Here is a 50,233-nt window from a genome sequence, read left to right as displayed (position 1 = left end):
CAAATGTGGGAGGGGGCTTGCCCCCGATAGCGGTGGATCAGTCACATAGATGTCGACTGACACTCCGCCATCGGGGGCAAGCCCCCTCCCACATTGGGTTCTGCGTCGGGTTCGAGATTACTGAACCGTCGACGCGCCTTCCTGTTGCATGCGCTGCAGCTCTTGAGCGTACAGGGCATCGAAGTTCACCGGAGCCAGCATCAGCGCAGGGAACGAACCACGGGTAACCAGGCTGTCCAGGGTCTCGCGGGCATACGGGAACAGGATGTTCGGGCAGAACGCACCCAGGGTGTGGCTCATGGACGCCTCGTCCAGGCCCTGGATCAGGAAGATACCGGCCTGTTGCACTTCAGCGATGAAGGCCACTTCTTCGCCATTCTTGACGGTGACCGACAAGGTCAGCACGACTTCGTGGAAGTCGCCTTCCAGTGCCTTTTGACGGGTGTTCAGGTCCAGGGCAACGCTTGGGGTCCATTCCTGGCGGAAGATAGCCGGGCTTTTCGGCGCTTCGAACGACAGGTCACGCACGTAGATGCGCTGCAGCGAGAACTGTGGGCCTTGGGCTTCTGCTGCTTCGGTATTCTGTTGGTCAGTCATCGCAGATCCTTCTTGATCTTGGGGTCTTTTAGGGGTTGGGAGTCAGACGTGCAGCAGCGCATCGAGTTTACCGGAGCGCTCCAGGGCGAACAGGTCATCGCATCCACCGACGTGCCGGGTGCCGATCCAGATCTGCGGAACGGACGTGCGCCCCGCCTTCTGGGCCATTTCGGCACGCACCTGGGGCTTGCCGTCGACCTTGATCTCTTCGAAGGCAACACCCTTTTTCTCCAGCAAAGCCTTGGCTCGCATGCAGTAAGGGCACCAATCGCTGGAATAGACGACAACCTGGCTCATATCACTTCACCAGCGGCAGGTTATCGGCGCGCCAGCTGCTGATACCACCAGACAGCTTGGCCGCAGTGAAACCGGTCTTGAGCATTTCGCGGGCGTGGGTGCCGGCGTGCTGGCCTTGGGCGTCGACCAGGATGATGGTCTTGGCCTTGTGTTTTTCCAGCTCGGCCAGGCGCGCAATCAGCTTGTCCTGCGGAATGTTCAGGGCGCCGACGATATGGCCGGTGGCAAAATCCTTGGCCGGGCGGATATCCACGACAATCGCCTCATCCTTGTTGACCAGCGCGGTCAGCTCCGACGTGCTCAGGCTGCGGCCACCGCGGCTCATCTCGTGAGCGATCAGCAGCGCCAGCAGGATGACGAAGGCACCCGCGAGCAGATAGTGGGCAGTGGCAAATGCAATCAGGTGATCAACCATCAAGGAGGTTCCAGGGCGTTAAAATGGCGGTAAGTATACACAGCCGCCAGGGGGGGCCAACCCCCGTAAAGCGGTGACGTGGTCGGAACTTCGCTTTAAACTGCCACTCCCTTTTCAATCCCCTTCACTAATTACCGCCGCGAGAGGATCTATGACTACTACGCCTAAACCTTTGGTCCTGATAATTCTCGATGGCTTCGGACACAGTGAAAGCCACCACGACAACGCCGTGTACTCGGCGCGCAAGCCGGTCCTGGACCGCCTGACCGCCACCGTCCCCAACGGCCTGATCTCCGGTTCCGGCATGGACGTGGGCCTGCCGGACGGCCAAATGGGCAACTCGGAAGTCGGCCACATGAACCTGGGCGCCGGACGAGTGGTCTATCAGGACTTCACGCGCGTGACCAAAGCGATCCGCGATGGCGAGTTCTTCGAGAACCCGACTATCTGCGCGGCCGTGGATAAAGCCGTCGCCGCCGGCAAAGCGGTGCACTTCATGGGCCTGCTGTCCGACGGTGGCGTACATAGCCATCAGGACCACCTGGTGGCCATGGCCGAACTGGCCTTCAAGCGGGGCGCCGACAAGATCTACCTGCACGCCTTCCTCGACGGCCGCGACACCCCGCCGAAGAGCGCGCAGTCGTCCATTGAGCTGCTGGACGCCACCTTCGCTGCCCTGGGCAAAGGCCGCATCGCCAGCCTGGTCGGCCGCTACTTCGCCATGGACCGCGACAACCGTTGGGACCGCGTGGCCCAGGCCTACAACCTGATCGTCGACGGCCAGGCCGAATTCAACGCCGCCACCGCCCAGGAGGGCCTTGAAGCCGCCTATGCCCGTGGCGAGAGCGATGAGTTCGTCAAAGCCACCACCATCGGCGAGCCGGTGAAAGTCGAAGACGGCGACGCCGTGGTCTTCATGAACTTCCGCGCCGACCGCGCCCGCGAGCTGAGCCGTGTGTTTGTCGAAGACGGTTTCAAGGAGTTCGAGCGTGCGCGCCAGCCAAAAGTCCAATATGTCGGCCTGACCCAATACGCCGCCAGCATCCCCGCCCCCGCAGCCTTTGCCGCAGGCAGCCTGGACAACGTGCTGGGCGACTACCTGGCGAAAAACGGCAAGACCCAGCTGCGCATCGCCGAAACCGAGAAGTATGCCCACGTGACCTTCTTCTTCTCCGGCGGTCGCGAAGAACCGTTCCCCGGCGAAGAGCGCATCCTGATCCCGTCGCCTAAAGTCGCCACCTACGACCTGCAACCGGAAATGAGCGCACCGCAAGTCACCGACAAGATCGTCGACGCCATCGACCACCAGCGGTATGACGTGATCGTGGTCAACTACGCCAACGGTGACATGGTCGGCCACAGCGGCAACCTGGAAGCCGCGATCAAGGCCGTGGAATGCCTGGACCAATGCGTCGGCCGCATCGTCGATGCGCTGGAAAAGGTCGGCGGCGAAGCGCTGATCACCGCCGACCACGGTAACTGCGAGCAGATGTCCGACGAATCCACCGGGCAGGCCCACACGGCCCATACCACCGAGCCGGTGCCGTTCATCTACGTCGGCAAGCGCGACTTCAAAGTGCGTAATGGCGGCGTGCTGGCGGATGTGGCACCGACAATGTTGATGCTGATGGGGTTGGAGAAGCCGAAAGAGATGACCGGCACTTCGATTCTGGTCTGATTCTCAGAATCACCGAAAAATAGTGTGGGAGGGGGCTTGCCCCCGATTACGGTAGATCAGCTGACACCTATGTGGCTGATACACCGCTATCGGGGGCAAGCCCCTTCCCACATTGGATCTTCCGCGTTTGGTAGATGTCTTTTTGCCATACCAGCGCCACTCGGCACCTATCTTGCCCGGAAGCCTGAATTGGGCGTTTTTTTTGCAGCGCTTGGCGGGCATACTAGGCCGTCCCTTTCCGTGGTGTCGCCCGCCTCTATGCTTCGCGCCTTGATTACCCTCGCTCTTGTCTGCCTGCTCCAACCGGCGTTTGCCGATGAGCGCGCGCAAACCCAACAACAGTTGGACGCTACGCGTCAGGACATTACCGAGCTGAAAAAACTGCTCGGCAAGCTCCAGGAAGAAAAATCCGGGGTGCAGAAAGACCTGCGCGGCACGGAAACCGAGATGGGCAAGCTGGAGAAACAGGTCCAGGAGCTGCAAAAAGAATTAAAGAAGAGCGAGTCGGAACTGGAGCGACTCGACGCTGAGAAAAAAAAACTCCAGAGCGCACGCGTTGAACAGCAACGCCTGATCGCGATCCAGGCCCGCGCCGCCTACCAGAGCGGCCGCCAGGAGTACCTCAAGCTGCTGCTCAACCAGCAGAACCCGGAAAAGTTCGCGCGCACCCTCACCTACTACGACTACGTGAGCCAGGCACGCCTGGCGCAATTGAAGGGTTTCAACGAGACCCTGCGCCAACTGGCCAATGTCGAACAGGAAATCGCCGACCAGCAGTCGCAGTTGCTCGACCAGAAAAGCGCCCTCGACGTCCAGCGCGACCAGTTGGACAAGGTCCGCAAGGAACGCCAGCTGGCCCTGGCCAAGCTCAACGAAGACGTAAAGGCCCGCGACGCCAAGCTGCAAGCTCGCGAGCAGGACCAGGCCGACCTGGCCAAGGTACTCAAGACCATCGAAGAAACCCTGGCCCGCCAGGCACGTGAGGCCGAGGAAGCGCGCCAGAAAGCGCTGATCGCCCAGCAGGAAGCCGAAAAAAAGCGCCAGCGTGAGGCCGAACTGGCAGCCACCACGGACGCTCCGGCCCCCCGCAAGCCCGCGCACGCAGCACCTGGCCCGCTGGTTTCCAGCGCCGGCGAATCCTTCGGCGGCCCTTTTGCTTCCGCGCGCGGCAAACTTCCATGGCCGGTTGATGGTCGACTACTGGCACGCTTTGGGGAAACCCGTGGCGACGACACCCGCGCCAAGTGGGACGGGGTGATGATCAGCGCCGCTGCTGGCAGCCAGGTCCATGCCGTACACGGTGGCCGCGTGGTGTTTGCCGATTGGCTGCGGGGCGCCGGTTTGTTGGTGATTCTCGACCACGGTAATGGCTATTTGAGCCTTTATGGCCACAATCAGACTTTACTCAAGTCGGCAGGTGATGTTGTAAAAGCCGGTGAATCCATCTCCACTGTCGGTAACAGTGGCGGCCAGGACACCCCGGCGCTGTACTTCGCTATTCGTCAGCAGGGTCGCCCGAGCGATCCCGCACAATGGTGCCGCTCCCAAGGATAGGGGCGCATCTACACTAGGAGTTCGTTCGACATGCTGCATTTGTCCCGCCTCACTTCGCTGGCCCTGACGATCGCCCTGGTGATCGGCGCGCCTCTGGCTTTTGCCGACCAGGCCGCACCGGCTGCACCTGCCGCCACGGCCGCGACCACCAAGGCGCCGTTGCCGCTGGACGAGCTGCGCACCTTTGCCGAGGTCATGGACCGGATCAAGGCCGCCTATGTCGAACCCGTAGACGACAAGACCCTGCTGGAGAATGCCATCAAGGGCATGCTCAGCAACCTCGACCCACACTCCGCCTACCTCGGCCCGGAAGATTTCGCCGAGCTGCAGGAAAGCACCAGCGGTGAATTCGGCGGCCTGGGCATCGAAGTCGGCGCCGAGGACGGCCAGATCAAGGTCGTCTCCCCGATTGACGACACCCCAGCGTCCAAGGCCGGTATCCAGGCCGGCGACTTGATCGTCAAGATCAACGGCCAGCCGACCCGCGGCCAGACCATGACCGAAGCCGTCGACAAGATGCGCGGCAAAATCGGCCAGAAAATCACCCTGACCCTGGTGCGCGACGGCGGTGCCCCGTTCGACGTGACCCTGGCCCGCGCGACCATCACGGTCAAGAGCGTGAAGAGCCAGTTGCTGGAGTCAGGCTACGGCTACATCCGTATTACCCAGTTCCAGGTCAAGACCGGCGACGAAGTGGCCAAGGCCCTGGCCAAACTGCGCAAGGACAACGGCAAGAAGCTCAACGGTATCGTGCTCGACCTGCGCAACAACCCAGGTGGCGTGCTGCAGGCGGCGGTGGAAGTGGTCGACCACTTCATCACCAAGGGCCTGATCGTCTACACCAAGGGCCGCATCGCCAATTCCGAGTTGCGCTTCTCGGCTACCGGCAACGACCTCAGCGAAAACGTACCACTGGCCGTGCTGATCAACGGCGGCAGCGCCTCGGCCTCGGAAATCGTTGCCGGTGCCCTGCAGGACCAGAAGCGCGGCGTGCTGATGGGCACGACCAGCTTCGGCAAAGGCTCGGTGCAAACCGTGCTGCCGCTGAACAACGAGCGTGCACTGAAGATCACCACGGCGCTGTACTACACGCCAAACGGTCGCTCGATCCAGGCCCAGGGCATCGTGCCGGACATCGAAGTGCGCAAGGCCAAGATCACCAACGAGGTCGACAGCGAGTACTACAAGGAAGCGGACCTGCAAGGCCACCTGGGCAATGGCAACGGCGGCGCCGACCAGCCAACCGGCAGCGGTTCCAAAGCCAAACCGATGCCGCAGGACGATGACTACCAATTGGCCCAGGCGCTGAGCCTGCTCAAGGGCCTGAGCATTACGCGCAGCCGTTGATATGCGCTTTGCCCTGATCATCGCTGCGCTATGCAGCCTGGCAGGGGTCGCTCACGCGACTCCCGCCAGCGAGCCGCACAAAGCCTACCTGACCCTCATCATCGACGACCTCGGGCAAAACCTGGCCCGGGATCGTCGCGTGCTGACCCTGCCTGGGCCGGTGACCACCGCAATCATGCCCGACACGCCCCACGCCGCCGAATTCGCCCGCGAAGCGCACAAGGCCGGCAAGATCGTGATCCTGCACATGCCCATGGACCCGGCCACCGGTCCGTTCGCCTGGCACCCCGACCTGCCTATCGAAGAGCTCGGCAAGCGCCTGGACGCCGCGTTCCAGGCCGTGCCCTACACCGCCGGTATCAACAACCACATGGGCAGTCGAATGACCGCACAGCCCGCGGCGATGGCCTGGTTGATGGCCGACCTGCAACGACGCAACAAATTCTTTGTCGACAGCCGCACCAGCGCGCAGACCGTCGCCGCCGCCGAGGCACAGAAAATTGGCCTGGCCCATGTCTCGCGGGATGTCTTCCTCGACGACGAGCGCACCGAAGCCGCAATCACCACGCAACTGCAAACCGCGATCAAGCTGGCGCATAAACAGGGTTCGGCAGTGATGATCGGTCATCCGTACCCGCAGACCCTGGCGGTACTGGAACGCGAGCTGCCCAAGCTCAAGGCCCAGGGCGTCGACTGGATCGATATCAAGTTGATGATCAGTGTGCGCGGTAACCAGGCCATGGGTGGTCACGGTAAGAACGGCATCTATCGCTAAGGATCTGATACCTCTGTGGCGATTCGAAAGCCCTGATGCCGTTCAGTTAAGCGTACATCGCCTTCTGTAGGAGCGAGCTTGCTCGCGAAAAACGTCAACGATAACGCGTGTTTCCTGAATGAACGCGGCGCCTGTGAGTTTTTCGCGAGCAAGCTCGCTCCTACAAAAAAAGCCTTAACTGAACCGCATTAGGGCTTGCCACAAAAAAGAGTCGACGGAAGGCTAGAGGTACTTCGCCATGATCTGGTCGACCACACCCTCCTTGCGCAGTTGGTCCAACGCCGCCTGCAGCTTCGCCACGGTCTCATCCGGCACATCCTTGTTCAGCGCGAGATAGAGTTGGGCGCTGTTGAAGCGCAGCGCCGTCTTGAGCCCGGTCACCCCCACCTGGCGTGCCAGGTAACGCCCGGCGGGATCGCCAGTCGCCCAAAGGTCGATCTGGCCGTCCATGAGCTTTTGCGCATTGTCCTGGTCGCGCAGCACCACCAGCGGGGTCAAGCCCTGCTTCTCCAGCGTCTGGGCAATCGCATCACCTTTATAGGCGCCGATCTTGTAGCGGCGCGCCTGCTCAAGGTCGGCAAGCTGGATCTTACTGTCGGCCTTGGCCAGCAGCACCCAGTCGTCCGGGCCAATGGGGCCGACCCATTTGAACAACGCTTCGCGATCCGGCAGGCGCGCCATGACAAATACGCCGTAGCCGGGTTTCTCCAGGGCGAGCTTGTAGATTCGCTCCCACGGGAAACGCAGGGTGAGGTTGTAGGAAATGCCGGCGCGCTTGAAGGTTTCTCGCACGATGTCCACGGCGATGCCTTCGATGTTCTCTTCCTTGGCGAAGTTCTTGCCGTTTTTCGCCATGTTGTAGGGCGGGAAATTTTCCGTCAGCAGCACCAGGGAGGTATCAGACGGTTCTTCGGCGTGAGCTGCACTCACCATAAAAATGGAGGTGCTGGCGAGGGCAAGCAGCAGGGTCTTGAACATGAAGGCTACCGGAATCCATGGCAAGCGCAGAGAGTGCCGCGCGCCCGCCATGGTGTCCAGCAGCGTTTAGCGAACGACGATACCGCGCGCCGCCATGTAGGCCTTGGCCTCGGGGACGGTGTATTCACCAAAGTGGAAAATACTCGCCGCCAGCACCGCGCTGGCGTGGCCTTCGATCACGCCATCGGCCAGGTGTTGCAGGTTACCGACGCCGCCGGAGGCGATCACCGGGATACCCAGCGCATCACTGATCGCGCGGGTCACGCCCAGGTCGAAGCCGTTTTTCATGCCGTCCTGGTCCATGCTGGTCAGCAGGATTTCGCCGGCGCCCAGGCCTTCCATCTTCATCGCCCACTCCACTGCGTCCAGCCCGGTTGGCTTGCGCCCGCCGTGGGTGAAGATCTCCCAGCGCGGGGTTTCGCCGGGGCCGGAGACTTTCTTGGCGTCGATGGCCACCACGATGCATTGCGAGCCAAAGTGCTGCGCGGCTTCGCCGACAAACTCCGGGTTGAACACGGCCGCGGTGTTGATCGAGACCTTGTCCGCGCCGGCATTGAGCAGGTTGCGGATGTCTTGCACGGTGCGCACGCCACCGCCCACGGTCAGCGGGATAAACACCTGGCTGGCCATGCGTTCGACGGTGTGCAACGTGGTGTCGCGGCCGTCGACGCTGGCGGTGATGTCGAGAAAGGTAATCTCGTCGGCACCTTGTTCATCGTAGCGGCGAGCGATTTCCACCGGATCGCCGGCGTCACGAATGTTCTCGAACTTGACGCCCTTGACCACGCGACCGTTGTCGACGTCCAGGCAAGGGATGATGCGTTTGGCCAGCGCCATGGTCAGTCCTCAGCCGTTGTAGGCATCGCAGTAAGCCTGGGCTTCGGCGACGTCCAGGGTGCCCTCGTAGATCGCGCGGCCGGTAATGGCGCCGATGATCCCAGGAGCCTTGGCGTCCAGCAGCGACTTGATGTCGCCCAGGTTGTGAATACCGCCGGAAGCAATCACCGGAATCTTCGTCGCCGCCGCCAGTGCCGCAGTGAACGGTACGTTACAGCCCTGCATCATGCCGTCTTTGGCGATGTCGGTATAAACGATGGCGGACACACCGTCGGCCTCGAACTGCCTGGCCAGGTCGATGACTTGCACGGTACTGATTTCAGCCCAGCCGTCGGTGGCGACGAAACCGTCCTTGGCGTCCAGGCCGACGATCACCTTGCCAGGGAATGCGCGGCAGGCTTCGGCGACGAACGCCGGGTCTTTCACCGCCTTGGTGCCGATGATCACGTAGCTCACGCCCGCTTTCACGTAGTGCTCGATGGTTTCCAGGGAGCGGATACCGCCGCCGATCTGGATCGGCAGGTTCGGGTAGCGCTTGGCGATCGCGGTGACCACCTCGCCATTGACCGGCTGGCCTTCGAAGGCGCCGTTCAAGTCCACCAGATGCAGACGACGGCAGCCCCCTTCCACCCATTTGGCAGCCATGCTCACCGGGTCATCGGAGAACACGGTGGAGTCTTCCATACGGCCTTGGCGCAGACGTACGCAGGCGCCGTCCTTGAGATCGATAGCGGGGATAATCAGCATCTGGCAAACCTTATTCGATATTCAGCAATGCTCGGGAAATCAGGGTTTCTCAAGCGACCACAGGTCGCTTTCGATGCTTTCGAACCTTTCTTTAAGGAGCGTCTGCGTATCGAAAATCGCCCTGTTGTAATAATGCGGAGCCACTTCGGTGGTGAACAACTCAAGAATCTCGGCGACCTCGAACGAGCCCAGCTTGAGCTCGAAGCGATCCTCCATGAAGCGCTTGATCTTGTCGGTGGCCTCACGCTCCTGCTCAGGCGTGAGGTTCAAGATCGGCTGCTTCGGTTTCCTGGCCATTTACCAGCGCCCATCCCAGGCGGCGAAGTTCTGCAGCAATTGCAGGCCATGGGTATGGCTCTTCTCCGGGTGGAACTGCACGGCAAAACGCGAACCTTCGGCCAACGCAGCGGCGAAGTCGACGCCGTAGTGCCCACCCCCCACCACCTGGCGCGGGTTACCGGCGGCGATGTAGTAGCTGTGCACGAAGTAGAAACGCGCCATGTCCGGAATGTCGTGCCACAGCGGGTGATCCACCGCCTGGCTGACTTCGTTCCACCCCATGTGCGGGACTTTCAGGTGGGCGCCGTCTTCGTGCAGGTCCTTGCCGAAGAACTTCACCTGGCCGGGAAACAGGCCGATGCAGTCGACGCCGTCGTTCTCTTCACTGCTGTCGAGCAAGGCTTGCATGCCCACGCAGATGCCGAGGAACGGGCGATCCTGGCTGACCTCGCGCACCAGGCTGTCAAAGCCCAGGCGGCGAATTTCAGCCATGCAATCGCGAATCGCGCCAACGCCCGGGAATACCACGCGGTCGGCTTCGCGAATCACATTGGCATCGCTGGTGATCAGCACCTTGCCGGCCCCGACGTGCTCGAGGGCCTTGGCCACCGAGTGCAGGTTACCCATGCCGTAATCGATAACCGCGACCGTCTGCATTACAGGACGCCCTTGGTCGAGGGCATTTGCCCGGCCATACGCTCATCCAGCTCCACTGCCATGCGCAGCGCGCGGCCGAAAGCCTTGAACACGGTTTCGATCTGGTGGTGGGTGTTGGTGCCGCGCAGGTTGTCGATGTGCAGACTCACCAGCGCATGGTTGACGAAACCCTGGAAGAACTCCTGGAACAGGTCGACGTCGAAGCCGCCCACGGTGGCGCGGGTGTAGGGCACGTGCATCTGCAGGCCTGGGCGGCCGGAGAAGTCGATGACCACGCGCGACAGCGCTTCGTCCAGCGGGACATAGGCGTGGCCGTAGCGACGGATGCCTTTTTTGTCGCCAATGGCCTTGGCAAACGCCTGGCCGAGGGTGATGCCTACGTCTTCCACCGTGTGGTGGTCGTCGATATGCAGGTCGCCCTTGCTGACGATATCCAGGTCGATCAGCCCGTGACGGGCGATCTGGTCCAGCATGTGCTCAAGAAAAGGTACACCGATATCAAATCGGGCCTTTCCGGTGCCATCCAGGTTGATCGAGGCTTTGATCTGGGTTTCCAGAGTGTCGCGCTCGACGGACGCCTTACGTTCGGCCATCACCAGCTCCGCAAAATCATTGGGCGAAAAAGGCAGCCATTATAGGGGCGCGGGCGCTAAACAGAAACATCGAAGGGGATAAGACTGATGGAGTGTCGGGGATAGACATGTGCATACAAGCAAGAGCGGGCTTATGTGTCGAAGCGGGCTTAGTGTCTAAGCGGGCTTGTCGTGGCGAGCGGGCTTGCCCCGCGTTGGGCTGCGCAGCAGCCCCAAAATGTACCAACGCGTTCTGACGGGAAGAACGCGTTGGTTTTATTGGGGCTGCTGCGCAGCCCAACGCGGGGCAAGCCCGCTCGCCACAACCCCCAACACGCCTGTGGTCCCAACACGCCTGGGACCACAAGGCATGCGCGGTGTCAGTGGAACAGCACCGCCGTCTTCTGCAGGGTCACCCACACCCCCCATGCCAACGGAATACCCACCACCAACCAGGCCGCAACAGCCAGCGGCTTGCTGCCGGCGGAGGCTTTCCACTCCAGCACGGTCGTGGCATCAGCACCTTTGTCATGACCCAGCGCCTGTTCGGCAGCCAGCTCGGCATCGGTCATGAAGTACTTGTCGGCCACAGGACGCACCAGCATGTTGCAGATGAACCCCAGCACCAGCAGGCCCGCCAGGATGTACAAGGTGATGTCGTAGGCCGCAGCGCGTTCAACGCCGATGCTCAACTGGTATTCACGCAGGTAGTTGACCAGCACCGGGCCCAACACGCCCGCCGCCGCCCAGGCAGTCAGCAGGCGACCGTGGATCGCGCCGACCATCTGGGTACCGAACAGGTCGGCCAGGTACGCCGGAACCGTCGCAAAACCACCGCCGTACATCGACAGGATGATGCAGAACGCCGCCACGAACAGCGCCACGTTACCCAGGTGCCCCAGGTTCGGGATCAGTGCGTACAGGGCAAAGCCCAGGGCGAAGAACACGAAGTAGGTGTTTTTACGGCCCAGGTAGTCGGAGAACGACGCCCAGAAGAACCGGCCACCAATGTTGAACAGGCTCAACAGCCCAGTGAAGCCCGCAGCAATGGCCGCGATCGACGCCAGTTGCCCCGCATCCAGCTGGCCAAACGGTACATCCACACCCAACAGCTTGCCGCCAAACACTTCCTGCAGCAGCGGCGAAGCCATGCCCAGGATGCCGATACCGGCGGAGACGTTCAGGCACAGCACCAGCCATACCAGGCGGAATTGCGGGGTTTTCCAGGCCACGTTCACATGCACGTGACGGTGGGTGATCATCGAGTTGCTGGCTTTTTTCGCCGGTGCGGTCCAGCCCTCAGGCTTCCAGCCGGTCGGCGGAACACGGTACGACAGTGCGCCACCGATCATGAAGACGAAGTAGATCGCCGCCATCACCAGGAAGCTTTGCCACACGCCCACGCTGGTCGGCGAAGCAAAGTGCCCCATCAACGCAGCGGCCAGCGGCGCGCCAACCATGGCGCCACCGCCGAAGCCCATGATCGCCATGCCGGTCGCCATGCCGCGCTTGTCCGGGAACCACTTGATCAGGGTGGACACGGGCGAGATATAGCCCAGGCCCAGGCCGATACCGCCAATAACCCCAGAACCGATCCACATCAGCCAGATCTGGTGGGTGTAGATCCCCAGCGCCGAGATCAACAGGCCGCCGCACCAGCACAGCGCCGATACAACACCCGCCTTGCGTGGCCCGGCATGTTCCAGCCAGCCGCCCCAGATCGCTGCCGAGCAGCCCAGGAAGATGAAGAACAGGGTGTAGATCCAGCCCAGCATAGAGATGGGCCAATCGCATTGGGACGAGAAGACTTGGGCGATAAAGCTCATGTCCGGCGCACAGGCAACAGGTGCGGTAATACCCAGCGCCTTGGAGAGTGGCAGCCAGAACACCGAGAAGCCGTAGGCCATGCCGATGCACAAGTGAATGGCCAGGGCGGCCGGTGGAACCAGCCAGCGGTTGAAACCGGGCTTGGCGATGATGCGTTCCTTGGACAGGAACGCAGGCTGTGCGGCAGTAATACTCGCCGCCATGCTAGTACTCATTGGTGTTTCCCCCAGTTGTTAGTATGTGTTCGTCAGGCGCTCTCTCCCTCGGCCTTGCACGCAAAGCGTGGCCGTTTTGTTGAGTAGAGCTCCATTTAGGCGCGACCTTAAGTCGCAGAAGGCGAACGAACGTGCAGAGATTAGCATCAGTGGACGCCATAAAAACCAAAGTGCCACTACGTTTTTCGGATTTTTTGCACTTTTTGACGTCAAAATTCCGTTTTCCTGGCCCTAGATACAATGTAACGATCTGTGAACTGACGCCGGTCGTCGGGCGTTATACTCTGCGGCTACATTTTGAAATCGACATACAAGGACTCGCCCATGAAAGCGTTCGGCAAAATCCTGGGTCTGGTACTTCTCGGGTTGTTGCTGATCATTGTGGCTCTCGGCTTTGCCCTGACCCATCTCTTCGATCCCAACGACTATAAAGACGAGATTCGCCAGATTGCCCGCGACAAGGCCCACATCGAGCTGACGCTCAATGGCGATATCGGTTGGAGCCTGTTCCCGTGGCTGGGCCTGGAGTTGCACGAAGCCAGCGTCGCGACCCTGACCAACCCGACCCAACCGTTCGCTGACCTGCAGATGCTCGGCCTGTCGGTACGCGTGCTGCCGTTGCTGCGCCGCGAGGTGCAGATGAGCGATGTGCGTGTCGAGGGCCTCAATCTACGCCTGAACCGTGACAAGCAGGGCCATGGCAACTGGGAAGACATCGGTAAGACCGCGCCGGAGGCAGGTACCGCCACCCCTGCCCCAGTGGAGCAGTCTGCCGAGCACGAACCGGAAAAACCGCCAAAACCGATCCGCCTCGATATCGACAGCCTGACGATCAACAACGCCCGCATCGAATACAACGATGAGCAGACCGGCAAGCAGTTCAGCGCCGAAAGCATCCAGCTGAGCGCCGGTGCCGTGCACGAAGGGGCAAGCATTCCGCTGAAACTCACGGCCTTTTTCGGCAGTAACCAGCCGGTGATGCGCGTCAAGACCGAGCTCAACGGCAACCTGCGCATTCAACGCGCCCTCAAGCGCTACCAGTTCGAAGACATGAAACTCAGCGGCGAAGCCACCGGTGAACCGCTGCAAGGCAAGACCGTGACCTTCTCCACCCAGGGTCAACTGCTGGTGGACCTGGCGGCCAACATTGCCGAGTGGACCAACCTGAAACTCTCGGCCAACCAGCTGCGCGCACTCGGCGAGCTGAAGGTCAACGACCTCGACAAGACACCGCAGATCAGTGGCGCACTGTCCATCGCCCAGTTTGACCTGGCCACGTTCCTCGACAGCATCGGCAACCCGCTGCCGCACATGGCCGAGGGCAGCCTGAGCAAGGTCGAACTGGTCAGCCGCCTCAAGGGCACGCCGACCAGCATGGCGCTGGAAGACCTGAACCTGAAACTCGACGGCAGCACCTTTACCGGTCGCATCGCGGTGGACGATTTCGCCAAGCAGTCACTGCGCGTGCAACTGAAGGGCGACACGTTCAACGCCGACAACTACCTGCCGGCCAAGTCCGACGCCGCCAAAGGCGCCGCCGCTGCACGCCAGGCCGAAGTCCAGAACAGCGAAGCCGGCGCGATGGCCGCCGGTGGCACCACACCGCTGCCGGACGCCCCGACCAAGGGCGCCTGGAGCACCGACAAGCTGCTGCCACTGACCCGCCTGCGCACCCTGGATGTGAATGCCGACCTCACCTTTGGGCAACTGACCCTGAGCAAGCTGCCAATCCAGAACGCGGCACTGAAGGCCACCGGCCTCGACGGCCAGCTCAAGCTCGACACCCTGAGCGGCGGCCTCTACAACGGCACCTTCCAGGCCAACGGCACCCTCGATGTGCGCCAGGATATTCCGGTACTGGCGCTGCAGAGCCGCATCAAGCAGGTGCCGGTCGAACGCATCCTGCAAGCCCAAGGGCAAAATCCGCCGGTGAAAGGCCTGGTCACCCTCGACAGCAACCTCAGCGGCCGCGGCAACAGCCAAAAGGCCCTGATCGACAGCCTCAACGGCACCGCCAGCTTCGTGATCAATAATGGCGTGTTGCTCAACGCCAACCTTGAACAGCAGTTATGCACCGGTATTGCCCTGCTCAACCGCAAGACCTTGAACAGCGAGCCACGCGGCAAGGACACACCGTTCGAGGAACTGAAGGGCAACCTGAGCTTCCGCAATGGCGTAGCCAATAACCCTGACCTGAAAGTGCGTATCCCAGGCCTCACGGTGAACGGCAACGGTGACATCGACCTGCGTGTGCTCGGCATGGATTATCGGGTGGGCATCATCGTCGAAGGCGACCAACGCGAAGTACCGGACCCGGCGTGTGAAGTAGGCGCCAACTTCCAGGGCATCGAAGTTCCGTTACGTTGCCGTGGCCCGCTGGAACTGGGCGCCAAGGCATGCCGCCTGGACAAGGATGGCCTGGGCCAGGTCGCCATCAAGGCTGCCGGCAACCGCCTCAACGAGAAGCTGGAAGAGAAGCTCGACAAGGTTAACCCGCAACTCAAAGATGCGTTGAAAGGCCTGTTCAAACGATGAGAAACGAGCAGTTTTCGCAGGCGGTGCTGAATTGGTACGACCGCCACGGTCGCCATGACCTGCCCTGGCAACAGGGCATCACCCCTTACCGGGTGTGGGTCTCGGAGATCATGTTGCAACAGACCCAGGTCAGCACCGTGCTCAACTACTTCGACCGTTTCATGGCTTCGCTGCCAACCGTCGAAGCCCTGGCCGCCGCCCCGGAAGATGAAGTGCTGCACCTGTGGACCGGCCTGGGCTACTACACCCGGGCACGCAACCTGCAAAAGACCGCGAAGATCGTCGTGGCCGAGTACGGCGGCGAGTTTCCCCGCGATGTCGAAAAACTCACCGGGCTGCCCGGTATCGGCCTGTCCACGGCCGGTGCAATTGCCAGCCTGAGCATGGGCCTGCGCGCACCGATCCTCGACGGCAACGTCAAGCGCGTCCTGGCGCGCTATACCGCTCAGGAGGGCTACCCCGGCGACCCGAAGGTCGCCAAGCAACTCTGGGCCACCGCCGAGCGCTTCACCCCGCAGACCCGCGTCAACGCCTACACCCAGGCGATGATGGACATGGGCGCAACCCTCTGCACCCGCAGCAAGCCCAGTTGCCTGTTATGCCCGCTGGAAAAAGGCTGCGAAGCCCATATGCTCGGCCTGGAGACACGCTACCCGATCCCCAAGCCACGCAAGGCCATCCCCCAGAAGCGCACGCTGATGCCAATGCTGGCCAACGCCGAGGGCGCGATCCTGCTTTACCGTCGCCCTTCCACGGGCCTGTGGGGCGGTTTGTGGAGCTTGCCGGAGCTGGACGACCTCGACGACCTCGAACACCTCGCCCACCAGCATGCACTGGCCTTGGGCACGCAACAGGCACTGCCGGGGCTGATCCACACCTTCAGCCACTTCCAGCTGGCCATCGAACCCTGGCTGGTCCAGGTCGAGGAATCCGCCCATCACGTGGCCGAGGCCGACTGGCTCTGGTATAACCTCGCCACCCCGCCGCGCCTGGGCCTTGCCGCCCCGGTGAAAAAACTGCTGAAGCGCGCGGCTGAAGTATTGAACGCAGGAGAGTCGTCATGACCCGCACCGTAATGTGCCGCAAGTACAAAGAAGAACTGCCCGGCCTGGAACGCCCTCCATACCCAGGTGCCAAAGGCCAGGACGTGTTCGATCATGTTTCCGCCAAAGCCTGGGCCGACTGGCAAAAACACCAGACCCTGCTGATCAACGAAAAACGCCTGAACATGATGAACGCCGAAGACCGCAAATACCTGCAAGGTGAGATGGACAAGTATTTTTCCGGCGAGGATTACGCCAAGGCCGACGGCTACGTGCCGCCTGCTCAATAATTGATCAAAAACCGGGGTCGGCACGTAAGCGACGGTAATAATTAAATATTTTTTGAAAACTTGCTTGACGACCCCCTGAAAAACCCGTTTAATGCGCCCCGTTGCCCAGATAGCTCAGTCGGTAGAGCAGGGGATTGAAAATCCCCGTGTCGGCGGTTCGATTCCGTCTCTGGGCACCACTATTAAGTTTCAGGTGGTGCAACTATCATCTGGAACACACAAAAAACCCGCCTGGTGCGGGTTTTTTGTTGCCTGGGATTTGACGCCTTGATCAAGGGCGATTCAACATCGCCCCTGCCACTCGGTCACTCAACGCCGATCCCACATCAGCGTCACCACCGCCGCCCTCTCTTGGTCCGACACCTGGAAGCCGCGCTCCTCGACCCGATTTAACCAGTCCTGCGCCGACAACTTCTCGCCAAAGCGCACCAGGCGCCCGTAGCGCTTGAACACGCCCTGCAACATGATAATCATCGAGGGGTAACTGCAGCCGCCGTCGAAACAGATGCTCAGCAAGCCAAGCCGCGAGCGGCCGATCACGTGACCGCCACCCGCGAGGGAGGTCGCACCGGGTGATTGAGCGCCGGGCCGCTTGAAGTCCATTTCCATCATTTCCTTGATCCGCACGTTACAACGATTACAAAAACGGTAAAGCCAGATAGGCGTTATATGACCCGCCGGTCATTTACCCGGCAAACATACACCAACACGCTCTAAATCGCCTGTTCACTTGAGCAGAAACACCAGCAACGGGTTGTCGTTCAAGCGCCCGTTGTACATCGGAGTCAAATGCTCCACTGGCGTTCCCTGCAGCAGCGCGGTTTCCTTACGCGCCACTATCACCCACGCCGGCCGAGGCAGTTCGCCCAACCGTTCCATCTCATTGCGCCCAACGAACAGCGGTTGCTCGTCGTGGTCCAGGTTCATCATGTAGCGCACCGCCCAGGTGTCCCGACCGAGATTGACGAACACCAACGGCCCAGGCTCCGTCGCACGCAGCGCTTCCACCTGGCTGACAAACTGCCGGGTGTCGAACTGCAGGTCCTTGGCCGGCTCCACCACCGTCACCAGCAACAACCACTGCGCCGCGAGTGCAATCGCACTGAGCGACACCAGTCGCGCGCTGCGACGCCAGGCAAGCAACGCCGCCAACTGCAACAGCACCAGAGCGCCAATCAGCAGAGGCAACGAAACGTTAGGCCAGTAACCGTGTTTCTGCCACCCATAGCGACACACAAACACCACAACCCCACCCAACGCCGGCAGCGCCACGACGAGCCCTTCGTAGCATCGACGTATGCCCGCAAACCAGCCCTGCGCATGGAGCAGCCCATAGGCCGCGACAGCGGCGAACATTGGCACCATGGGCAAGATGTAATAGGCACGTTTGAAGTGCGGCACCGACAGCCCGAGCAAAATCATCAGGCCGCAGGCCGCAAGCCGTATCGCCAGTTGCACATTCTCATCGCATTGGCGCTGCGCCCAGCGATGTCGCAACGCAATCATCGTGGCCAACGCCAGGGGCACCACGGGGAAGTAGCGGTACAAACTCAACTGGAAATAGAAATAGAACGGCTCACCGGTTTCGTCGAGGCGCCCACCGACCTGCATCCTGAACACTTCATCGGCAAAGGCATCGCCACCGCTGATCCGCGCCAGCTTCATCAGCAACCACCAGCACGCCGCCAACAGCACCAGGCCAACCATACCGTGCACCAGCACCTGCCTGACCCGCTCGCCGGGACGGCCCAACGCCCAATACACGCAGACCACGCCGCAGACCTCGATCAACCCTAACGGCCCGCGAATCGCAAAGCCCAGGACGAACAGCGGGAACACCGCCAATTGCCTGAGGCGCGAACCGAGGCGTTCACCACTGTGCAGCAGATAGAAACTGCCGACGCATAGCAGCGCCACCATCTGGTCCAGGCAGACCGAGCGCGACTTTTCCAGCAACTGAGTGGTGAGCAAGGTCAGCAGCACCGTGAGCAACGCCCAGTTGCGGCCGTAAGGCACCAGCAAGCGATAGATCAGGGCAACCACACCCGCCGAGGCCAGCGCCGTGGGCAGGACATTTGCCAGATGGTTTGGCGCGTCGAACAAGCGCGCAAATACAAAACTGAAGAACGTCGCGGTACCAGGGTAGTCGGCGTAGGGCTGCCCATAGGTCGTAGGGAAAAGACTCGCGCCATGGCGAAACATCTCCTGCAGGAACAACGCCCAGCGCCCATCAAAGCCCTGGGGCTGCTGATCCCAGATACCCAGGGTGAACAGCAACAAAGCGATCAGAAAAATGCCCAGGGACTCCAGGCGAAAGCGGTAGCGTTGATCCATCGGTTGACCTGTCAGGTAGGGAGCGCGGACCTATGGTGCCGAACCCGCCCCTGAATAGCGCCTGAACAACCTGAAGATTGCCGCTTCTAGCGACTCGCAGGCCACACCCACTTCGGGACCAGCCGGACGTAGACCAACTCACCCACCAGCTCCACCAGGGTCTGCAGGATCACCACGGTCGCCGCCACCCCACGCACGTCTTCGGGCAGCGCCAGCGCCAAGGGCAGCACCACCAGCGAGTTGCGCGTCGATGCACTGAACGTCACCGCCCGCGCCGTGACCGCTGGCAACGCGAACAACCGCGCGGCCAACGCCCCCATCAGCGGCGCCAGCAGCAAAAAGCCGATATACACCGGCAGTACCGGGAGCAGCAGGTTGATATCCCGCACCACCGAGGTGATTTGCGAGGCGATCACCACGAACAACACCAGTGCCATCGCCGGCACCGGCAACCACGCCCAGGCATTGCTCCAAGCGTTGACCGGCGATGATCGCCGCGCCAGGGAGGTGGTGATCACCGCCAGGATCATCGGCACCACGATCAACAACAGGAACGCCTCGACAAACGGCCCTGCCTGCACCACCACGTCGGCCTGCGCCCCCAGCATAAAACCCAGGTACACCGGCAATAGCACCAACTGCAACAGCAACAGCAACGGCGTCGCCGCCAGCATCAGGCGGGAATCGCCCTTACCGATATGGGTAAACACCACCACGTAGTCGATACACGGCGTCAGCAACACCAGCAATGCGCCCACCAGCAACGCCGGGCGCTCCACCAGGCCACGGGTCAACCCCCACACCAGCAACGGCACGAGGATGAAATTGGCCAGCAGCAACGCCGCCAGAAAGCGCTTGTGACCCAGGCTCTGGCGCAGATCCAGAAACGGGATTTGCAGGAACATCGCATACATCAGCACCGCGATGGCGGGCGTAACCAGCACGCCAAGGCCATGGGCCAACGAAGGCGCGAGCAGGCCGAAAGCGGCAGCCAGCAGGACGGCGGCGAAGTAGACCGGGACCTGATTGTGCTCGAGGGTGTCGCGGGTCATGAAAACACTCAGTATGAATCGCAAAGGCGTGAGCCTATGCTTCTACTGGCGCGAGGTCGAGGGAAGAGGCGTTGTACTGCTCGATGCAATCAATAATTTCGGTACTAAAAAACAATAATCCAGGCAGGGGCTTTGAAACGATGAACTTGAATGACGCCTCTTCAATAGAACGTGCAACTACACCCAGAAATAGCCAACGCGAATCCTTCAAAGAATCCGCCGCCGACGGCTACCCCCTCGCAGGCTCCACCTGGCGCCACCCGCGTACCGATCTCGAACGACCGGTCGTCATCATCAACGCCGCCACCTCCGTACGTTGCCGCCACTACTCACGTTTCGCCGATTACCTGTTCGCCAACGGCTTCGACGTGATCACCTACGACTATCGCGGCATCGGCGAGTCCCGCCTCGGTTCGTTGCGCGGTTTCAAGGCGTCGTGGTCGGATTGGGGCACGCGGGATTTCGAAGCGATCCTGCGGCGGGCACAGCGCGAGTTTCCAGGCCAACCGATTGATGTGGTCGGCCACAGCTTTGGTGGCTGTGCGGCGGGGCTGGGTGCATCCGGCGCGGTGATCCGGCGAATCGTCACCGTGGGCGCGCAGTTCGCCTACTGGCGCGATTACGCAGCCGCCGGGCGCTGGCAGATGTTTGCCAAGTGGCATGTGGTGATGCCGCTGCTGACGGCACTCTGTGGGTATTTCCCCGGCAAGCGGTTGGGCTGGCTGGAGGATACGCCGGCAGGCGTGGTGCGCGACTGGAGCACGCCAACGCCCAGGTATGAGACGCGGCCCAGCGGACGTGCCCTGGCCGACTTGCCATTCAGTCGAGTGAAGGCGCAGATATTGGCGATCAGCATCACTGACGACCCGTTCGGCACCGTGCCAGCGATTGAGCGCTTGCTGGGCTATTTCGCAAACAGTGAGCGCACCCATCTGCGCATCGCTCCACAAGACATCGGCGAAAAACAGGTCGGGCATTTCGCGTTCTTTCGCAGCGAGTATCAGGACCGATTGTGGCCGATCGCATTGGACTGGCTTCAAAACGGCCAATTAGCGCCAGATACCCTTGGGATTTCCCCCAACCTGCGCTTCAATACCCCACCCAGATCCTGACCCAAGGACGTGAGCCCATGGCCTCGCCGAACAAGCAGCAAAAACGTGCCCACCGGGCCAAGGCCAAGGCCAAGCAGAACCGTACCCAGCGTGCCGTCGCGACCAAGCCGGATGCGTTTGCCGGGGATGATGAGCGGATTGACCTTGAGTCGGTGGATTTGACCGAGCTGTTCGTGGCGATGCGTACCGCCGGCGAGACCAGCCAGCAGGCACTGTGTGCGGTGTTCCTGGCCCACCCACTGCTCGCACTGGTGCTGGAACAGGAAGGCGAAGAAGAAGCCACCGACTTTATCCTCGCGGCGCTGATCGAGTATCGGCAGTGGGCCACGGACAGCGAGGATGAAGCTGCCGCCCTGGCGTGGATCGAGTCGCCGCAGTTCCAGGCCGACTATGTGGCCGCCTCCCAGGCCCTCACCAACGCCCAAGACTGACGCCAAACAACATGTGGGAGGGGGCTTGCCCCCGATGAGGCCAGTATCAGTCAATTAGATGTCGACTGACGCACCGCCATCGGGGGCAAGCCCCCTCCCACATCTGAACTGCGGCGCAATCAAGCACCGCATTCCATCACATCAATTCAGCACCACCGCGCCGACTCTCTGCGCCTTGCGACGGCTCGACACCAACAACCCCGCCGCCACTACCAGCAAGCTCAAGACCCCAGTCGCAATGATCTCCACGCGGTGGGCTTCCTGGAACAGCATGATGGTCAACGTGCCCACGATGAACACCATCACCGCGTAGGTCAGGCCCGGGAACAGCCACATCTTGAAGACGATCTTCTCGCCCGCCGCCGTGCGCTTCTGGCGCATGCGCAGTTGCGACACCGCGATCACCAGGTACACCAGCAGCGCGATAGCGCCGGAACTGGCCAGCAGGAATTCGAACACTGCTGCTGGGGCCACGTAGTTGGCGAACACCGCCAGGAACGCTGCGCCCGTGGACAGCATCACCGCCCAGTAAGGCGTACCGCTTTTGTTGGTGCGCTTGGACACAGCCGGTGCATCACCGCGACGCCCCAGGGAGAACAGCATGCGCGAGGCGGTGTACAACGCCGAGTTCAGGCAGCTGGTCACGGCGACCAATACCACCAGGTCGACGATCAGCTTAGCATTCGGGATGCCCATGCGCTCCAGCACGGTCTGGTAGGAACCTACGGCCGCCAGGCTCGGATCATTCCAAGGCACCAGGGAAACCACGATGAAGATCGACAGCAGGTAGAACAAACCAATCCGCCAGATCACCGAGTTGGTGGCCTTGGTGATTTGCTGGCCTGGGTTCTTCGATTCAGCCGCCGCAATGGTGACGATCTCGGTGCCCATGAAGGAGAACATGGTGGTCAGGATCGCCGCCAATACCGCGCCCATGCCATTGGGCATGAAGCCCTGGGTATCGAACAGGTGGGACACGCCGCTGACCTGGCTGGTCGGCAAAAAGCCGAAGATCGCGGCCAGGCCGAGAATCACAAAGCCCACGATCGCCACGACTTTGATCAACGCGAACCAGAACTCGAACTCGCCGTAGTGCTTCACGCTGAACAGGTTGGTCGCCGTCAGCAGCAAGGTAATGATCAGGGTAAACGCCCAGATGGCCACGTTAGGGAACCAGGCGTTGAGAATGGTGGCGGCGGCGTTGGCTTCCAAAGGAATCACCAAGACCCAGAACCACCAGTACAGCCAGCCAATGGTGAAACCGGCCCAATGACCGATTGCCCTGTCGGCGTAGGTGGAGAACGAACCGGTGTCCGGTGACGCCACGGCCATCTCGGCCAGCATGCGCATGACCAGCACCACCAGCGTACCGGCAGCGGCGTAGGCCAGCAGCACCGCAGGGCCGGCGGCAGCTATCGCGTGGCCGGAGCCGACAAACAAACCGGCGCCAATAACGCCGGCAATCGACAACATCGTGACGTGACGCGGTTTGAGCCCCTGTTCGAGGTCATTGGAGCTTTGCGTACTACTCATTGACACACCTTTGCGAGGAATTGCGAAAACGGTTCGCCCGGTCTGCAGTCTTTCTTGTGAAAAGAAACCAACAAGGCGTTCTTTATTTTTTACGCAAGATTTGCGCCAAAATGTTACAAAGCCGCAATTGACGCGGGCTGTAGGACAATTCATTAACCGTTGCAAGTCATTGAGAATGCTGGCATTCCGCTACAGCGTTACCGAGCGACCCACTTTCCAGAGCAGCGCGTGCACCACAAACACACACGCAAAGTCCGCAACGCTCCATAAAAGTGCCGTCAGGCGCCGTTTACCCGGTTAACCCTTCCAACACCCGGCCAAAGCTGGCACCATCGCGCCCTTTTTACGTAAAGCCTGTGGATTTTCGGGATCAAACGGTTGTTCGGTTGTTGATGGCGCGACACGCTGCTGTGCCGATGCGACACCCTGCCGCAGAGCCCCGGTTAACCGTCCGCAGCGCTGTTGGCTGTCATCCAGACGCTATGCTAGCTTGGCGCCTCGCCAGGAAGGCGGCCCAACAGCGTCGAACGCAATGAACACAATGAGGACCGCACATGGCTGAGGCCACGCCCGCGCTTGAAATCCGCAACTTGCATAAACGCTATGGTGAGCTGGAGGTACTCAAAGGTATCTCGCTGACCGCTCGCGACGGCGATGTGATCTCGATCCTGGGTTCCTCCGGTTCCGGCAAGTCCACGTTCCTGCGCTGCATCAACCTGCTGGAGAACCCGCACCAGGGGCAGATCCTGGTGGCTGGCGAAGAGCTCAAGCTCAAGGCCGCGAAAAACGGCGAGCTGATGGCCGCCGACGGCAAGCAGATCAACCGCCTGCGCAGCGAAATCGGTTTTGTGTTTCAAAACTTTAACCTGTGGCCGCACATGAGCATCCTCGACAACATCATCGAGGCCCCTCGCCGTGTGCTCGGCCAGAGCAAGGCCGAAGCCATCGAAGTCGCCGAGGCCCTGCTGGCCAAGGTCGGCATCGGTGACAAACGCCACGCCTACCCCGCGCAACTGTCCGGCGGCCAGCAACAACGGGCGGCCATCGCCCGCACCCTGGCCATGCAGCCCAAGGTCATCCTGTTCGATGAGCCCACGTCGGCCCTTGACCCGGAAATGGTCCAGGAAGTACTTAATGTGATCCGCGCGCTGGCCGAAGAGGGCCGCACCATGCTGCTGGTCACCCATGAAATGGGCTTTGCCCGCCAGGTGTCCAGTGAAGTGGTATTCCTGCACCAGGGCCTGGTCGAAGAGCAAGGATCGCCACAGCAGGTGTTTGATAACCCGCTTTCGGCGCGCTGCAAACAATTCATGTCCAGCAACCGTTAACGGAGCAACCTGCATGCAGAACTATAAAAAATTCCTTCTGGCCGCGGCCGTTTCGATGGCGTTCAGCGCCACGGCCATGGCAGAAACCTTGAAAATGGGGATCGAAGCAGCCTACCCGCCGTTCAACAATAAAGACGCCAGCGGCAACGTCGTGGGCTTCGACAAAGACATCGGCGATGCCCTGTGCGCCAAGATGAAAGTCGAGAAGTGCGAAGTGTATGTCTCCGACTGGGACGGCATCATCCCGGCCCTGAACGCCAAAAAATTCGACTTCCTGGTGTCCTCGCTGTCGATCACCGATGAACGTAAGCAGGCCGTCGACTTCACCGACCCGTACTACTCCAACAAGCTGCAGTTCATTGCTCCTAAAGCCACGGCAGACTTCAAGACCGACGCGGCCTACCTCAAAGGCAAGATCATCGGCGCACAACGCGCGACGTTGGCCGGTAGCTACCTGGAAGACAAGCTGCCTGACACCACCGCAAAGCTCTATGACACCCAGGAAAACGCCTACCTCGACCTGACCTCCGGCCGCCTGGACGGGATCCTCGCCGACAAGTACGTGCAGTACGAATGGCTCAAGAGCAAAGACGGTTCGGCCTATGAGTTCAAGGGCGACCCGGTTGTAGAAAGCGACAAGATCGGTATCGCCGTACGCAAGGGCGACCCACTGCGCGAACGCCTGAACAAAGCCCTGGCAGAGATCAAGGCAGATGGCACCTACAAGAAGATCAACGACAAGTACTTCCCGTTCAGCATCGAATGATCTGATCGGCCTGCCCGGCGCGCGCCTTTAAGCGCGCCGGCTTTCAGCTTTGCCTGCCGCGATATGAAAACACCATGAATTTCGATCTCTACGGATTCGGCCCCGCCCTCGCCGCCGGGGCGCTGATGACCGTCAAGTTGGCGCTCACGGCCCTGTGCCTGGGGTTGGTGCTCGGCCTGGCCGGTGCCCTGGCCAAGACCTCCCCCTACAAGTCGCTGCAATGGCTGGGCGGTGCGTACTCAACCATCGTCCGCGGTATTCCCGAACTGCTGTGGGTACTGCTGATTTATTTCGGCACGGTCAACCTGATGCGCGCCCTCGGGGAGATGCTGGGTAACCCCGACCTGTCCCTCAGCGCCTTTGCCGCCGGGGTCATCGCCCTGGGCCTGTGCTTTGGCGCGTATGCCACGGAAGTGTTCCGCGGCGCAATCCTCGCCATTCCCAAGGGCCATCGTGAAGCCGGTGTCGCCCTGGGGCTGTCGAAATTTCGCATCTTCACCCGCCTGATCATGCCGCAAATGTGGCGCATCGCCCTGCCGGGCCTGGGCAACCTGTTCATGATCCTGATGAAAGACACTGCGTTGGTCTCGGTCATCGGCCTTGAAGAAATCATGCGCCACGCGCAGATCGGCGTGACCGTCACCAAGCAGCCGTTCACCTTCTTCATGGTCGCCGCCTTCATGTACCTGGGCCTCACCGTACTGGCCATGACCGGCATGCACTTCCTGGAAAAACGCGCCAGCCGTGGCTTTACAAGGAGCACCCAATGAGCGGCGACTATAGCTGGCTGTCCCACTTCGACCTGGGCCTGAACTGGGCCGTGATCATCAAATGGCTGCCCAAACTGGCCCAGGGCGCGACCCTGACCCTGGAACTGGTAGCCATCGCGGTGATCGCAGGCCTGCTGCTGGCGATCCCTTTGGGCATTGCCCGTTCCTCCCGTCACTGGTACGTACGCACCCTGCCCTATTGCTACATTTTCTTCTTCCGCGGTACGCCGCTGCTGGTGCAATTGTTCCTGGTCTACTACGGTCTGGCGCAGTTCGATGCCGTGCGCAACAGCTTCATGTGGCCTTACCTGCGCGATCCGTTCTGGTGTGCCACCGCCACCATGACCCTGCACACCGCCGCCTATATCGCCGAGATCCTGCGCGGTGCGATCCAGGCCATCCCGCCAGGCGAGATCGAAGCCGCGCGCGCCCTGGGCATGTCCAAGCCCAAGACGCTGTTCTACATCATCCTGCCCCGCGCCTCGCGCATCGGCCTGCCGGCCTACAGCAACGAAGTGATCCTGATGCTCAAGGCCAGCGCCCTGGCCAGTACCGTCACCTTGCTGGAACTGACCGGCATGGCGCGTACCATCATCGCGCGCACCTACCTGCCGGTTGAGATCTTCTTCGCGGCCGGGCTGTTCTACCTGTTGATGGCCTACCTGCTGGTACGCGGCTTCAAACTGCTGGAACGCTGGCTGCGCGTCGATGCCTGCCAGGGACGTTGAGACACGCTTCCAGGCGCTGGATGCGTTCCTGGTCGAGCACCAAGGGCTGTGGCGACCACGGCCCTTCACGCACTCCCGGCTACCCTGGGAAACCCAGCATCCGCAACTCGCCCAATGGTTGCGCCAGCGCTCGTTGGCCGATGCCGAAAGCAGCCATAACCAGCCCCACGACCTGCCCGCCCCCGCACCGTTTCCACAACTGGCCGCGCAAGCCCTGCGCCTCAGTGCTGTGGATAAGTTACCGACCCAGCCCCTGGCAGCCGCGCGCCATCGCTTGAATGTCGACGTCCCCGGGCGTAAATGGCAGCAGATCGAAGCGTTCGGCGCCGCGCTGCACTTTGCGCAGACGCCGTCCCATTGGCTGGACTGGTGCGCCGGCAAAGGCCATCTCGGGCGCCGCCTGCTGCAACCTGGCCAACAGCTGACCTGCCTGGAATACGATCCGGCGTTGATCGCCTCCGGCCAAGCCTTGAGCGATCGCCATCGGTTGCCGGTCACCCATCGCCTGCAAGACGTAATGGCAACCGTAGCGATCAACCCCGACCACACCCCCGTCGCCCTGCACGCCTGTGGCGACCTGCATGTGCGCCTGCTGCACGCGGCCAGTGCCGCCGGCTGCAAGCAACTGGCGCTGGCACCGTGTTGTTATAACCGCATCAACGCCGAGCGCTACCAGGCGCTGTCCGGCGCCGGCCGTGCGTCGCGGCTGCAACTGTCGGTCGAGGACCTTGGCCTGCCGCTGAGCGAAACCGTCACCGCCGGTGCCCGCGTGCGCGCGCAACGGGATACGTCGATGGCCCGGCGCCTGGGGTTCGATCAGTTGCAACGTCAATTACGCGGCTGCGACGAGTATTTGCCCACGCCCTCGCTGCCCGCCAGTTGGCTCGACCAACCCTTCGCCGACTACTGCCGGGAACTGGCGAGTCTCAAAGGGTTATCCACAGGCGAGCAGGATTGGCCCGCACTGGAGGCCGACGGTTGGCGTCGCCTGGCCGAGGTCAGGAACCTGGAATTGCTGCGTGGTCTGTTTCGGCGCCCGCTGGAGCTCTGGCTGGTACTGGATCGGGCATTGTTTCTGGCCGAGAAAGGCTACAGGGTCGAGGTAGGCAGCTTCTGCGAATCGACACTGACGCCGCGCAACCTGATGGTGCTTGCCGAGCGCGATTAAAGGGCAAAATTGTCGCACCCCAGCCTGTGGATAACTCTGTTGATGGAATCTTTACAGAAGCTGTAGCCAACAACGCTACCGGCAAAAAGCCATGCTGCTCATTTTTTACCCACGCCATAAACCACCCGCAAAACAGGCAGTTGCAGCGTGATGAGAACGGCTCCACAAAACGTGTATTGGGTGACAGCGGCCACTGCCCAATTGTGCATAAGCATCTGGTGATAGGCGTATAAACCGCGCTTTACCGCAGCTTTCTGCAGGCGATCAACCACCGGCAAAGGTCGTTGATATCGTCGCTCGCCAGGCCCGCCGCCAGGCTGTCCAACGGGTCTGCGCCGAAGGCCAGGGCTTCGCTGATCGCCATGTCGCGATGCACCTCCCACGGGGCCTTGTTCAACCGTTGCTTGAACGCCTCGACCATGTCCAGGCTGAACGCGTTGTCTTCATCGAGCTGGTTGATCACGAAGTGCACCTGCGGCGGGCGCTCACGCTCCAGGTGCGGCGCCAACAGCGCCTGCAATTGATCCAGTGTTCCCAAAGATGCCGCGTCAGCCTGGGCGATGACCAACACCACATCGGCCACGTTCAGCGCCTGGTGCAAGTACACGTTATTTCCGGCAGGGGTATCGATGACCACCGTATGGCGCGCGCTCAGGTCCAGGGGGGCGAGGTGTTGCGCCAGCCAGTCGGGTTCATCCTTGAGCCAGCGCTGCAGCTTTTCCTGTTGCTGTGTATCGCTGTCGCCAAAGGGAATGACTCGACTACCGGCAAAACCCGGCTGCTGGAGAGTCTCCCACTGCGCATGTTGCAGGCTGGCCACACCGATGCCCGGCGCAGTCGGGCTGACCCCGAAGTGAAGCCGCAGGGCGTTTTGCGGGTCCAGGTCCAGCGCGACCACCGGTTCGCCGTGGCGCTGCAGGCCACTGCTCAAGGCGGTGGCCAGGGTGCTGCGGCCCACACCCCCATTCACCGATACCAGCGCCACCACGCTCGGGCGCGGCGCCGCGCCGGCTACCGCCTGGGTTTGTTCATTGGCGCGGGTAGACTGGCCGGAGAACGGTGTGCCGTCATCGACCGGGATGCTGCCGAAAAAGTGCAGCCGCGCATGCTGCCCTTGGGGGTCTCGGCTCACGTCCTGGCCGAGAAGAACGAGAAGACTGTCGGTGAAGCTCATCGCACATTCCTCCTCACGGCGAAGCTTAAAGACGTGAAAAAGGTCAGCTGATACGACTGCTTACCGCAGGTCTTTTTGTCGTCGCCTTAGTGCCCGCAGTCTGCTTCAAGCCAGCAACAGTGTCATTATTTTGCTGTAGGAGCTGGCTATTTTTTAGACAAGTGGCAAAAAGTCAATTTACTGACTAATCGTCACCGGGTCGTACGGCGTCTGCAGGTCGCGCTCCGGGATCTCCCAAATCAGCAACTTGGGCGGGGTTTGCTTAAACGCCGGGCTGTCGAAATACGCCTTGGCCGCACCGGAGAATTCGCCACCGTCCTTGCTGAAGTTGCCTACCGGCGCATTCAGGGCCTTTTGCAGGAAGCCCACAAAGTTGGAGTTGCGCGAGAACGAGGTGCCGATCAGCGCCACATTCGGCAGGCTGGCATCGCCGAACAGGTCGTCGGCATTGCTGGTGGCGCCACCGCTTTCATGGGCGGAACTGGCCGCGACCGACTCGCCCGGTGGCTGCAATTTCGGCGGCAGCCAGTCGAGGCCGGCCAGACGCACCAGGTCACCCGGGCGCACGGCGAGCGGTGCCTGGGTGATCGTGAAGGTTTGTTCCGGCGTGGCCTTGATACCGCGCTGCTGAATGCGCTGGGCCAGGGCCTGGGCCCCTGCGTTGGCGCCGATTTCGCTCCAGTGGGTATCGGTGCGCAGGTAGGCCTGCGGGCCCAGGGGCTTGAGCGTGTCAGTCAGGTCCAGCGCGGAGACGCCGGCAGCCTGCAACGCGGCAGTCCAGGCCTGGACACGGCCATCGAGCACGGCTGGGCGGTACAGGCCGCAACGCTGTGCGGCCGCGATGCGGCTCTTGTCCGGCACCACCACCACTTGCAGGTCGATCCCTTTTTTGCCCAGTTGCTGTTGCAGGTCGATCACGGCCTGGGCCTTGGTCTGTGCATTGGCGTCCGCATGGCGGTTGATGCGCAGCTCATCGCTGATAAACAGCCAGCCCGGGCATCCCTGGCGCACGCGCGGCCCGGTATCGCCGAAGGCCAGCCAGCTGGAGCCACGCTCCAGGTTGGCGGCCTGGATCGCCATCGGTGCCTTGGCCAGTTCCTTGGCGAAACGGTGGGTCACGTCGCCATGCAGCAGCATGTCGGTGTCCACCTTGGCCGGCACGAAGCTGATCGGGCCCTTCACCATCAGCCAGGCGCAAGACAGAAGCCCCGCCGCCAGGAAGGGCACCAGCACCCAGGCCGCCAGGGGGCTGGTACGAACGGCCAATTCGCTCGGTGGAGTCGGTGCGGTAGGAGCGGGCATGGTCGGGCTTCCTTAGAACTGAAAGTACAGAAACGGTACGGCGTCGCGGCTGGCAATCAGCGCGAACGACAACACAAACCCGGCCACCGGCCACAGCGAAGCCGCCACCAAAAACCACGGCTGAGTACCAAAGCGTTGCTCGCAGCGCACCTGCCAGATCGGCGCGATGATGCATACCAGGCCCAGCAAGGCCGCCATGCCATGGGCCGGGCGCAGGGCGACCGCCATTGCGTCACCCAGGGCCATGCCGTGCATGCCGAACTGGCCGGCATACATGGTCAGTGCCGAATGGAAGTCCGGCGCGCGGAACAAGGTCCAGGCCAGGCACACAAACAGCAACGTCAGGACGTGGGACAACACCGGCGGAATACTCGGCAAGCTCGAACGCGACCAGGCGCGGTCCACGCACAGCGCCACCCCGTGGGCCGAACCCCACAGCAGGTAGTTCCAGCTATCGCCGCCGTGCCACAAACCGGCAATCGCCATGGTCAGGAACAGGTTGCGATACGTACGCCACACGCCGTCACGGTTACCGCCCAGGGCGATGTACAGGTAGTCGCGCAACCAGCTGGACAACGACAGGTGCCAACGGCGCCAGAAGTCCTGGATGCTGCTGGCCAGATAGGGCCGGTTAAAGTTTTCCGGGAAGTGGAAACCCAGCATCAGGCCCAGGCCGATGGCCATGGCGCTGTAGCCGGCGAAATCGAAGAACAGTTGCAGCGAATAGGCCAGGCAACCGATCCACGCATCCACCAGGCTCGGGTTTTCCAGGTGGAAGGCAATGTCCACCAACGGCGACAAGGTGTCGGCCACCAGCACTTTCATGCCCATGCCGATCATGAAGCGCCGCGCGCCGAGGGAGAAATTCGGCCAGTTGAAATACCGCTGGTTCAGCTCGCGACGGACCCAGTCGTAACGAATGATCGGGCCGGCAATCGAGTGGCCGAACATCGAGATATAGGTGGCGTAATTGATGAAGCTGCGCTCCACCGGCACCGTATGCCGGTGTACGTCCACCAGGTATGAAATCGCCTGCAATACGATGAACGACAAGCCGGCTGGCAACGCCACGCGCTGCCAGTCCAGTGGCATGGCGCCGTACCAGGTGATCACCTCACTCACGGTGCCCGCCACGATGTTGGCGTACTTGTACCAACACAGCACCGCCGTGTTGAACACGATCAACGCGATCAACAGGCGCACCCGGCCTTTGCCATCCTCGCGGGAGCGGTCCACCAGCAAGCCGCCGACCCATGCCACCACGGTCAAGACCATGTGCAGGAACAGGAACAGCGGGCTCAACCAGCCGTAGAACAGCCAGCTGCCGATCAACAGGATGACGTTGCGCCAGCTCGGACGAGCCAGGGCATAAATCAACAGGAAGGCCGGCAGGAACAGCGTGAGGAATTCGAGTGAGGCAAAGACCATGGTGGTGTCGGGCCCGATCAGTTAGCGAGTGCGTCAGAGGCGAACAGCAACTTCGAACCTGCAGCCGAAGGAACAGCCAGCACGCTATAGCGCTCGCCAGCCTTGAGGGTGAACGACAACGGCTGGCCAACCGGCGCGCCGGCGCATTTGAGCTGCACCGACAGTTCCACCGGGTTGATCATGCGCCGCTGCAACGAACCTTCGGCGACCTGCTTGAACAGCTCGGCTTTTTGCGCCACGGCTTCCAGGCTCGCGTCGGCGCACGTGGCGTCGGCGTTGATAAAGGCCAGGGAGGCCTTGAGCGCGTTGAAGTCGTCCGGCTGTTCGCGCACCACCAATTGGCGCGTGGCGCCCTTGGCGTCGACCAGCGCCACCACGGTGGCGAATTCGCCTGGGGCGACGGTCACCGACAGGTCGGCGTCCTTGCCATCGCGGCTCAACACGCCCTTGATCGGCTTGTCACCGCCCACCACCGGCAGGAAGGACGAGACCAACTTGTCGCCATTCAACACCAGGCTGGCCTTGGAGCCGGCGGCCACCAGCTTCAGTTCGCTGCCGGTGCCGTTGGCAAACCGCAGGAACGCTGCGTCTTGCTCCGGGCCGGTGGGATACAACGGGATGTCGGCGCTGTAGGCGCTGACGCTGGCGAGCAAGGCCGCCAGACCCAGGGTCATCCGTTTCATTATTTGCTTCCTTTACCGTAGGCCGATGGCGGCAGGTCACCCAACGCAGTACCAATAGCCTTGGCCCACTTCTGGTAACCGTCGATGGTGAAGTGCTGGCCGTCGGTGGTGATCCACTCGCCCGGCTTGGAGAAGGTCAACGAGTCGATGTAGGTGCACGGCGCCACGTTACTGGCCAGGAACGACGACATCAGCTTGGTGCGGGTGTCGTCCTTCTTGTACTGGGAACCGACCTTGCCCCATGGCGGGCCGACCCACACGCACTTGGTGCCAGTCTCGGTGATCGCCTTGGTCAGCGAGGTCACGCTTTTCCAGGCCCAGGCCTTGGGGAACACCGGGTTGGTGTAGGAACCCATGGTGTCGCCGATGATCAGCACCACCACATCGGGTTTGTCCTTGGCGATCAGGTCTTTGATCGGCGTGGTGCTCATGGCGTTCTTGCCGTAGATCACCGCTTTGCCGGTGGGCATGCGTTCGCCGCCGCACTCGACTTTTTTCGGCACGACCCAATCCGCCGCACCCGCGCCGCAGGCGCCGATGGAGTGAACCACCGCGCCTTGCTTGGTCAGGTTGTCTTGCAGCGGGTTGAGCAACGAATCGGGAAAGCTCATATGACTTTCGCCCAGTACCAGCATGGTTAGGCCGGCAATCGCAGAAACAGGCATGAATGACTCCGATTTAATCAGTTGGAATAGGGGGAACGGTACGGGCTGACCGGCAATGGCATCGGCCCGCTCAGGTCCTCGAACAAGTAGCGCAAGTAAGCATTACCGGCGTACTGGCGGTAGTCCTGGGCGTTATCGAGACCGATTTCGCCACCCAGGTAGAACCGCGAGCTCAGACGATATTCGGCAGCAGCGTTGAAGCTGTAGCCGACGCCGGTTTTGCTGGAGCTTTCGTACTTGGGATTACCCCTGGACGCCTGAAGTGTGCTGTCGCCAGGGAAATAATCCGTGCCATCTTGCGCGATATGCTGCAAGCCCACCGAACTTTTTACCTGGTAGCTGAAGCGGTCAAAGCTTTGCGCCCAACGAATCGGCACACCCAGGGAGAAGAAACGCTGCGGGCTGAAGTAACCGCCGTTGCCGTAGGTGTAGAAGTCCTGGTTTTCCTTGAAGGTCATCGCCGAGCCGCTGATCCCCAGGGTCAACGTGTCCCGCGGGTTGTTGCGCAGGTACCAGTAGATACCGCTGCCCAGTTCCAGGCGGGTGTTGTCTTCGACGTTATTGCCCAGCAGTTCATGCAGCGACGCGTAACCGTAGACGCCCAGCTTCTGGTTGTCGTAGCTCAACTCGCCACGGCCGCCGTTGGCGGTGACGCCGCCCCACTTGTTGCCCTCGCCGTCTTCGGAACCGGCAAAGGAGGTGACACTGTCAGTGACCGGACGCCGCGAAATGTTCGCGCCATAGCGGAAGTTCGGATTGGCTTCAAACGGATGCGACACACTCACGCCACCCACGAGGGTGTTGTAGAGGAAGCCCAACGGGCTCACACCGACATCAGCCTTAACGCCTTCATCCGGGTTTTCAAATGCCACGGCCAGGCCTACACCGCTGTCGCTCTGGGAACCCGCCGGGGTCGTGGAGCCTTTGCCGAAGCGCGACAACGCATCGCTACCGACGCTACCCGCACTCACGTGCACCGGCGTCACGCGCAACGCCACGGTGTTGTCACCCACCGGCATCCGCGCCTCAAACGGCGCTTCCACGTCGGTGATCTTGCTCAAGCCTTTCTCACCGTTGTTGCTGCGCACGCTCAAACCCTGCACCACATAACCGGTACGGTCACGCAGGATCGTATCCAACGCGCGCCGCGCCGGGCTCAGCTCGGGGCTGTCGATGGAGGCGATATTCGAAGGCGGCACAAACGGCTCGCTCAAGTCGTTGGACGTCGCGCTGGCAAACGCGCTGGACGTCACGGTCTTGGTCGGCGCATCGATCGGCGGCGGTACAGCGCCGGCGACAGTCAGGTCGGTGACCTGGCGACGCTGGCCCGGCAGGCCCACGAAGGGGTTATACGACTTGCTTTGAGTGTCGGCCTGGGCCACCTGGGTCTTGGCCTTCATGGCGTTTTCAATCGCCAGGGCCTTGCGCAGCAGTTCAGCGGCTTCGCTGTTCTTGCCCAGGCCCTGGTAGATACGCGCGGCGGAGGTGAGGATCTCCGGGTTGGCCGGTTCCAACGCCAGGGCCTTGTTGCTGGCCGATTGCGCCAAGTCACGGTCGTTGCCTTTCAAGGCAATATCCGCCAGGCCCATTTGCAGGCGTGCATTGTTCGGGTTCTGCTGGATCAGCGGCGCGTACAGCTCCATGGCCTTCTTGCCGTTGCCGCTGGCGGCATACATGCGCGCCAGGGCGCCGACGCCCAAGGCGTCGTTGGGACGCTGGGCCAGAGCCGGCGAGAGCATGTCGTAGGCCGCCACCAGGTCGTTCTTCTCGCGCAGGGCATCGGCCTGCTTGACCCGGTACAGGTAGATCAAATCGTCGTAGCGCTGGCGACCGATCTCGGTCAATGGCTGGCCTTGCACTTCGCGCAGGATCTCGCCCGCCTCGCTGTACTTGTTGGCCTTGAGCAGCACGTTGGCGTACAGCAGTTTCTGGTCGACCGTCGGGTTGGGGTTGTTCTCCACCACCTTCTGCATCATGTCCAGGCCGTACTGCGCGGCACCGACTTCCACATAAGCGGCGGCCAGCACGGCCACGCGCTCAGGCTTTTGCCGCGTCAGCGGTTCGGAGCGACCAAGCAGTGCCAGGGCTTCGGGGCGCTGGCCACGGCGAGCGGTTTCGATGGCGATGTCGGTCTGCTGGTGCAGCGCGATATCGATCGCCAGCTCGTTCATGTCAGCGGTGCGTTGGGCGGTCGGGATACGGCCCAAGGTGGTTTCGGCTTGCTTCCACTCGCTCAACTCGGCCGACAACAAGGTGCTGGTGTACAGCGCGTCCGGCTGGTTGGGCTGGGTCTTGAGCAGACCGTCGATCAAGGCACGGGCGTTGCGGATCTGGCCGTCGCGCAGGTACATGCGGGCCAGGGCAAAGCGCGTCCAGGGGTTTTCCGGGTCGGCATCGAGGGCCTGGCGGTAGGCGGCCTGCGCGGCCTTCACATCGCCGCGCTGTTCGGCCAGCTTGCCGACCTGGGTGGCGCGCAGTGCGTTGATTTTCACGCTTGGCGCGAACTTGGCGCGCTGGGCGGGCGACACCGAGTCGATCAGCTTCAAGGCTTCGTCCGGCTGGCCCGATTGGGACAGTACGTTGATCAAGCCACTCAGTGCATCCGGGTCGCCAGGGTGACGGGCCAGCACCTTGCGGTAGCCGGCTTCGGCGGCGTCGAACTGATTGTCCTGGGCCTGGAAACCCGCCAGGGCGACGGCGGCGCCGGGTTGACCGGGGTTCAGGCGTTCGGCCTGGGCCACCAGGTCACGGGCCTGGGCGCCACGGCCGGCGCGCTGGGCGTCGCGGCTCTGGCTGATCAGGTTCCAGTAACGCACGTCATTGAGCGCCGTTTGCCACGCCGCACCACCCGGTAAACGGGTGGCCTGTACCAGGTAGTTTTCCGCTTCGCTGTAACGCTCTTGCTGTTGACGCAACACGCCCATGCCACCGAGGGCATCGACGTCATTGGACTTCTCGGCCAAGCGCGCGGCCAGCAGCGGCTCGGCGGTTTTCAGGTCGCCAGCGTCCAGGGCCTTGAACGCCTTGGTCATCTGCGGATCGCGCTGCCAGGTACCGCCATTTTTGCCTTGGGCAATGCCTTTGTTCATCAGCGCGCGGATCTCGGTGTCATCCGGGTGCGCAGTGAGAAACTGCTGGAACAACGCCACCTGGTCGGGCTTGGGCGGGCCGAGCCAGATCAGCGCGAAGCGCCAGGTTTCATCGGCGTTACCGCCCACGTCGTTGTTCGGTGCCAGCTTGGCCAGCGCGCGAATACCGTCGGCACGGGTGGCCGGGTTACGCGCCAGGTGCTTGGCCAGGAACAGCGCGACGATCGGGTCGTTCGGCCGCTCACGGGACAAGCGCTGCAGGCCGGCGATCGCTTCATTGGTGCCCTTGGCGGTGAAGCCCAGGGTGTTGTAGTACTCGCGGGCAATCAGGCCCTGGGGCTGGCGGCCCTGGAAAATCTGGCGGTACAAGGCCACAGCCTTTTCGCGCTCGTCATCGGGCTCACCCAGTTCACGGGCCTGCTCCAACAACTTGGCGTTGTCGGGCTTGTTGACGGTGATGTCTTGCTCCAACTGCAATGCCTGGCGCGGGACCGGGCTCAGCGCTTGCAAGCGGGCCAGGTATTTCTGCGCCTCGGCCGGGCGGTTCTGTTGCACCTGGATCAGGCCGATGCCGTACAGCGCATCCGGCTGGTCCGGGCTCAGGCTCAGCAGTTTTTGCCACGTCTCAAGGGCGCGCTCAGGGTTTTTCTTCGACTGCCAGTAGTAGCCCTGCTCGATCAGCAGGGACTGGGGGTCGCTGGTTTCGGCCAGGCTGGCACTGGAGGCCAGGGCGGCGAGAATCGCAATGGCTAGCGTGTGACGGCGCATGCTGCCTCCCAGGATAGTTTGACCGTACCGTCTTGTTCAAAACGGTACTTCTGATCGGCAAAGCCCTGGCTGAACAGGCTGAGCATGTAGTCGTAGTAGATTGGCTGCGCGCTGTCAGGTGCCGACGGGGCCAGGGCTTTGTTGAGCGCGTCGTCGACCTTGGCCTTTTGCAGTTGTGCCAGGGCGGTTTCGCCACGGGCCTGGAAGAAGGCAATGGTCGATGCCGAGAAGCTGAGCGGCGAGTAGCCGTTGTTCTTCTCCACTTCGCCGGTGGTGACGTGGATTTTCTCCGGCGGGAAGCCGGTGGCCGCAGCAGCCGTCGCCCGGGACATACCGCCCAGGGACTTGAGCATGCCCGCCGCCAGTGGATCGCTCTTGGCGGTCATGCCGGCCCACATGTAGGTGCGGATCGCGTCGTAGCTGCCCAGGTCATCGGAGAACGGGTCGACCACAAACAGCCCGGTGTTGGCGCTGGTGGCGCGGTAGCCGACCCAGTTGGCCGCCAGGCCATGAGGGTTGCTGGCGGTATCGGCGAGCATCCGCGCGTTGCTTTCGGCCACTTCGTTCCAGCCGGCGTTCGGGCGCTCTTTATGGAAGCGACGCAGTTGCGCCAGCACCTGGTAGCTCGGGTTGAAACGCCACAAGCCACCGCCATGCACGTAGCCGACCGGCCCTGGCAACAGCATCTTGCCCAGGCCCGGCACGCGCACGATCAGGTTGCGTTCGACGTTGGCCAGCAACAATTGCGCGTCTGCGCGGTACTGCGGGGCATTCCATACGCGGGCCGCTTCGAGCAGCGAGTAGGCCATCCACAGGTCAGCGTCGCTGGCGGAGTTAGGGTCGATGATGCCCCAGGTGCTATCAGGCTTTTTGCCCCATAACCAACCCGGCAGGTTCTGACCGATATCGGCCCCCGACATGTTGGCCTTGGTCCAGGTCCAGAGCTTGTCAAAGCCTGCGCGGTCGTTACCGACGAGGGCGAAGAACATCGCGTACGACTGCCCTTCCGAACTGCTCTCGGTGGGTTTCATCGACGAGTTCAGCACGCGACCGTCATCCTGCACGAAGCGTTTGGCGTAGTTCTGCCACAGCGGCCAGTCGCAGGTCTGCGCTTGCGCAGCGCCTGCAAACATCACCGAGCCCAGCGCTATCAGGGCCATGCTACGCAGCGGGCTCATGCCAACCGCCGTTTTGCACGGGCACGCAGCGACAGGTAGATCAGGCTGGTCACCACGGCGAGGCCGAGGAAGGTGATCAACAGCATCCAGCCCAGGTTCTGCGAGAGTTGCCACTGCATGAACTTGAAGTAGTTGAGCTTGCCGACGTAGTACTGCTCGTCCGCCACCAGCGAGCTGATTTGCGTGCCTTGTACCACCGCCAGGCTGCCCTGGATCGAGTCTTTGTAGTTGTCACCGCCGATCAACGCGGAGGTGGCTTCCAGCAGGCCCTGAGGCTGGTTGCTGGCGATCAGCACCACGCTGCGGCCAGCCTTGAGCGGCGATTGGAAACCCGCCAGCCAGGTGCTGCTGCTCAAGCTGTTGAAGGTGATCCCGGTATTGGCGGTGTGGGTGTTAGCCGCAGGGTCCGGGCTGACCCAGCTGCGCACATAACGCGGCAGGTCAGACAGCAGGAACTGGTGTTGCTCGCCATCGCTGGTTGCCGGCAGGTATTGCTGCCACTGCTTGAGCAACGGTTGGTTGCCCGCGGTGGCGAGTACCAGCAAGTCTTTGTCGGCAACGCTTTGCACGTCCTTGGCCTGCACCACTTTGACGGCAGTCGCCGGGTAACCGGTGGCTTCGCCGAAGCGGCCGAGCACGGTCAGGTACGCGGTGAGTTCGTCGGTGCCGTAGTTGTCGGGCATGACCACAGCCGATTCCGACAAGTCAGCCAGGCGGGTGAACGGGAAGCCGGAGTCGTTGAACACGCCCAGGTTCGGCATGGCGATAAAGTGCTGGTAGCCGGTGACATCGAGGGTGGAATCCGGGTCGATGGAACCGCGCATGTTGTCGACGATGATGTCGCGGCATTCGCCTTCTTTGATGTAGTCGTACATAAAGCGCAATTGCAGCTTGGACTTGGGCGACGCCGAGCTGATCGGCAACAGGGTCGTCACTTCACGCGGCAGGCTTTCGTCTTTCTTCAGCTGGTCGAGCAGGGTTTGACCACCGCCGAGGTTGCTCACCGACGGCAGGGCCACGGACTTCATGAACTGGTCATTCAGGCCGATCAGCAGCGACGAGTTGGTCGACACCTGCTGCGGCGTGTAGCGGTATTTGACCTTGAGCGGCACGCCCTCTTCACGCCAGTTGAACAGGTCGGGCGGCAGGCGCAGGTCGACGCTGATGGCGCCGGGGTTGTAGCCCGACACGCTGAGTTTCTGCTGCTCGACCAACTCGCCCAGGCGCACCGGGCGGTTGCTTGGCAGCCAGTTCGGCGCGTCGTACGGACGGCGTGGCGCGAGGCTGTCGAGCTTGGTGATGACCACACTGTTGCCGGCCAATACCGGGTTGCCCAAGGCGACCGCCGTGGCGGCGCGCTTGAGCTCTGCGCCATCGCGACCGGTCACGATCAGCAGCTTGCCGTTGGCATCGTTGGGGTTGGCGAGCAAGGTCAGGGTCGGGCCGGTCGGCTTGGCCACGGCGATACCGTGTACATCCATTGCATCGGTGGTTTGCACCAGCACGATCGCGTTGCCCTTGGCCGGCAGGTCACCGAGGGTGGTAGGGAAGGTCGCGCCACGGTAGCTGGCGAGGCCGCCAATCCACGAGGACAAGGTGCCGGCAGCTTCCAGCGCGGCGCTGTCCGGGGTGGTCGCGAACACGAACGGCAGGCTGACCTGGCGCGCATCACGTTTGTCGAAGAACGGCAGCGGCAATACAGCCAGGTCGTCCTTGAGCACGATCGGCTCGACCTGCACTTTCAACTCACTGCTGTTGCTGATTTTTGCCCACAGGCTGCTGTGCAAGGGGTCTTCGCAGGACATCGTGTAGTGGCCGATGAACTGCAGGCTCAGACGGTTGAACTCGGTGATCAACTTCGGCGGGATCTGCACCAATTGTTCTTGCTGGGTGCCCGCGCCTTCTTTAGGCAACGGCAGGCTGGCGGCGACTTCGCCGTTGACCAGCACGTTGATCTGCGACAGGTCCGCCAACAGTGCCGGCGAGTAGCTGTACTTGAGCAACAGCTGCGCGCCCTTCACCACTTCATCGGCACGGATGTCGAAGTTGACGCTGTCGGACGACTCCACGCCTTGCAGGTTCATGGTGTCGCGACGGCCCAGTTGCTTGAGCGTCAGGCTGTAGCCGGTGTCGGTGCTTTGTACCGGTACCGTGGTGACGGCTTGCTCGGCAGCTTGCGCCAGCGAATTCAGGCCCATCAGCGAGGCGATCATCAGCGCGAGTGCACGGCGCGGATGAGGGCGAGAGAACATATTCGAGGTCATGGCTTGTCCATCAGCGTATCGAGCGGTTGTGTAGGGGTGCGGCGCAAGGCCAGACGCAATTCGTGCAGGGTGGCGCGGCCGAGGGTGAACAGGCCGCCGATGCCAATGGCGCCCACTTCACGCAGAGCTGCCAGCGGGGTGTCGGGCTGGCCGGCTCCCCAACTGGCGGCCCAGGTGTCGGCACGCGAGAATGTCAGGCGCACCAGTTCGCTTTGCTGGCGCAGGCTGAGGGGTTCGAACTGGGCACCGATCTGCGCGCCTTTGCTGAACACCACCCGCGCTTCAAACAGGCTGTCCTGGCCGTTGCGCGACAGCACCAGTTGCACGCGCTCACCCTGGGTGATCGAGTGGCCGTCGCTGAGCATCAGGCCGAAGCCATTTTGCGAAAAGTCCTGGGTGACGCCATCGAGCACGCGGCCATCGGCGCAAATGATGCTCACCGGCAGCTTGGCGCTGACGCGCGGCTCGGAACGCACTTGGCGCGCCTCGGACGCTACAGCCACGGCGGCGCTGGTGATGATCAGGTTGTAGAGGGTCCAGGTCAGGTTGATCGCCACCGTCACGGCCGTGGACGCATCGCCCCAGACCAGCTGATGGATACCGAAGCCCAGGCCGATCAGGTTCACCGCCAACAGCACCAGGTAGGGCCGGGCGAGTTTCCAGTCGAAGAACTGCTTGTCGATGATGCCGCCCTTGTCGGTGACGTTGAAACCACCGGCCTTGGGGTTGACCAGCGCCACCAGCACCGGCGGCAGGATGTACCAGGCCAGTACGGTCTCGTACACCTCGTTCCAGAAGGAGTGACGGAAACGCCCCTGGATGCGTGAGTTGGTCAGGCTGGAATGCACCAAGTGCGGCAACACGTAGGCGACGATCATCAGCGCCGAGGCGTGGAAGATTTCCGCGCCGAAAATCAAATAGGCCAGCGGCGCGGTGAGGAACACCAGGCGCGGCAGGCCATAAAAGAAGTGCAGCATGGCGTTGGCGTAGCAGATGCGCTGGCCCCACTTGAGGCCCTTGCCCAGCAGCGGGTTGTCGGTGCGGAAAATCTGCGCCATGCCCCGCGCCCAGCGGATCCGCTGGTTGATGTGGCGCGACAGGCTTTCGGTGGCCAGGCCCGCGGCCTGGGGGATAGCCAGGTAAGCGGTGTTGTAGCCCAGGCGGTTGAGCTTGAGCGCGGTGTGGGCGTCTTCGGTCACGGTCTCGACCGCCACGCCGCCGATTTCCAACAGCGGCTTACGGCGAATCACCGCACACGAGCCGCAGAAGAAGGTGGCGTTCCACAGGTCGTTGCCGTCCTGCACCAGGCCGTAGAACAGCTCACCTTCGTTAGGCACGGCGCGGAAGGTGTCGAGGTTCTTTTCGAACGGGTCCGGCGAGAAGAAGAAGTGCGGCGTTTGCAGCATCGCCAGCTTCGGATCTTTAAGGAACCAGCCCAGGCTCACTTGCAGGAAGGAGCGCGTCGGCACGTGGTCGGCGTCGAACAGGGCGACGTATTCGCCGTCGGTGACCTTCAACGCTTCGTTGAGGTTACCGGCCTTGGCGTGGAAGTTATTGTCGCGGCGGATGTAGTTCACACCGACCTTGCGGCAGAACTCGCGAAACTCATCACGGCGGCCGTCATCGAGCACGTGGACGCGCAGCTTGTCCTTGGGCCAGTCCATCGCCTGGGCGGCGAAGATGGTCAGCTTGACGATGCTCAGGGCTTCGTTATAGGTGGGGATAAACACGTCGACCGTCGGCCACTCTTCCGGCTCGGTGGTCAACCATACCGGCGTGCGGCGCAGCGGCCAGGCGGTTTGCACGTAGCCGAAGATCAGCACGATCAGCGCGTAGAACTCGGCCGCGACCAGGCCGTAGCCGAAGAACATGTCGAGCCAGGTTTCAAAACCCAGGGTGGAGGTCAGGCGCCAGAACATGTAGCGCAGCGACGCCACCAACGACAGCACCACCAAAGCCAGGATCGCCAGGCGCCCCGGGATCTTGCGCAGCACCAGCACCACGACGAAGCACACGGCGGCGAACAGGCATTGGCTGTAGAGGTCCAGCGGCGCGCTGATAATGCTGAGCAACAACAAGGCGCCGAGCACGCAACTGGTAACGACCAGTACCGTGCGCAGCGCCGCAGGCCAGCGATTGAAGCGCGCGATGGCGCCATTTAGGCGCTGTTCAGCGCGCCCTTCGACGAAGGGCGTGGAGAGCGTATTGTCGGTCATGGAAGGTCCGAGTCGATGCGTTCGAGCAAGGCGCGGCACAGAGCGTGGACGTCCTGGCTGCCGATACTGTTGACGGTTGGGTCGAGGGGATCACGCCCGTAGGCCTGGGCTTCGCTGAACGACAGATCACGATGCACCGTGCCCAGCAGGGCATTGCCCAGGCGCGTCTTGAACACCTCGACCATGTCCACGCTGAAACGGTGGGCAGCGTCCAACTGGTTGATCACATAAAAGGACTGTGGCGGCTTCTCGCGCTGGAGGTAGGGCGCGAGCATCGCGTCCATCTGCGCCAGGGTGCTGAACGACGCCACATCCGGCTGCACCACCACCAGCACCGCGTCGGCGACCGACAGGGCCTGGCTGAAGTACACCGTGTTGCCGGCAGGGACGTCGATAACCACGATGTCCTGGCCGCTCAATTTAAGACCGGCCAAGCGTTGGCTCAGCCACTGCTCATCCTGGCCCAGCCAGCGATTCAGGCTCTGCTGTTGTTCGTAGTCAGTGCCCCCGAACGCCACCAGGCGGCAACCGGCAAAACCGAATTCCGGCAAGGCTTCCCAGCTTTGGTTATGCAGGCTGGTGGCGCCCACGCCAGGCATGTCGAGACCCAGGCACAGGTGATGACGCAGGGCGTTTTGCGGGTCCAGGTCCAGGGCCAGCGCCGGCCGCCCCTGGCGCTGCAAACTGCTGGCAAGCGCCGCGGCCAAGGTGCTACGGCCGACACCGCCTTTGACCGAGACCACCACCACGACTTTCGGTGTGGGCTGCGCCGAAGACACTTCAGGGCGCAGATGGTCGGCTTCGCCGTGGTTCAGCTCTTCCAGCAGGCGCAGCAGCGGCGCCGACGGGGCTTCATCCACAAGCGCCGCAGCGACAGGCAGGGGCTTAACAAGCGCCGGGCTTTCCAGGACCTCTACATCGTCCTCAATGAACTCATGGACAAATTCGATTTCGCGGTAGCCATTTGGGTTGGCACCCAGCTTGTTGAATAGTTTTGAAATGTCATCTGCTCGACTCACTCACTGCCCCTCCCCACCTGATTTGCGCTTTAAAGGCGATAAAAAGGTCAGCAAAGAGCTGACCTTGTATTTTTCTAGTTATGTGGTGTGAGGCGCATTCTGTGATATCACATTGATGGTGTCAGTATTTTGATGCTTTTTGCTCTTAATTATCCGACGAACGGCGTGGCGCCATTTTTATGACGATTTACCGGATAAAAACGTATTATCTGTAAGAACATGAACTTGCACTGATTTATCCGGTTTCTTGTTGTCCGACCGGTCAAGAACGGCACAAATCTGACATAGCCTTCAACAATTAATCAGTTGCCTCACACTGTCTCGAAAATTTGCCTACACGGTTAAGTAATTAAACCCACCGTTCATATCGCGCGACAGAATACTCAAACCCCTGCCGGATTCAAGGCAAAACCCGCCGGGCGGTCGCTGGCAAAGTCGCAGCCCCCGTACCCCTGCACAGATGCCCCCAGCGCCGACACACAGCGAAGCAAAACCCGCGCCGCCAGACCCACAACCGCCATCGGCCGGGCCGTCAATCAGCCCTGCCTTTATTCACCCCGAGCAGCACGCCCAAAACGGCCCACCCCAGTGCAACCGCGATAACGGCGCGCCCGCCTTTAGCGCAAGCCGCAGCGGTTAACGCAGCCGCCGCTCCGTAAACGCGTAATCCTCCTGACAATCCCCGGAAGGCCCCGCCGCCACACTCACGTAACGCACCGTATCCGCGTCCACCAACTGATAGGTGTACACATCAGGCATACGCACCCCATCCGTGCGCAACTCATTCTTGCCATTCACCGCCGACCACGTGCCCTGCTCTGTCTGAATCGCCTGCGTCTGCTGCGCATCGCGGAAAAAAGTAAGGGTGAAACGCCCATCAGGCTTGAGGTGGGTGGTCCACGACAGGAACTGGCATTTATCGGTTTGCGTGCGCAAGCCCTTCCAAGTACCAACCAGGGCCGGGTCATTGGCGGGCTTCTGAGTTGAACAGGCGCCGAGGGCGATGGTGAGGAGGATCAGAGAGAGGGTCCGTTTCATGTGGAGCTTCCTTTTAGGTGGAAAGGCTTGCGACTGCGCCTGGCAGTGGAGGATGAATCCTACTGACATGGGGAAGAAAAAGGGATCGCGGTAAGGTTTGTAAAAATAGTCAGAATTCAGGGGTTTACAGATGCTTGCCAATCGCTATAATCGTCGCCCTAACACGCCGGTATAGCTCAGTTGGTAGAGCAACTGACTTGTAATCAGTAGGTCCCGGGTTCGACTCCTGGTGCCGGCACCACATTAGGCTCCATTGCATTCCACCGAATGCTCTGGAAGCCCCGAAAACCCGCCCTTTGGCGGGTTTTTTCGTTCCAGGACCCTCTGTCGGGATCCAACAAAATCCCCCTTCCCCGAGGGTATGTTAGGGGTACTGCGATTTCCCGGTAAGGAGCGCGTACCCCTATGCCACGTCTAGCGATCCCCCTCAGCGACCTGCAATGCCGCACGGCCAAAACCCGCGAACGCGCCTACAAACTGTTCGACGGCGGAGGCATGTACCTTTTCGTCAAACCCAATGGCGTGAAGACCTGGCGCTTGAAGTACACCAAGCCCAGCGGCAAGGAAGGTACGCTCATCATCGGCAATTACCCCATCGTTACCCTTTCCGTCGCACGACGTAAGCGAGACGAAGCCAAGGCGTTGCTGCTAGACAACCTCGATCCAATGGAAGAAAAGAAGAAGGCCAAGATCGTAGCCCAGCGGGCGGCACTGCTTTTCGAAACCGTTGCTCTGGAGTGGCACGCCGACATGTCCCGTCGCTGGACCGAAGGACACGCAAAAACCGTGATGAGCCGACTGCGTACCCACGTCTTCCCGCTGATCGGCCAACGACCCATCGCTGAACTCGATACCCATGACCTGCTAGAGATCACCCAGCGCATCAAGGAACGCGGCACCATGGATGTGGCGTTAAGGGTACAGAACTACTTATCCACCATCATGCGCGGGGCCAAAAGAGCCCGGCAGATCACCATGAATCCTGCACTGGATCTGGCAGGCTCGATTCACGCACCACGTACAGTTCATCGCCCAGCCCTATCCCTCAACCGCCTACCCGAACTGCTACACCGTATCGACAACTACAATGGCCGCGAGCTGACGCGCCTTGCTGTGCTGCTGACTTTGCATGTATTCGTCCGCTCCAGCGAACTGCGCTTCGCTCGATGGAGTGAGTTCGACCTTCAACGCGCCATGTGGGAAATCCCCGATACTCGCGCACCGATTGAAGGGGTACGCAACTCCACACGTGGGACCAAGATGAACGGCGACATTCAAATGGTTCCGCTATCGCCGCAGGTCATCGAAATACTGGAGCGCCTGCGCAGCCTCAGTCGCTTTTCAGAGTTAGTGCTACCGGGCGACCACAAGTACTGGAAGCCCATGTCCGAGAACACGGTGAATACCATGCTCCGCAACGTCGGCTATGACACCAGCAAGGATGTGTGCGGCCACGGCTTCAGGACCATGGCCTGTAGCGCCCTCCTGGAGTCCGGGTTATGGACCGACGCAGCCATCGAAAGACAAATGAGCCACAAGGAACGCAACCGCGTGCGCGCCGCGTATATCCACAAAGCTGAATTTCTGGAGCAGCGCCGGCTGATCATGGCGTGGTGGAGCAACTACATTGATGCCAATCGCAGCGGCCATGTAACGCCTCACGAATTCGCTCACCCAGTCGGCAACAACATCACCGCCCTACAAAATAGCCGTGGCGCATCCAAACGTGGGTAAGCCTTTGAGATCACCGCAGTCCGCCCTTCCACGCGGGTCCATCCAAGCGGGGCTGCAAAGCCGCCCTGCTTGGATGGACCTCACTTAAAAAATCTAAAGCCCGCGCAACTGTCTGTGGAAAACCATAGATTTCCACCGGTGGATAATTTCATCCACAGCCGCAGAATTCCCGAAAATTCGAGCCTTGACCCAAATTATCCACAGGCGTAGAAAAGATCGGGCAAAGCGCTGTCGTTGACAGCAACCCAGGTAGCCAGAACCTTTGAGGCTACGCCACACCGTGGTGGTTCTCCCAAAGTGCGATTAGCGTCCGGCGGCTCGCACGGTCACAGCGATGTGATGGATGCCTACTTTTAACAGTGTGCCCATTGCGGCAACTCATCCCCTTTCATAGCTGCCCTGCAGCAACCTATCCGCTTGGCCATTTCATTGCGCCAACCTGCGCCCGTCTCTTTCTCCCGGAAAGAGACGGGCGCTCCTACCACTGCTGCAGCCCACCTCGTACAAGGCATTGCGGCATTTCCCCTCGTGACAATCGGCGTGACAAACACCGAAGTCACCAGCAACAGCGATGCAGATGATGGTGCCGCAGCCCACGGAATGGACTGCACCTGACTGACAGTCAGGCATGCCCCGGTCATCGCATCACTGCCTTCACCCGGCTCAGGATCTCGCGGCGCCGGTCTCGTCAGCCAATGCAGCCTCCACCCGCCCACCGGTATCGGTGCTCAGGAGGCCAGATCATGAGATGCCCATGCTCCCGGTCGTAACGAGCCGCCAGTCCCGCGTTAGTGGACAACCCTCACAGGTCGCAGGGGCCTTGATCCCTGATAACACTGAACATCCTTGGCGGGATGAAGTGGGGAAAGTTTTAAAAGTTTTGGCTTCGAGAGGCGTTTGATCATGGCATTGGTAGGTAGGCGGGATGGGCGCAATTTTGGCTATGGCCGGCAACTGAGCTATGCCGGGCCGCAGGCATTGCGCGATCTATTTGGCGGCGGGCATTACGGCACGGTCAAAGCACATAGTGATCGCTGGCAGGCGTTCGTACGCTGGTGTCGGTCGGAGGAAGGGCCGGGGTTTAACGATGCGCGGCAGATTAATTGGCAGACCTTGCTGGACTACGCCGGACATCTGCGCCAACAAGTCGAACTAGGTGAGCTGGCCATCGCCACTGCGCAAAACCGGTTGTCCAGTGTAAATCGGACCCTGGCTGCGCTTCGCGGTGATCAGTATGTGAAAGTGCAGAGCCCGAGTAAGGCGCTGGGAATGCGGCGCACCAGTGTTCGTCGTTCAGCGCCGCAAGGCCAAGATCGCGAACAGGTGAAGCGGATCGTCGACGTGCTTTGCGAAAACCAGCAGCCGCGCGCCGCGGCCATCGCTCAGTTAGCGCGATCCACCGGTATGCGCTTGCGCGAGGCGAGTTTGGCCGACCTTCCCCGTCTAAAACGTGAAGCCAAGCAATTCGGCAAGATCAACATCCAGGACGGCACCAAAGGTGGCCGTTCAGGCGCGTCAGCACCTCGTTGGATTGCGGTAGATGATCATATTCGTGACGCACTGAGGTTTGCCGAACAGGTCTCGCCCGACGGTAACCGCAGCCTGCTGGCACCGAACGAACGTTACCTCGATTTTTTGCAGGGAATCGTCCGCCCCGCCCGAGATATCCTCCATACGCACAATCTCAAAGGCTTCCATGAATTGCGGGCAGCCTATGCGTGCGAGCGCTATGAGCAAATCACCCATCATCTCGCGGCCATCAACGGTGGCAGATGCAGGCGCCTCAATCCACGCCTTGATCGAGAGGCACGCTTACAAATCAGCTATGAGCTCGGACACGGCCGTATCGACGTGGTATCGGCGTACATCGGTGGCCCAGCATGAGCAAGCCATTCGATATGGAGCTGTTCCTGGCGGGCGTCCTGACCGGATCGCACACCACCCGTCAACGCCACCTGCGTCAGGCGAAGGCTATCCAAACAGCGATCGCTGAGCGCTGGCAACGCGACAATCCATGGACTTGGCAGAGAAAGCACCTTGCGTGGTTTTTGAATCACAACCTAAACCAGCACACTGAATCGACGCGCTATTACTATTTGCTGACCATGAAATTACTCACTCATCGCTTAGGAAAAGCCTGGCAGTTCAACCGCTAAACGAAGGACAGAGAACAGCCATATGCGGTCATTCACCTGACTCAACAACATCTGACGTTTAGAGTCGGGAAGTAACTTTACGCTTATTGGCTGAAAACACTGAACAGTGCATCCAGCATCAGTGTGCTTATCTTTGCCCGCGGCCGCTCTAGACTGGGTCGTACCTTTCCCAGCCCAGGAGCGTTGTCATGTCCAAACATTCAATCAATGGCAAGGTCGTACTGATCGCCGGCGGTGTGAAAAATCTCGGCGGCTTGCTCGCCCGCGATCTCGCCCAGCACGGTGCTAAGGCCGTAGTGGTGCATTACAACAGCGCCTCCAGCCAGGGCGATGCCAACGCTACCGTGGCGGCTCTCGAGGCGTTGGGAGCCAAGGCGGTGGCGTTGCAGGCAGACCTGACCACTGCCGGTGCCGTGGAAAAGCTGTTCAGCGATGCCGTGGCCGCAGTCGGGCGCCCGGATATTGCGATCAACACCGTGGGCAAGGTGTTGAAAAAGCCTATGGCCGAGATCACCGAAGCTGAGTACGACGAGATGATGGCGGTTAACTCCAAAACCGCGTTTTTCTTTCTCAAGGAAGCCGGCAAGCACCTCAACGACAACGGCAAGATCTGCACCATCGTCACCTCGCTGCTCGGCGCGTTCACGCCGTTCTACGCGGCGTATGCCGGCAGCAAAGCGCCGGTGGAGCAGTTCACCCGAGCGGCTGCAAAAGAACTCGGCGCGCGTGGTATTTCAGTGACGGCAGTGGGCCCTGGCCCGATGGATACGCCGTTTTTCTATCCGGCCGAAGGTCAGGATGCGGTGAACTATCATAAGACCGCAGCGGCGCTTTCGCCGTTCTCGCGGACGGGCCTGACTGATATCGAGGATGTGGTGCCGTTTATTCGCAACCTGGTGAGTGATGGCTGGTGGGTGACGGGCCAGACGATTTTGATCAACGGCGGTTATACCACCAAGTAACGGGCGAAAAAAACGATTGCAACCCCGTAATGTCGCGTTGACACTTTCCCGACAAACCAGACCATGGGGTTGCTATGAGCGCCGAACAGTCTGCACATCACCCGTTACTTCGCCACCGTGATGGTCACCATGCGCGGGTGACGTTCGAAGAGCTATTGTTCGACCTCGTCTATGTCTTCGCCGTGACCCAACTCAGCCACGGCTTGCTCCATCACCTGACCCTGGCCGGCGTGATGGAGACCCTTATTCTGTGGTTCGCGGTATGGCTTGGCTGGCAATACACCTGCTGGGTCACCAACTGGTTTAACCCGGAAACCCCGAGGGTGCGCGGTCTGATCTTCGCCCTGATGTTTCCCGCATTGCTGATGGCGGCGAGCATTCCTGAAGCCTTTGGCGAGCGGGGCTTAGTGTTTGCGCTGGCCTATGTGGCGATTCAGGTAGGCCGTACCGCCTTTATCGTGCTGCATTTGCCCGGTGAACACGCGCTGGCACCGAACTTCAAGCGCATGCTCGGCTGGGTAGTGATTGCCGCGGCGTTCTGGTTGGCGGGCGCGTTTATGGAAGGGCCGTGGCGTATCGGCCTATGGCTAATCGCGGTGCTATGTGAGTACGTGTCGCCCATGTCCGGCTTTGCGCTGCCGGGGCTGGGACGCTCGCGCACCAGTGACTGGACCATCGAGGGCGCGCATCTA

At 61.4% G+C, this 50,233-nt stretch carries 44 protein-coding genes and 2 tRNA genes (1 of these 46 running past the window's edge); 21 read left to right on the top strand and 25 right to left on the bottom strand.

Annotation, left to right across the window (positions count from 1 at the left end):
- Positions 1-117: 117 nt before the first annotated feature.
- The 3 genes from secB to ACODSV_RS14450 are packed head-to-tail and all read right to left on the bottom strand — an operon-like array spanning position 118 to position 1,309.
- Positions 118-597 carry a protein-export chaperone SecB gene (gene secB / locus ACODSV_RS14460; RefSeq protein ID WP_024072893.1) on the bottom strand — a complete coding sequence of 160 codons (480 nt, stop codon included), beginning with the start codon at positions 595-597 and terminating at the stop codon, positions 118-120.
- 42 nt (positions 598-639) lie between these two features.
- Positions 640-894, bottom strand: coding sequence for a glutaredoxin 3 (gene grxC, locus ACODSV_RS14455; RefSeq protein ID WP_024072892.1), 255 nt, complete (start codon positions 892-894; stop codon positions 640-642).
- Position 895: 1 nt separating this feature from the next.
- A complete protein-coding gene (locus tag ACODSV_RS14450) occupies positions 896-1,309 on the bottom strand; it encodes a rhodanese-like domain-containing protein (RefSeq protein ID WP_041160819.1) in 414 nt (137 codons plus the stop codon).
- Between the two features lie 151 nt (positions 1,310-1,460).
- On the opposite strand from ACODSV_RS14450, the gene gpmI reads away from it, so the two are divergent.
- From gpmI to ACODSV_RS14430, 4 genes are all read left to right on the top strand, one after another.
- Entirely contained in the window at positions 1,461-2,987 is a 1,527-nt protein-coding gene (gpmI, locus tag ACODSV_RS14445; protein ID WP_024072890.1) for a 2,3-bisphosphoglycerate-independent phosphoglycerate mutase, read from the top strand.
- A gap of 258 nt (positions 2,988-3,245) precedes the next feature.
- The gene (locus ACODSV_RS14440; protein WP_024072889.1) at positions 3,246-4,541 is read left to right on the top strand and encodes a murein hydrolase activator EnvC family protein; all 1,296 of its coding nucleotides are present in this window, start codon (positions 3,246-3,248) and stop codon (positions 4,539-4,541) included.
- 30 nt (positions 4,542-4,571) lie between these two features.
- Positions 4,572-5,888: a S41 family peptidase gene (locus ACODSV_RS14435; RefSeq protein ID WP_024072888.1), complete on the top strand. Its 1,317-nt coding sequence runs from the start codon at positions 4,572-4,574 to the stop codon at positions 5,886-5,888.
- A 1-nt stretch (position 5,889) separates the two neighbouring features.
- Positions 5,890-6,663: a divergent polysaccharide deacetylase family protein gene (locus ACODSV_RS14430; RefSeq protein ID WP_150095482.1), complete on the top strand. Its 774-nt coding sequence runs from the start codon at positions 5,890-5,892 to the stop codon at positions 6,661-6,663.
- A 222-nt stretch (positions 6,664-6,885) separates the two neighbouring features.
- Here ACODSV_RS14430 and ACODSV_RS14425 read toward each other — a convergent pair whose 3' ends face one another.
- The 7 genes from ACODSV_RS14425 to ACODSV_RS14395 all read right to left on the bottom strand — a co-directional run bounded on the left by ACODSV_RS14425 (position 6,886) and on the right by ACODSV_RS14395 (position 12,775).
- Positions 6,886-7,641: a substrate-binding periplasmic protein gene (locus ACODSV_RS14425; protein ID WP_150055624.1), complete on the bottom strand. Its 756-nt coding sequence runs from the start codon at positions 7,639-7,641 to the stop codon at positions 6,886-6,888.
- 66 nt (positions 7,642-7,707) lie between these two features.
- A complete protein-coding gene (gene hisF / locus ACODSV_RS14420; RefSeq protein ID WP_003171107.1) occupies positions 7,708-8,478 on the bottom strand; it encodes an imidazole glycerol phosphate synthase subunit HisF in 771 nt (256 codons plus the stop codon).
- Positions 8,479-8,487: 9 nt separating this feature from the next.
- Entirely contained in the window at positions 8,488-9,225 is a 738-nt protein-coding gene (hisA, locus tag ACODSV_RS14415; RefSeq protein WP_016972250.1) for a 1-(5-phosphoribosyl)-5-[(5-phosphoribosylamino)methylideneamino]imidazole-4-carboxamide isomerase, read from the bottom strand.
- A 39-nt stretch (positions 9,226-9,264) separates the two neighbouring features.
- On the bottom strand, positions 9,265-9,522 hold the full coding sequence (locus ACODSV_RS14410; protein ID WP_024072885.1) for a DUF2164 domain-containing protein: 258 nt from the start codon (positions 9,520-9,522) through the stop codon (positions 9,265-9,267).
- The gene (hisH, locus tag ACODSV_RS14405) at positions 9,523-10,161 is read right to left on the bottom strand and encodes an imidazole glycerol phosphate synthase subunit HisH (protein ID WP_150095395.1); all 639 of its coding nucleotides are present in this window, start codon (positions 10,159-10,161) and stop codon (positions 9,523-9,525) included.
- The gene (gene hisB / locus ACODSV_RS14400) at positions 10,161-10,754 is read right to left on the bottom strand and encodes an imidazoleglycerol-phosphate dehydratase HisB (RefSeq protein ID WP_017849940.1); all 594 of its coding nucleotides are present in this window, start codon (positions 10,752-10,754) and stop codon (positions 10,161-10,163) included. Before hisB ends, hisH begins: the two co-directional genes overlap by 1 nt.
- 359 nt (positions 10,755-11,113) lie before the next feature.
- Positions 11,114-12,775, bottom strand: a complete 1,662-nt coding sequence (locus ACODSV_RS14395) for an OFA family MFS transporter (protein ID WP_041160817.1) — start codon at positions 12,773-12,775, stop codon at positions 11,114-11,116.
- 324 nt (positions 12,776-13,099) lie between these two features.
- Between ACODSV_RS14395 and ACODSV_RS14390 the strand changes: the two genes are divergently transcribed.
- From ACODSV_RS14390 to ACODSV_RS14375, 4 genes are all read left to right on the top strand, one after another.
- The gene (locus tag ACODSV_RS14390; RefSeq protein WP_069075091.1) at positions 13,100-15,310 is read left to right on the top strand and encodes an AsmA family protein; all 2,211 of its coding nucleotides are present in this window, start codon (positions 13,100-13,102) and stop codon (positions 15,308-15,310) included.
- Positions 15,307-16,374 (top strand): A/G-specific adenine glycosylase, encoded by a 1,068-nt coding sequence (mutY, locus tag ACODSV_RS14385; protein ID WP_102625375.1) that lies wholly within the window; start codon positions 15,307-15,309, stop codon positions 16,372-16,374. The genes ACODSV_RS14390 and mutY overlap by 4 nt, the downstream gene beginning before the upstream one ends.
- On the top strand, positions 16,371-16,643 hold the full coding sequence (locus ACODSV_RS14380) for an oxidative damage protection protein (RefSeq protein ID WP_024072880.1): 273 nt from the start codon (positions 16,371-16,373) through the stop codon (positions 16,641-16,643). Before mutY ends, ACODSV_RS14380 begins: the two co-directional genes overlap by 4 nt.
- Positions 16,644-16,746: 103 nt before the next feature.
- Positions 16,747-16,822 (top strand) — tRNA-Phe (locus ACODSV_RS14375).
- 130 nt (positions 16,823-16,952) lie between these two features.
- Here the strand turns inward: ACODSV_RS14375 and ACODSV_RS14370 are convergent.
- From ACODSV_RS14370 to ACODSV_RS14360, 3 genes are all read right to left on the bottom strand, one after another.
- Positions 16,953-17,255 (bottom strand): hypothetical protein, encoded by a 303-nt coding sequence (locus ACODSV_RS14370; protein WP_223817908.1) that lies wholly within the window; start codon positions 17,253-17,255, stop codon positions 16,953-16,955.
- A gap of 114 nt (positions 17,256-17,369) precedes the next feature.
- Positions 17,370-18,977, bottom strand: a complete 1,608-nt coding sequence (locus tag ACODSV_RS14365) for an ArnT family glycosyltransferase (RefSeq protein ID WP_150055983.1) — start codon at positions 18,975-18,977, stop codon at positions 17,370-17,372.
- 86 nt (positions 18,978-19,063) lie between these two features.
- The gene (locus ACODSV_RS14360) at positions 19,064-20,029 is read right to left on the bottom strand and encodes an arsenic resistance protein (RefSeq protein ID WP_150055984.1); all 966 of its coding nucleotides are present in this window, start codon (positions 20,027-20,029) and stop codon (positions 19,064-19,066) included.
- 140 nt (positions 20,030-20,169) lie between these two features.
- Here ACODSV_RS14360 and ACODSV_RS14355 point away from each other — a divergent pair, with 140 nt between their 5' ends.
- The gene (locus tag ACODSV_RS14355; protein ID WP_150055985.1) at positions 20,170-21,141 is read left to right on the top strand and encodes an alpha/beta hydrolase family protein; all 972 of its coding nucleotides are present in this window, start codon (positions 20,170-20,172) and stop codon (positions 21,139-21,141) included.
- Between the two features lie 17 nt (positions 21,142-21,158).
- Positions 21,159-21,572 carry a hypothetical protein gene (locus ACODSV_RS14350; RefSeq protein ID WP_102625371.1) on the top strand — a complete coding sequence of 138 codons (414 nt, stop codon included), beginning with the start codon at positions 21,159-21,161 and terminating at the stop codon, positions 21,570-21,572.
- Positions 21,573-21,713: 141 nt separating this feature from the next.
- Here ACODSV_RS14350 and gabP read toward each other — a convergent pair whose 3' ends face one another.
- A complete protein-coding gene (gene gabP / locus ACODSV_RS14345; protein ID WP_024072850.1) occupies positions 21,714-23,105 on the bottom strand; it encodes a GABA permease in 1,392 nt (463 codons plus the stop codon).
- A 554-nt stretch (positions 23,106-23,659) separates the two neighbouring features.
- Between gabP and ACODSV_RS14340 the strand changes: the two genes are divergently transcribed.
- The 5 genes from ACODSV_RS14340 (at position 23,660) to ACODSV_RS14320 (ending at position 27,865) form a co-directional block, all read left to right on the top strand.
- The gene (locus tag ACODSV_RS14340; RefSeq protein ID WP_024072849.1) at positions 23,660-24,433 is read left to right on the top strand and encodes an ABC transporter ATP-binding protein; all 774 of its coding nucleotides are present in this window, start codon (positions 23,660-23,662) and stop codon (positions 24,431-24,433) included.
- 13 nt (positions 24,434-24,446) lie between these two features.
- Positions 24,447-25,199: an ABC transporter substrate-binding protein gene (locus ACODSV_RS14335; RefSeq protein WP_024072848.1), complete on the top strand. Its 753-nt coding sequence runs from the start codon at positions 24,447-24,449 to the stop codon at positions 25,197-25,199.
- Between the two features lie 74 nt (positions 25,200-25,273).
- Entirely contained in the window at positions 25,274-25,969 is a 696-nt protein-coding gene (locus tag ACODSV_RS14330; protein ID WP_024072847.1) for an ABC transporter permease, read from the top strand.
- Positions 25,970-26,007: 38 nt separating this feature from the next.
- Entirely contained in the window at positions 26,008-26,697 is a 690-nt protein-coding gene (locus tag ACODSV_RS14325) for an ABC transporter permease (protein ID WP_150095267.1), read from the top strand.
- A complete protein-coding gene (locus tag ACODSV_RS14320) occupies positions 26,678-27,865 on the top strand; it encodes a methyltransferase (protein ID WP_150095265.1) in 1,188 nt (395 codons plus the stop codon). The genes ACODSV_RS14325 and ACODSV_RS14320 overlap by 20 nt, the downstream gene beginning before the upstream one ends.
- A gap of 241 nt (positions 27,866-28,106) precedes the next feature.
- Here the strand turns inward: ACODSV_RS14320 and bcsQ (ACODSV_RS14315) are convergent, their stop codons facing one another.
- The 11 genes from bcsQ (ACODSV_RS14315) to ACODSV_RS14265 all read right to left on the bottom strand — a co-directional run bounded on the left by bcsQ (ACODSV_RS14315) (position 28,107) and on the right by ACODSV_RS14265 (position 44,689).
- The gene (bcsQ, locus tag ACODSV_RS14315; protein WP_024072844.1) at positions 28,107-29,039 is read right to left on the bottom strand and encodes a cellulose biosynthesis protein BcsQ; all 933 of its coding nucleotides are present in this window, start codon (positions 29,037-29,039) and stop codon (positions 28,107-28,109) included.
- Positions 29,040-29,216: 177 nt separating this feature from the next.
- Entirely contained in the window at positions 29,217-30,341 is a 1,125-nt protein-coding gene (locus tag ACODSV_RS14310) for an alginate O-acetyltransferase AlgX-related protein (RefSeq protein ID WP_024072843.1), read from the bottom strand.
- Positions 30,342-30,353: 12 nt separating this feature from the next.
- Positions 30,354-31,769 carry an MBOAT family O-acyltransferase gene (locus ACODSV_RS14305; RefSeq protein ID WP_024072842.1) on the bottom strand — a complete coding sequence of 472 codons (1,416 nt, stop codon included), beginning with the start codon at positions 31,767-31,769 and terminating at the stop codon, positions 30,354-30,356.
- 17 nt (positions 31,770-31,786) lie between these two features.
- Entirely contained in the window at positions 31,787-32,452 is a 666-nt protein-coding gene (locus ACODSV_RS14300; protein WP_069075100.1) for a cell division protein FtsQ, read from the bottom strand.
- On the bottom strand, positions 32,452-33,117 hold the full coding sequence (locus tag ACODSV_RS14295) for an SGNH/GDSL hydrolase family protein (protein WP_024072840.1): 666 nt from the start codon (positions 33,115-33,117) through the stop codon (positions 32,452-32,454). The genes ACODSV_RS14300 and ACODSV_RS14295 overlap by 1 nt, the downstream gene beginning before the upstream one ends.
- A gap of 17 nt (positions 33,118-33,134) precedes the next feature.
- A complete protein-coding gene (locus ACODSV_RS14290) occupies positions 33,135-36,974 on the bottom strand; it encodes a cellulose biosynthesis protein BcsC (RefSeq protein ID WP_150054060.1) in 3,840 nt (1,279 codons plus the stop codon).
- Entirely contained in the window at positions 36,956-38,152 is a 1,197-nt protein-coding gene (gene bcsZ / locus ACODSV_RS14285; protein ID WP_024072838.1) for a cellulose synthase complex periplasmic endoglucanase BcsZ, read from the bottom strand. The genes ACODSV_RS14290 and bcsZ overlap by 19 nt, the downstream gene beginning before the upstream one ends.
- The gene (gene bcsB / locus ACODSV_RS14280; protein WP_024072837.1) at positions 38,149-40,416 is read right to left on the bottom strand and encodes a cellulose biosynthesis cyclic di-GMP-binding regulatory protein BcsB; all 2,268 of its coding nucleotides are present in this window, start codon (positions 40,414-40,416) and stop codon (positions 38,149-38,151) included. Before bcsB ends, bcsZ begins: the two co-directional genes overlap by 4 nt.
- Positions 40,413-42,632, bottom strand: coding sequence for a UDP-forming cellulose synthase catalytic subunit (gene bcsA, locus ACODSV_RS14275; protein ID WP_150095266.1), 2,220 nt, complete (start codon positions 42,630-42,632; stop codon positions 40,413-40,415). The genes bcsB and bcsA overlap by 4 nt, the downstream gene beginning before the upstream one ends.
- Entirely contained in the window at positions 42,629-43,651 is a 1,023-nt protein-coding gene (gene bcsQ, locus ACODSV_RS14270; RefSeq protein ID WP_024072835.1) for a cellulose biosynthesis protein BcsQ, read from the bottom strand. Before bcsQ (ACODSV_RS14270) ends, bcsA begins: the two co-directional genes overlap by 4 nt.
- Before the next feature lie 636 nt (positions 43,652-44,287).
- The gene (locus tag ACODSV_RS14265; RefSeq protein ID WP_150054062.1) at positions 44,288-44,689 is read right to left on the bottom strand and encodes a hypothetical protein; all 402 of its coding nucleotides are present in this window, start codon (positions 44,687-44,689) and stop codon (positions 44,288-44,290) included.
- 165 nt (positions 44,690-44,854) lie between these two features.
- Between ACODSV_RS14265 and ACODSV_RS14260 the strand changes: the two genes are divergently transcribed.
- The 6 genes from ACODSV_RS14260 to ACODSV_RS14235 form a co-directional block, all read left to right on the top strand.
- Positions 44,855-44,930 (top strand) — tRNA-Thr (locus ACODSV_RS14260).
- A 164-nt stretch (positions 44,931-45,094) separates the two neighbouring features.
- Complete coding sequence (locus ACODSV_RS14255; RefSeq protein WP_116079703.1) at positions 45,095-46,423, top strand: tyrosine-type recombinase/integrase; 1,329 nt, start codon at positions 45,095-45,097, stop codon at positions 46,421-46,423.
- Between the two features lie 903 nt (positions 46,424-47,326).
- Positions 47,327-48,307, top strand: a complete 981-nt coding sequence (locus ACODSV_RS14250) for an integrase domain-containing protein (RefSeq protein WP_150054063.1) — start codon at positions 47,327-47,329, stop codon at positions 48,305-48,307.
- Complete coding sequence (locus ACODSV_RS14245; RefSeq protein WP_150054064.1) at positions 48,304-48,579, top strand: hypothetical protein; 276 nt, start codon at positions 48,304-48,306, stop codon at positions 48,577-48,579. Before ACODSV_RS14250 ends, ACODSV_RS14245 begins: the two co-directional genes overlap by 4 nt.
- Positions 48,580-48,767: 188 nt before the next feature.
- Positions 48,768-49,541 carry an SDR family oxidoreductase gene (locus ACODSV_RS14240; protein WP_090401062.1) on the top strand — a complete coding sequence of 258 codons (774 nt, stop codon included), beginning with the start codon at positions 48,768-48,770 and terminating at the stop codon, positions 49,539-49,541.
- A 74-nt stretch (positions 49,542-49,615) separates the two neighbouring features.
- Positions 49,616-50,233, top strand: the 5' portion of a protein-coding gene (locus tag ACODSV_RS14235) for a low temperature requirement protein A (protein WP_150054066.1). It continues 585 nt past the right edge of the window; 618 of the gene's 1,203 nt are visible here — the first part of the coding sequence; it begins with the start codon at positions 49,616-49,618; its stop codon lies beyond the right edge, outside the window.

The sequence above is a fragment of the Pseudomonas sp. FG86 genome (genome assembly GCF_057808775.1).
The sequence above is the reverse complement of the archived record's forward strand: the minus strand, read 5'-3'. Positions and strand labels throughout refer to the sequence as shown.

Bases quoted from the DNA above. Each gene is read 5' to 3' on its own strand.
- gpmI (WP_024072890.1), top strand. From the start codon at position 1,461: ATGACTACTACGCCTAAACCTTTGGTCCTGATAATTCTCGATGGCTTC.
- ACODSV_RS14255 (WP_116079703.1), top strand. From the start codon at position 45,095: ATGCCACGTCTAGCGATCCCCCTCAGCGACCTGCAATGCCGCACGGCC.
- ACODSV_RS14360 (WP_150055984.1), bottom strand. From the start codon at position 20,029: ATGACCCGCGACACCCTCGAGCACAATCAGGTCCCGGTCTACTTCGCC.
- ACODSV_RS14240 (WP_090401062.1), top strand. From the start codon at position 48,768: ATGTCCAAACATTCAATCAATGGCAAGGTCGTACTGATCGCCGGCGGT.
- bcsB (WP_024072837.1), bottom strand. From the start codon at position 40,416: ATGACCTCGAATATGTTCTCTCGCCCTCATCCGCGCCGTGCACTCGCG.
- secB (WP_024072893.1), bottom strand. From the start codon at position 597: ATGACTGACCAACAGAATACCGAAGCAGCAGAAGCCCAAGGCCCACAG.
- gabP (WP_024072850.1), bottom strand. From the start codon at position 23,105: ATGAGTAGTACGCAAAGCTCCAATGACCTCGAACAGGGGCTCAAACCG.
- ACODSV_RS14310 (WP_024072843.1), bottom strand. From the start codon at position 30,341: ATGCCCGCTCCTACCGCACCGACTCCACCGAGCGAATTGGCCGTTCGT.
- ACODSV_RS14370 (WP_223817908.1), bottom strand. From the start codon at position 17,255: ATGATGGAAATGGACTTCAAGCGGCCCGGCGCTCAATCACCCGGTGCG.
- bcsA (WP_150095266.1), bottom strand. From the start codon at position 42,632: ATGACCGACAATACGCTCTCCACGCCCTTCGTCGAAGGGCGCGCTGAA.
- ACODSV_RS14330 (WP_024072847.1), top strand. From the start codon at position 25,274: ATGAATTTCGATCTCTACGGATTCGGCCCCGCCCTCGCCGCCGGGGCG.
- ACODSV_RS14305 (WP_024072842.1), bottom strand. From the start codon at position 31,769: ATGGTCTTTGCCTCACTCGAATTCCTCACGCTGTTCCTGCCGGCCTTC.
- ACODSV_RS14320 (WP_150095265.1), top strand. From the start codon at position 26,678: ATGCCTGCCAGGGACGTTGAGACACGCTTCCAGGCGCTGGATGCGTTC.
- ACODSV_RS14340 (WP_024072849.1), top strand. From the start codon at position 23,660: ATGGCTGAGGCCACGCCCGCGCTTGAAATCCGCAACTTGCATAAACGC.
- grxC (WP_024072892.1), bottom strand. From the start codon at position 894: ATGAGCCAGGTTGTCGTCTATTCCAGCGATTGGTGCCCTTACTGCATG.
- mutY (WP_102625375.1), top strand. From the start codon at position 15,307: ATGAGAAACGAGCAGTTTTCGCAGGCGGTGCTGAATTGGTACGACCGC.
- ACODSV_RS14300 (WP_069075100.1), bottom strand. From the start codon at position 32,452: ATGAAACGGATGACCCTGGGTCTGGCGGCCTTGCTCGCCAGCGTCAGC.
- ACODSV_RS14395 (WP_041160817.1), bottom strand. From the start codon at position 12,775: ATGAGTACTAGCATGGCGGCGAGTATTACTGCCGCACAGCCTGCGTTC.
- ACODSV_RS14380 (WP_024072880.1), top strand. From the start codon at position 16,371: ATGACCCGCACCGTAATGTGCCGCAAGTACAAAGAAGAACTGCCCGGC.
- ACODSV_RS14250 (WP_150054063.1), top strand. From the start codon at position 47,327: ATGGCATTGGTAGGTAGGCGGGATGGGCGCAATTTTGGCTATGGCCGG.
- ACODSV_RS14265 (WP_150054062.1), bottom strand. From the start codon at position 44,689: ATGAAACGGACCCTCTCTCTGATCCTCCTCACCATCGCCCTCGGCGCC.
- hisH (WP_150095395.1), bottom strand. From the start codon at position 10,161: ATGCAGACGGTCGCGGTTATCGATTACGGCATGGGTAACCTGCACTCG.
- ACODSV_RS14295 (WP_024072840.1), bottom strand. From the start codon at position 33,117: ATGCCTGTTTCTGCGATTGCCGGCCTAACCATGCTGGTACTGGGCGAA.
- bcsQ (WP_024072844.1), bottom strand. From the start codon at position 29,039: ATGAGCTTCACCGACAGTCTTCTCGTTCTTCTCGGCCAGGACGTGAGC.
- ACODSV_RS14430 (WP_150095482.1), top strand. From the start codon at position 5,890: ATGCGCTTTGCCCTGATCATCGCTGCGCTATGCAGCCTGGCAGGGGTC.
- ACODSV_RS14450 (WP_041160819.1), bottom strand. From the start codon at position 1,309: ATGGTTGATCACCTGATTGCATTTGCCACTGCCCACTATCTGCTCGCG.
- hisA (WP_016972250.1), bottom strand. From the start codon at position 9,225: ATGCTGATTATCCCCGCTATCGATCTCAAGGACGGCGCCTGCGTACGT.
- ACODSV_RS14335 (WP_024072848.1), top strand. From the start codon at position 24,447: ATGCAGAACTATAAAAAATTCCTTCTGGCCGCGGCCGTTTCGATGGCG.
- ACODSV_RS14440 (WP_024072889.1), top strand. From the start codon at position 3,246: ATGCTTCGCGCCTTGATTACCCTCGCTCTTGTCTGCCTGCTCCAACCG.
- ACODSV_RS14355 (WP_150055985.1), top strand. From the start codon at position 20,170: ATGAACTTGAATGACGCCTCTTCAATAGAACGTGCAACTACACCCAGA.
- bcsZ (WP_024072838.1), bottom strand. From the start codon at position 38,152: ATGAGCCCGCTGCGTAGCATGGCCCTGATAGCGCTGGGCTCGGTGATG.
- ACODSV_RS14365 (WP_150055983.1), bottom strand. From the start codon at position 18,977: ATGGATCAACGCTACCGCTTTCGCCTGGAGTCCCTGGGCATTTTTCTG.
- ACODSV_RS14245 (WP_150054064.1), top strand. From the start codon at position 48,304: ATGAGCAAGCCATTCGATATGGAGCTGTTCCTGGCGGGCGTCCTGACC.
- hisB (WP_017849940.1), bottom strand. From the start codon at position 10,754: ATGGCCGAACGTAAGGCGTCCGTCGAGCGCGACACTCTGGAAACCCAG.
- hisF (WP_003171107.1), bottom strand. From the start codon at position 8,478: ATGGCGCTGGCCAAACGCATCATCCCTTGCCTGGACGTCGACAACGGT.
- ACODSV_RS14410 (WP_024072885.1), bottom strand. From the start codon at position 9,522: ATGGCCAGGAAACCGAAGCAGCCGATCTTGAACCTCACGCCTGAGCAG.
- ACODSV_RS14350 (WP_102625371.1), top strand. From the start codon at position 21,159: ATGGCCTCGCCGAACAAGCAGCAAAAACGTGCCCACCGGGCCAAGGCC.
- ACODSV_RS14290 (WP_150054060.1), bottom strand. From the start codon at position 36,974: ATGCGCCGTCACACGCTAGCCATTGCGATTCTCGCCGCCCTGGCCTCC.
- ACODSV_RS14390 (WP_069075091.1), top strand. From the start codon at position 13,100: ATGAAAGCGTTCGGCAAAATCCTGGGTCTGGTACTTCTCGGGTTGTTG.
- ACODSV_RS14435 (WP_024072888.1), top strand. From the start codon at position 4,572: ATGCTGCATTTGTCCCGCCTCACTTCGCTGGCCCTGACGATCGCCCTG.
- ACODSV_RS14425 (WP_150055624.1), bottom strand. From the start codon at position 7,641: ATGTTCAAGACCCTGCTGCTTGCCCTCGCCAGCACCTCCATTTTTATG.